Annotated in this window: 45 protein-coding genes (2 of these 45 running past the window's edge); 21 read left to right on the top strand and 24 right to left on the bottom strand. The window is 67.3% G+C overall.

What is annotated here, in order from left to right; all coding sequences use genetic code 11:
• Positions 1 to 103, top strand: the final stretch of a protein-coding gene (locus G6N42_RS22685) for an HNH endonuclease signature motif containing protein (protein WP_163733176.1). Its footprint begins 1,520 nt before the window's first position; 103 of the gene's 1,623 nt are visible here — the last part of the coding sequence; its start codon lies off the left edge, out of view; it ends in the stop codon at positions 101 to 103.
• A 62-nt stretch (positions 104 to 165) separates the two neighbouring features.
• The gene (locus tag G6N42_RS22680; protein ID WP_163733173.1) at positions 166 to 516 is read left to right on the top strand and encodes a TFIIB-type zinc ribbon-containing protein; all 351 of its coding nucleotides are present in this window, start codon (positions 166 to 168) and stop codon (positions 514 to 516) included.
• Positions 517 to 525: 9 nt separating this feature from the next.
• Here the strand turns inward: G6N42_RS22680 and G6N42_RS22675 are convergent, their stop codons facing one another.
• Positions 526 to 1,284 carry a phosphotransferase family protein gene (locus tag G6N42_RS22675; RefSeq protein WP_163733170.1) on the bottom strand — a complete coding sequence of 253 codons (759 nt, stop codon included), beginning with the start codon at positions 1,282 to 1,284 and terminating at the stop codon, positions 526 to 528.
• Positions 1,285 to 1,296: 12 nt separating this feature from the next.
• Positions 1,297 to 1,767, bottom strand: a complete 471-nt coding sequence (locus G6N42_RS22670) for a carboxymuconolactone decarboxylase family protein (protein ID WP_163733168.1) — start codon at positions 1,765 to 1,767, stop codon at positions 1,297 to 1,299.
• Between G6N42_RS22670 and pdxR the strand changes: the two genes are divergently transcribed.
• From pdxR to G6N42_RS22625, 9 genes are all read left to right on the top strand, one after another.
• A complete protein-coding gene (gene pdxR / locus G6N42_RS22665; RefSeq protein WP_163733163.1) occupies positions 1,766 to 3,235 on the top strand; it encodes a MocR-like pyridoxine biosynthesis transcription factor PdxR in 1,470 nt (489 codons plus the stop codon). The genes G6N42_RS22670 and pdxR overlap by 2 nt on opposite strands.
• Positions 3,236 to 3,259: 24 nt before the next feature.
• Entirely contained in the window at positions 3,260 to 3,658 is a 399-nt protein-coding gene (locus tag G6N42_RS22660) for a GtrA family protein (protein WP_163738010.1), read from the top strand.
• Between the two features lie 64 nt (positions 3,659 to 3,722).
• Entirely contained in the window at positions 3,723 to 5,123 is a 1,401-nt protein-coding gene (gene dprE1 / locus G6N42_RS22655; protein WP_163733161.1) for a decaprenylphosphoryl-beta-D-ribose oxidase, read from the top strand.
• 2 nt (positions 5,124 to 5,125) lie between these two features.
• Complete coding sequence (dprE2, locus tag G6N42_RS22650) at positions 5,126 to 5,908, top strand: decaprenylphospho-beta-D-erythro-pentofuranosid-2-ulose 2-reductase (RefSeq protein ID WP_163733157.1); 783 nt, start codon at positions 5,126 to 5,128, stop codon at positions 5,906 to 5,908.
• Between the two features lie 2 nt (positions 5,909 to 5,910).
• Positions 5,911 to 7,779: a galactan 5-O-arabinofuranosyltransferase gene (locus tag G6N42_RS22645; protein WP_163733154.1), complete on the top strand. Its 1,869-nt coding sequence runs from the start codon at positions 5,911 to 5,913 to the stop codon at positions 7,777 to 7,779.
• Between the two features lie 11 nt (positions 7,780 to 7,790).
• Positions 7,791 to 11,009: an arabinosyltransferase domain-containing protein gene (locus G6N42_RS22640; protein WP_163733151.1), complete on the top strand. Its 3,219-nt coding sequence runs from the start codon at positions 7,791 to 7,793 to the stop codon at positions 11,007 to 11,009.
• Positions 11,010 to 11,197: 188 nt separating this feature from the next.
• A complete protein-coding gene (locus G6N42_RS22635; protein ID WP_163733149.1) occupies positions 11,198 to 14,470 on the top strand; it encodes an arabinosyltransferase domain-containing protein in 3,273 nt (1,090 codons plus the stop codon).
• Positions 14,467 to 17,670 (top strand): arabinosyltransferase domain-containing protein, encoded by a 3,204-nt coding sequence (locus G6N42_RS22630; protein ID WP_232076261.1) that lies wholly within the window; start codon positions 14,467 to 14,469, stop codon positions 17,668 to 17,670. The genes G6N42_RS22635 and G6N42_RS22630 overlap by 4 nt, the downstream gene beginning before the upstream one ends.
• The gene (locus G6N42_RS22625) at positions 17,667 to 18,578 is read left to right on the top strand and encodes an MBL fold metallo-hydrolase (RefSeq protein WP_163733143.1); all 912 of its coding nucleotides are present in this window, start codon (positions 17,667 to 17,669) and stop codon (positions 18,576 to 18,578) included. The genes G6N42_RS22630 and G6N42_RS22625 overlap by 4 nt, the downstream gene beginning before the upstream one ends.
• Before the next feature lies 1 nt (position 18,579).
• On the opposite strand, the gene G6N42_RS22620 is transcribed toward G6N42_RS22625, so the two are convergent.
• The 15 genes from G6N42_RS22620 to glf all read right to left on the bottom strand — a co-directional run bounded on the left by G6N42_RS22620 (position 18,580) and on the right by glf (position 41,764).
• Positions 18,580 to 20,019: a serine/threonine-protein kinase gene (locus tag G6N42_RS22620; protein WP_163733140.1), complete on the bottom strand. Its 1,440-nt coding sequence runs from the start codon at positions 20,017 to 20,019 to the stop codon at positions 18,580 to 18,582.
• 28 nt (positions 20,020 to 20,047) lie between these two features.
• Positions 20,048 to 21,058, bottom strand: coding sequence for a DUF4331 family protein (locus tag G6N42_RS22615; protein ID WP_163733137.1), 1,011 nt, complete (start codon positions 21,056 to 21,058; stop codon positions 20,048 to 20,050).
• 16 nt (positions 21,059 to 21,074) lie between these two features.
• Positions 21,075 to 22,625, bottom strand: a complete 1,551-nt coding sequence (locus G6N42_RS22610) for an acyl-CoA carboxylase subunit beta (protein WP_163733134.1) — start codon at positions 22,623 to 22,625, stop codon at positions 21,075 to 21,077.
• Positions 22,626 to 22,629: 4 nt separating this feature from the next.
• The gene (pks13, locus tag G6N42_RS22605) at positions 22,630 to 28,023 is read right to left on the bottom strand and encodes a polyketide synthase Pks13 (protein ID WP_163733131.1); all 5,394 of its coding nucleotides are present in this window, start codon (positions 28,021 to 28,023) and stop codon (positions 22,630 to 22,632) included.
• Positions 28,024 to 28,040: 17 nt separating this feature from the next.
• A complete protein-coding gene (gene fadD32, locus G6N42_RS22600) occupies positions 28,041 to 29,930 on the bottom strand; it encodes a long-chain-fatty-acid--AMP ligase FadD32 (RefSeq protein WP_163733128.1) in 1,890 nt (629 codons plus the stop codon).
• Between the two features lie 174 nt (positions 29,931 to 30,104).
• Positions 30,105 to 31,115 carry a carboxylesterase Culp6 gene (gene culp6, locus G6N42_RS22595; protein WP_163733125.1) on the bottom strand — a complete coding sequence of 337 codons (1,011 nt, stop codon included), beginning with the start codon at positions 31,113 to 31,115 and terminating at the stop codon, positions 30,105 to 30,107.
• A gap of 54 nt (positions 31,116 to 31,169) precedes the next feature.
• Positions 31,170 to 31,661, bottom strand: a complete 492-nt coding sequence (locus G6N42_RS22590) for a DUF732 domain-containing protein (protein WP_163733122.1) — start codon at positions 31,659 to 31,661, stop codon at positions 31,170 to 31,172.
• 82 nt (positions 31,662 to 31,743) lie between these two features.
• Positions 31,744 to 32,628 carry an alpha/beta hydrolase-fold protein gene (locus tag G6N42_RS22585; protein ID WP_163733119.1) on the bottom strand — a complete coding sequence of 295 codons (885 nt, stop codon included), beginning with the start codon at positions 32,626 to 32,628 and terminating at the stop codon, positions 31,744 to 31,746.
• 145 nt (positions 32,629 to 32,773) lie between these two features.
• Positions 32,774 to 33,859: an esterase family protein gene (locus G6N42_RS22580; RefSeq protein WP_163733116.1), complete on the bottom strand. Its 1,086-nt coding sequence runs from the start codon at positions 33,857 to 33,859 to the stop codon at positions 32,774 to 32,776.
• 129 nt (positions 33,860 to 33,988) lie between these two features.
• Positions 33,989 to 34,984, bottom strand: a complete 996-nt coding sequence (locus G6N42_RS22575) for an alpha/beta hydrolase (protein ID WP_174262135.1) — start codon at positions 34,982 to 34,984, stop codon at positions 33,989 to 33,991.
• A gap of 81 nt (positions 34,985 to 35,065) precedes the next feature.
• Positions 35,066 to 37,102, bottom strand: a complete 2,037-nt coding sequence (aftB, locus tag G6N42_RS22570; RefSeq protein ID WP_174262284.1) for a terminal beta-(1->2)-arabinofuranosyltransferase — start codon at positions 37,100 to 37,102, stop codon at positions 35,066 to 35,068.
• 37 nt (positions 37,103 to 37,139) lie between these two features.
• Entirely contained in the window at positions 37,140 to 38,102 is a 963-nt protein-coding gene (locus G6N42_RS22565; RefSeq protein WP_410506624.1) for a decaprenyl-phosphate phosphoribosyltransferase, read from the bottom strand.
• A complete protein-coding gene (locus G6N42_RS22560) occupies positions 38,102 to 38,623 on the bottom strand; it encodes a phosphatase PAP2 family protein (RefSeq protein ID WP_163733112.1) in 522 nt (173 codons plus the stop codon). The genes G6N42_RS22565 and G6N42_RS22560 overlap by 1 nt, the downstream gene beginning before the upstream one ends.
• Positions 38,616 to 40,550, bottom strand: a complete 1,935-nt coding sequence (locus tag G6N42_RS22555) for a glycosyltransferase (RefSeq protein ID WP_163733109.1) — start codon at positions 40,548 to 40,550, stop codon at positions 38,616 to 38,618. The genes G6N42_RS22560 and G6N42_RS22555 overlap by 8 nt, the downstream gene beginning before the upstream one ends.
• Positions 40,547 to 41,764 carry a UDP-galactopyranose mutase gene (glf, locus tag G6N42_RS22550; RefSeq protein WP_174262134.1) on the bottom strand — a complete coding sequence of 406 codons (1,218 nt, stop codon included), beginning with the start codon at positions 41,762 to 41,764 and terminating at the stop codon, positions 40,547 to 40,549. The genes G6N42_RS22555 and glf overlap by 4 nt, the downstream gene beginning before the upstream one ends.
• 161 nt (positions 41,765 to 41,925) lie before the next feature.
• Between glf and G6N42_RS22545 the strand changes: the two genes are divergently transcribed.
• Both G6N42_RS22545 and G6N42_RS22540 read left to right on the top strand, forming a co-directional pair.
• Positions 41,926 to 42,867, top strand: coding sequence for a hypothetical protein (locus tag G6N42_RS22545; RefSeq protein WP_163733103.1), 942 nt, complete (start codon positions 41,926 to 41,928; stop codon positions 42,865 to 42,867).
• A 166-nt stretch (positions 42,868 to 43,033) separates the two neighbouring features.
• A complete protein-coding gene (locus G6N42_RS22540) occupies positions 43,034 to 44,635 on the top strand; it encodes an N-acetylmuramoyl-L-alanine amidase (RefSeq protein ID WP_434059626.1) in 1,602 nt (533 codons plus the stop codon).
• A 1-nt stretch (position 44,636) separates the two neighbouring features.
• On the opposite strand, the gene G6N42_RS22535 is transcribed toward G6N42_RS22540, so the two are convergent.
• From G6N42_RS22535 to G6N42_RS22525, 3 genes are read right to left on the bottom strand one after another with little or no spacing between them, the layout of a single operon-like run.
• Positions 44,637 to 45,458, bottom strand: a complete 822-nt coding sequence (locus G6N42_RS22535) for an HAD family hydrolase (RefSeq protein ID WP_163733097.1) — start codon at positions 45,456 to 45,458, stop codon at positions 44,637 to 44,639.
• Complete coding sequence (locus G6N42_RS22530; protein WP_163733093.1) at positions 45,455 to 46,207, bottom strand: lysophospholipid acyltransferase family protein; 753 nt, start codon at positions 46,205 to 46,207, stop codon at positions 45,455 to 45,457. Before G6N42_RS22530 ends, G6N42_RS22535 begins: the two co-directional genes overlap by 4 nt.
• A gap of 4 nt (positions 46,208 to 46,211) precedes the next feature.
• A complete protein-coding gene (locus G6N42_RS22525) occupies positions 46,212 to 46,997 on the bottom strand; it encodes a lysophospholipid acyltransferase family protein (RefSeq protein WP_163733090.1) in 786 nt (261 codons plus the stop codon).
• A 110-nt stretch (positions 46,998 to 47,107) separates the two neighbouring features.
• Here G6N42_RS22525 and G6N42_RS22520 point away from each other — a divergent pair, with 110 nt between their 5' ends.
• Both G6N42_RS22520 and G6N42_RS22515 read left to right on the top strand, forming a co-directional pair.
• The gene (locus tag G6N42_RS22520; protein WP_163733087.1) at positions 47,108 to 48,670 is read left to right on the top strand and encodes an MBL fold metallo-hydrolase; all 1,563 of its coding nucleotides are present in this window, start codon (positions 47,108 to 47,110) and stop codon (positions 48,668 to 48,670) included.
• Positions 48,667 to 49,002 (top strand): hypothetical protein, encoded by a 336-nt coding sequence (locus G6N42_RS22515; RefSeq protein WP_163733084.1) that lies wholly within the window; start codon positions 48,667 to 48,669, stop codon positions 49,000 to 49,002. The genes G6N42_RS22520 and G6N42_RS22515 overlap by 4 nt, the downstream gene beginning before the upstream one ends.
• Here G6N42_RS22515 and G6N42_RS22510 read toward each other — a convergent pair.
• Positions 48,999 to 50,120 (bottom strand): NAD(P)H-dependent amine dehydrogenase family protein, encoded by a 1,122-nt coding sequence (locus G6N42_RS22510; protein ID WP_163733081.1) that lies wholly within the window; start codon positions 50,118 to 50,120, stop codon positions 48,999 to 49,001. The genes G6N42_RS22515 and G6N42_RS22510 overlap by 4 nt on opposite strands.
• A gap of 87 nt (positions 50,121 to 50,207) precedes the next feature.
• Here G6N42_RS22510 and G6N42_RS22505 point away from each other — a divergent pair, with 87 nt between their 5' ends.
• The 3 genes from G6N42_RS22505 to G6N42_RS22495 are packed head-to-tail and all read left to right on the top strand — an operon-like array spanning position 50,208 to position 52,809.
• Complete coding sequence (locus tag G6N42_RS22505) at positions 50,208 to 51,083, top strand: SDR family NAD(P)-dependent oxidoreductase (protein ID WP_410506623.1); 876 nt, start codon at positions 50,208 to 50,210, stop codon at positions 51,081 to 51,083.
• A gap of 13 nt (positions 51,084 to 51,096) precedes the next feature.
• A complete protein-coding gene (locus G6N42_RS22500; RefSeq protein WP_163733074.1) occupies positions 51,097 to 52,170 on the top strand; it encodes an NAD(P)H-dependent amine dehydrogenase family protein in 1,074 nt (357 codons plus the stop codon).
• Positions 52,171 to 52,173: 3 nt separating this feature from the next.
• Complete coding sequence (locus G6N42_RS22495) at positions 52,174 to 52,809, top strand: TetR/AcrR family transcriptional regulator (protein WP_197905586.1); 636 nt, start codon at positions 52,174 to 52,176, stop codon at positions 52,807 to 52,809.
• On the opposite strand, the gene serS is transcribed toward G6N42_RS22495, so the two are convergent.
• A complete protein-coding gene (serS, locus tag G6N42_RS22490) occupies positions 52,806 to 54,065 on the bottom strand; it encodes a serine--tRNA ligase (RefSeq protein ID WP_163733068.1) in 1,260 nt (419 codons plus the stop codon). The two genes, G6N42_RS22495 and serS, sit on opposite strands and share 4 nt — an antisense overlap.
• A 115-nt stretch (positions 54,066 to 54,180) precedes the next feature.
• Between serS and G6N42_RS22485 the strand changes: the two genes are divergently transcribed.
• Genes G6N42_RS22485 through G6N42_RS22475 form a run of 3 tightly spaced genes read left to right on the top strand, consistent with a single transcriptional unit; the run spans position 54,181 to position 56,205 of the window.
• Positions 54,181 to 55,593, top strand: coding sequence for a septum formation family protein (locus G6N42_RS22485; protein ID WP_163733066.1), 1,413 nt, complete (start codon positions 54,181 to 54,183; stop codon positions 55,591 to 55,593).
• Between the two features lie 4 nt (positions 55,594 to 55,597).
• Positions 55,598 to 55,951 carry a metallopeptidase family protein gene (locus G6N42_RS22480; RefSeq protein ID WP_163733063.1) on the top strand — a complete coding sequence of 118 codons (354 nt, stop codon included), beginning with the start codon at positions 55,598 to 55,600 and terminating at the stop codon, positions 55,949 to 55,951.
• Between the two features lie 59 nt (positions 55,952 to 56,010).
• Positions 56,011 to 56,205, top strand: coding sequence for a hypothetical protein (locus tag G6N42_RS22475; RefSeq protein ID WP_163733061.1), 195 nt, complete (start codon positions 56,011 to 56,013; stop codon positions 56,203 to 56,205).
• A 5-nt stretch (positions 56,206 to 56,210) separates the two neighbouring features.
• On the opposite strand, the gene G6N42_RS22470 is transcribed toward G6N42_RS22475, so the two are convergent.
• Together G6N42_RS22470 and pheA are read right to left on the bottom strand one after the other, a co-directional pair.
• Entirely contained in the window at positions 56,211 to 56,897 is a 687-nt protein-coding gene (locus tag G6N42_RS22470; protein ID WP_163733059.1) for a histidine phosphatase family protein, read from the bottom strand.
• Positions 56,894 to 57,671, bottom strand: partial view of a prephenate dehydratase gene (pheA, locus tag G6N42_RS22465; RefSeq protein WP_163733054.1) — the 3' portion only. 107 nt of this gene lie beyond the right edge of the window; only the last 778 of its 885 coding nucleotides appear in the window; the start codon falls outside the window, past its right edge; it ends in the stop codon at positions 56,894 to 56,896. The genes G6N42_RS22470 and pheA overlap by 4 nt, the downstream gene beginning before the upstream one ends.

The raw sequence follows: 57,671 nt of genomic DNA, 5'->3' as shown, positions 1-57,671 counted from the left end.
GCGCAATCAGGACACGGGCCAAGACCCCGGAAGCGCTGGCGACGACACATACCTTCCGTTCCGGCCCCGACCCCCAAGCGACCACGACCCAGCACCGTTCTGAGCGCAGACACACCGCCTTCAGGCTCCCAGGCACTTCCCAGGTTGCTCTAGCGTTATCGCGATATGAGCATCCCGCCATATGAACCCCCGAAGCCTCCGCCGTCAGCTGGCGCAGGTACCACGCTGCTGTGTCCCAAGTGCGCCGGCATCATGAAGACCTACGAACGCAACGGCATCCACCTGGAGCAATGCGACACCTGCCGCGGCATCTTCCTGGACTTCGGTGAGCTCGAGTCGCTTACGCAGATGGAAAACCGGTTCGTCCAGTCCGCTCCGCCGCCGCCAGCACCCCCGCATCAGGGTTACGGCGGGCAGCAGGGCTACGGCGGCTATGACTACGGCCCCGGCTGGGGTCATCGCGGCAACAAGCACTACCGCAAGCAGGGCTTCGGTCGGCTGTTCTTCTCCAGCTAGCCAACCCGGCTAGCCAACTGAGCTGGCCATCCGTGTGCAGGCCGCCATCAGCAACTCGTCATCGCGATGGTGGGCGGCGGCCTGCACCACCGCGGCCCTGGCGAATGGCTCGAGAACCGGCCACGGGTCACCCTCCGGCAAGGCCGGACCGTCGGCATCGCGATACGCGTCGACGAACGCGCCCCAATCGTCATCGGGGATCAGGCCCGCCGCCCAGAAACCCGCGGGCCGAGCCAGGTCCCACGCCGGGTCGCCGAGCCCGAGATCGTCGACATCGATCAACAGCCACGGCGACCCGGCATCCCTTCTACCGAGCTGGCCCAGGTGGAAATCGCCATGCACTACCGACAACGGCCGTGCCGCAGATCCCGCACGCCACACCGCGTCCGGTAGAACGGCCGCCGCGCGGAGCACCGTGGCGTCGCGATGATCCCGTAATTCATCCATCGCGCGGCGCAACCGCTGCGGCCAACCGTGCGGCGGGATCCGCCCCACCGGCTCCTCACGGTGCAGGCGGGCCAGCAGCCCACCCGCCTCGGCCCACGGCAAAAATTCAGGTTGCGGCACAACGGTTTCCACATACGGCCACTCGGTGCGCCACCGGTCACCGACGGCTTCGGGTACCGCCCGCAACGGTGACAGCAGGGCCGCCGACTCCGCGGCGACCCGCAACCGCATGGTCAACTGACGCGGGTCGGTTCCCGGCCGGTGCAGCTTGTAGACCACGTCACCATCGACGCGGATCTCTGCACCGGACCGGGTCTGCACCCCTCGACCGTATTACCGCGTGGGCGGCTGAACGCGGGCGGCGACGTTGATGCGGTTCCACGCGTTGATGGTCACCGCCATCGCGATCACCTGACCCAGCTCGCGGTCGGAGAACACCCCCGCCGCACGCTGGTACACCTCGTCGGGCACATGGCCGTCACCGAGCTCGGTGATCGCCTCGGTCAGCGCCAACGCGGCCCGCTCGCGTTCGGAGAACAGCGGCCCCGCCTCTTCCCACGCGGCAAGCACGTCGAGCTTCTGCGTACTGACGCCATGCTTGCGCGCATCCCGCGTGTGCATGTCGAGACAGAAGGCGCAGTGGTTGATCTGCGACGCCCGGATCTTGATGAGCTCGCCGAGCTCGACGTCGACGTCCTTGGCCGCCGCATTGCTCAACGCCATCATCGCCTCGTACAACTCCGGCGACGTCTTGTAGATCTTGATTCGTTCCAGGGACCCTGAAGTTTCCAATGTCGTTGTCATGCCCACAACGCTAGTGGGCAAAATCCCATCTTCATGGTTAACTTCAGCCGTGACTTTGTGGGCCAATCCCGGTCGTCGTGACCTGTACCTGGATCTCCGCGAGACCATCACACCCGGCGTCCGCGGCGCCAGGGAACTGCTGCTCACCGCGCTACGCGACGCCGTTCGGTCCGGCCGCCTCGCCGCGGGAACCATGCTCCCGCCGTCCCGGTCCCTGGCCGTCGATCTCGGATTGGCCCGCAACACGGTCGCCGAGGCATACGCCGAGCTCGTCGCCGAAGGATGGCTCGCGTCGCGGCAGGGGGCGGGTACCTGGGTGGTCAACACCAGCGGCGCCCAGCGGCCCGCCCGCCCCCGCGGCACGAACGTGACGCCGACGCACAACCTGATGCCGGGCAATCCGGACGTCGCGGAGTTCCCGCGCAGCGAGTGGGCTGCCGCCACCCGGCGCGCGCTCACCAACGCCCCGACCGAGGCGCTGCGCAGGGGCGACCCGCGCGGCCGGCCCGAACTGCGCGACGCACTCGCCGACTACCTCGCACGGGTGCGCGGAGTCCGAACCTCACCGGAATCGATCCTCATCTGCGCCGGCGTGCGGCATGCCGTGGAACTCATGGGCCGCGTCTTCGGAACCCACCGCCCGATCGCCGTCGAGGCGTACGGCCTATTCGTATTCCGCGACGCGCTCGCCGCGATGGGAATCTCCACTGTCCCAATCGGTCTCGACGACCACGGCGCGATGGTGGCCGAGCTAGACAACCTCGACGTGCCCGCTGTCCTCCTCACCCCCGCCCACCACAATCCCTACGGAATGCCGCTGCATCCCTCGCGGCGCACCGCGGTCGTCGAGTGGGCCCAGCGCACCGACGGCTACGTCCTGGACGACGACTACGACGGCGAGTTCCGCTACGACCGCCAACCGGTCGGCGCGCTGCAGGCGCTCAGCCCCGAACGCGTCGTGTACCTCGGGTCCGCGAGCAAGAGCCTGTCACCGGTGCTCCGGCTCGGCTGGATGGTGCTGCCCACCGACCTCATCGACCCCGTCATCGAGGCCGAAGGCGGCTCCCAGTTCTACGTCGACGGCATCGCCCAACTGACGATGGCCGAGTTTCTCATCAGCGGCGGCTACGACAAACACATCCGCCGTATGCGCATGCGCTACCGGCGACGCCGCGACGTCGTCGTGCAGGCGTTGTCGCACGCCGACATCGAAATCCGCGGACTGGACGCCGGACTGAACCTGACCCTGACGCTGCCCGACGGCGCCGAACAGGAAGTGCTGCAACGAGCCGGCGAGGCCGGCATCGGACTCCAGGGGCTGTCCATCATGCGTCATCCACAGGCCGGCCGCGAGGTCCCGCGCCCCGACGGCCTCGTCATCGGCTTCGGCACTCCGGCCGACCACGCCTTCCCCGCCGCCATCGACGCGTTACGCGCCGTGCTCAACGCCAGCGGAGTGGGTGGCTAAGCTGCCCGGGTGACCGAGCCCCCGATGCGCCCAGACCTGAGTCTCGCGACCCAGATCTGGCGCTTCATCGTCACCGGCGGCTTCAGCGCGATCGTCGACTTCGGCCTGTACGTCCTCCTCTACAAGGGTGCAGGCCTACAACCCGATCTGGCCAAAGTCATCGGCTGGATCGCGGGCACCACGACGGCATACCTGTTGAACCGGCGGTGGACGTTCCAGGCTCCGCCCAGCAGAGCCCGGCTGGTCGCGGTATGGGCGCTCTACATCACGACATTCGTCGTCCAGGTCGGACTGAACCACCTGTTCCTTCGCCTACTGGACTACACACCGACCGCGGTCGTGGTGGCGTTCGTCATCGCGCAGGGCACGGCGACGGTCATCAACTTCGTGGTGCAGCGCGCCGTGATCTTCCGGCTGCGCTGACGCACCCCAATCCACTCAGCGCAGCCGGCCGGGCCGAACCGGGCCGCACGGTACCCTCGTCACGATGTTTGACAACCTTCCGACGACCTCGCGCGCCCTGACCGGGTTCGGGCGCACCGCACCGTCGGTCGCGCAGGTGCTGTCAACACCCGACGTCGAGCTGATCGCCACGGCGGTCCGTGAGGCCAACGATCCCGGTGCGTCGAGCCCGGCATTCCTGCGTCGCGGGGTTCTCGCGCGCGGGCTGGGCCGGTCGTACGGCGATCAGGCGTGCAACGGCGGCGGCCTCGTCGTCGACATGACCGCGCTGAACCGCATCCATTCGATCAGCGCCGACACGGCGCTGGCGGACGTCGATGCCGGAGTGAGCCTCGATCAGCTGATGAAGGCGGCGCTGCCCTTTGGGCTGTGGGTTCCGGTACTGCCCGGCACCCGGCAGGTCACCGTCGGTGGAGCCATCGCCTCCGACATCCACGGCAAGAACCATCACAGCGCGGGCAGCTTCGGCAACCACGTGCTCTGGATGGACCTGCTGATGGCCGACGGCGAAGTACGCACGCTCACGCCCGACGGGCCGGAGAGCGAGCTGTTCTGGGCCACCGTCGGCGGCAACGGCCTGACGGGCATCATCGTGCGCGCCAGCATCGTGATGACGCGCACCGAGACCGCGTACTTCATCGCCGACGGTGTGGCGACCAAAGACCTCGACGAGACCATCGCCGTGCATCTCGACGGCAGCGAGGACCGCTACACCTACTCCAGCGCCTGGTTCGACCTCATCAGCCCGCCACCCAAACTCGGCCGCGCCGCCGTCAGCCGGGGAAGCCTCGCAACGCTGGACCAGCTGCCCCCCAAGCTGGCCAAGAACCCGCTGAAATTCGATGCGCCACAACTGCTGACGGTGCCCAACGTCTTCCCCGTCAGCGCGATGAACAAGCTGTCGTTCATGGCGATCGGCGAGGTCTACTACCGGCTCGGTGGCACCTACAGCGGCAAGATCATGAACCTGTCGCAGTTCTACCACATGCTCGACCTGGTCAGCGGATGGAACAACGCCTACGGCCCAGCAGGTTTCGCGCAGCATCAATTCCTGGTGCCGCCCGATGCGCTCGACGAGTTCAAGGCGATCATCCGCTGGATTCAGACGCGCGGGCACTACTCGGCCCTGAACGTGTTCAAACTGTTCGGACCGGGAAACCGTGCGCCGCTGAGCTTCCCGATGGCCGGTTGGAACGTCGCGATGGACTTTCCCAACAAGGCCGGAGTCAACGAGTTCCTCAACGAGCTCGACGACCGTGTCATGGAATTCGGCGGGCGGGTCTACACCGCGAAGGACTCCCGCGTCAGCGCGGAGAGATTCCACCAGATGTATCCCCTCATCGACGAGTGGATCGCGGTGCGCCGCAAGGCAGATCCGAACGGCGTCTTCGCATCCGATATGGCCCGACGCTTGGAGCTGCTCTAAACATGGTTCTTGATGCCACCGGTAATCCCCAGACCATCCTGCTGCTCGGCGGTACCTCCGAGATCGGGCTGGCGATCTGCGAGCGCTTCCTGCGCAACGCCAAGGCCCGCGTCGTGCTCGCCGACCTCCCGGGCCACCCCAAGCGTGACGACGCCATCGCCCAGATGGAGGCCGCCGGCGCGAAATCCGTCGAGTGGATCGACTTCGACGGCGTCGACACCGACAGCCACCCCAAGGTCATCGACGCCGCCTTCGCCGGAGGCGACGTCGACGTGGCCATCGTGGCGTTCGGCCTGCTCGGCGACGCCGAGGAACTGTGGCAGAACCAGCGCAAGGCCGTGCAGATCGCCGAGATCAACTACACCGCCGCGGTTTCGGTCGGTGTACTCCTCGGCGAGAAGATGCGTGCGCAGGGTTTCGGCCGCATCATCGCAATGAGTTCGGCCGCCGGAGAGCGGGTACGGCGTTCGAACTTCGTCTACGGATCGACCAAGGCCGGCCTGGACGGCTTCTATCTCGGACTGGGAGAAGCACTGCGCGAGTTCGGTGTTCGAGTGCTGGTGATCAGGCCCGGCCAGGTGCGTACCGGCACGACGATCGCGTACTGGAAGGCCACCGGCGCCAAGGAAGCGCCGTTCACGGTCGACAAGGAAGACGTCGCCGAACTGGCGGTCGCGGCATCGGCCAAGGGCAAGGATCTGGTGTGGGCGCCGGGAGCGTTTCGGTACGTGATGATGGTGATCCGGCACATTCCGCGCGCGATCATGCGCAAGCTGCCGATCTAGCCATGCGGGGCGCGCTGGCCACGCTGGGCCAGATGGCCGTGGCGGTCATCATCGCGGTGACCGTGGCCGCGGTGTCCCTCGTCGCGATCGCGCGCGTGGAATGGCCGGCCTACAACTCGTCGAACCAGCTGCACGCCCTGACCACCGTCGGCCAATTCGCCTGTCTGGCTGGTCTGTTCGCGTCCGGGCTACTGTGGCGGCGAGGTCGACGCGTCCTGGCCCGGCTCTCGACGCTGCTGTTCCTGTCGGCGTTCTCGGTCGTGACGCTGGCGATGCCGTTGGGTGCGACGAAGCTGTACCTGTTCGGCATCTCCGTCGACCAGCAGTTCCGCACCGAGTACCTGACACGCCTCGCCGACAGCCCCGGCCTGCACGACATGACCTACTACGGTCTGCCGCCGTTCTATCCGCCGGGCTGGTTCTGGATCGGTGGCCGGATGGCGGCGCTGAGCGGCACCCCCGCGTGGGAGATGTTCAAGCCGTGGTCCATCATCTCGATCACCATCGCGATCGTGCTGGCATTCGTGTTGTGGGCCGCCATGATCCGCTTCGAGTACGCGCTCATCGTGACGACCGCGACCGCCGCGGCCACGCTCGCGTATTCGCCCGCCGAGCCGTACGCCGCCGTCATCACCGTGTTGCTGCCACCGGTCTTCGTGCTCGCGTGGTCGGGGCTGCGGGGCGGTCATCGTAAGGGCGGGTGGGCGGCCGTCATCGCAACGGGTGTGTTTCTCGGTGTCGCAGCGCTGTTCTACTCGCTGCTGCTCGGCTACGCCGCGTTCACGCTGGCGATCATGGCGTTCACCCTCGCCGCGGTTCGCCGTTCCGTCGATCCACTGCTGAGACTGCTTGTCATCGCAGCGATCTCGGCGGCCATGTGGCTGATCGGCCTTGGCCCGTGGCTGCTGGCCGCATCCAGGGGCGAGCCCGCCGAGTCCGGTACGGCGATGCACTACCTGCCGGAAGCGGGCGCCAATCTCGAATTCCCGATGCTGCGCTTCACCCTGCTCGGCATGCTCTGCATGCTCGGCACGCTGTGGCTGGTGTGGCGCGCCCGCTCGTCGACCCGCGCGGGTGCGCTGGCCGTCGGCGTGCTCGCCGTCTACGCGTGGTCGCTGCTGTCGATGCTCACCACGCTGGCCGGCACCACCCTGCTGTCGTTCCGGCTGCAGCCGGCGCTGACGGTGCTGCTGGCCGCGGCGGGCGCCTTCGGCTTCATCGAAGTCAGCTTGGCGATCGCGCACAGGTATCAACCCGAAACCGCCAAGCGGGTCGTCGCCGCGGCGGCGACGCTCGGCACCCTCGGCGCGCTGACCTTCGCACAGGACATCCCCGACGTGCTGCGCCCCGACATCGTCGTCGCCTACACCGACACCGACGGCTACGGCCAGCGCGCCGACCGTCGGCCCCCCGGAGCCGAGCGCTACTACCGCGAGATCGACGCCAGGATCGGCGAGGTGACGGGTCGGCCGCGCCACGAGACCGTCGTACTCACGGCGGACTACAGCTTCCTGTCGTACTACCCCTATTACGGCTTCCAGGGGCTGACGTCGCACTACGCGAACCCGCTTGCCCAATTCGAGAAGCGCGCGGACACCATCGAGGGCTGGGCCACGCTGACCGACGCCGACCAGTTCATCGACAACCTTGACGCACTGCCGTGGAAGGCGCCCGACGTCTTCCTGATGCGCCGGGGCGGCCCGTCCGGTGCGGCTGACACCTACACGTTGCGACTGGCGTCGGACGTCTACCCCAACCAGCCCAACGTCCGGCGCTACCACGTCGCACTCGACAAGGCCCTGTTCGACGATCCGCGCTTCGATGTGTCCGACATCGGGCCGTTCGTGCTGGCCATTCGGCTGCCCAACTAGGATCAACCCCCGTGATCGCCGCCGGGAGTAACCACCGGACTGCACGGCTTATCGCCATCGTCGCCGGATTGGTCGGAGCGGCGCTGGCGATCGCCACCCCGCTGCTGCCGGTGACGCAGACCACCGCGCAGCTCAACTGGCCGCAGAACGGGGTGCTGCAAAGCGTCGACGCGCCGCTGATCGGCTACGTAGCCACCGATCTGACGATCACGGTGCCGTGCAGCGCGGCGGCCGGCCTTGCCGGTCAGGAGAACCGCAGCCGCACCGTGTTGTTGTCCACGGTGCCCAAGCAGGCACCCAAGGCGATCGACCGCGGTCTGCTGATCGAACGGGTCAACAACGACCTGCTCGTCATCGTCCGCAACACCCCGGTGGTCAGCGCACCGCTGAACCAGGTGCTCAGCCCGGCGTGCCAGAAGCTCACGTTCACCGCTCAGGCCGACAAGGTGACCGGCGAATTCGTCGGCCTTAAGAAGGGGCCCGACTCCGATGATCCCGGCGCGCCCCTGCGCGGTGAGCGCGGCGGGTACGACTTCCGCCCGCAGATCGTCGGCGTCTTCACCGATCTGTCCGGCCCGGCGCCGCCCGGCCTGCAGTTCTCGGCGACGCTGGACACCCGCTACAGCAGTTCGCCGACGCTGCTGAAGCTGCTCACGATCATCGTCGGGGTGGCGTTGACGATCGTCTCGCTCGGCGCCCTGCACGTGCTGGACACCGCCGACGGCCGATCGGTCAAGCGCTTCCTGCCGCCGCGCTGGTGGTCGGTCAAGCCGTTGGACGGTGTGGTCACCGCGGTGCTGGTGTGGTGGCACTTCGTCGGAGCCAACACCGCCGACGACGGCTACATCCTCACGATGGCGCGGGTGTCCGAACACGCCGGTTACATGGCCAACTACTACCGATGGTTCGGCACCCCCGAGGCGCCGTTCGGCTGGTACTACGACCTGCTGGCCCTGTGGGCGCACGTCAGCACCAACAGCGTCTGGATGCGGCTGCCCACTCTCGCGATGGCGCTGGCGTGCTGGTGGGTGATCAGTCGCGAGGTGCTGCCGCGACTGGGCCACGCCGTCAAGACCAGCCAGGCCGCGGCGTGGACCGCGGCGGGAATGTTCCTCGCGTTCTGGCTGCCGCTGAACAACGGCCTGCGTCCTGAACCGATCATCGCGCTCGGCATCCTGCTCACCTGGTGCTCGGTCGAACGGGGCGTGGCCACCAGCAGGGTGCTCCCGGTGGCCATCGCCATCATCATCGGTGCACTCACGCTGTTCTCCGGACCGACGGGCATCGCCGCGGTCGGCGCGCTGCTCGTCGCGGTTGGGCCCCTGAAAACCATTGTGGCCGCTCATACTTCGCGATTCGGGTACCTGGCGCTGCTCGCCCCGATCCTCGCGGCAGGCACCGTGACGATCTTCCTGATCTTCCGCGACCAGACGTTGGCCGGCGAACTGCAGGCCAGCACGTTCAAGTCGGCCGTGGGCCCCAGCCTGAGCTGGTTCGACGAGCACATCCGCTACGAGCGACTGTTCACGACCAGCCCGGACGGCTCGGTGGCCCGCCGGTTCGCGGTGCTCACCCTGCTGTTGACGCTCGCGGTGTCGGTGGCGATGTCGTTGCGCAAGTACCGGATTCCGGGGACCGCGCTCGGGCCCGGCCGCCGCATCATCGGCATCACGGTGATCTCGTTCCTGGCGCTGATGTTCACTCCGACCAAGTGGACGCATCACTTCGGCGTGTTCGCCGGGTTGGCTGGGTCGCTCGGCGCGCTTGCCGCGGTCGCCGTCACCGCGGTCGCGATGCGCTCGCGCCGCAACCGCTCGGTGTTCGCGGCAGCGGTGCTGTTCGTGATGGCGTTGTCGTTCGCGACCGTCAACGGGTGGTGGTACGTCTCCAACTTCGGGGTGCCGTGGTCCAACCAGTTCCCCGAGTGGAAGTTCGGCTTCACCACCATGTTGCTGGGCTTCTCGGTCCTCGCGCTGCTACTCGCGGCGTGGTTCCACTTCTCCGGGCGCGATGAATCACCGCCTGGCCCGCCGACCCGGTGGCAGCGGATCATCCAGTCGCCGTTGGCGATTGCGACATGGGTGCTGGTCGTGTTCGAGGTGCTCTCGCTGACGCTGGCGATGGTAGACCAGTATCCGGCCTGGAGCGTCGGCCGATCCAACCTCGAAGCGGTGGCGGGCAAGTCCTGCGGGATGGCCGAGGACGTGCTCGTCGAAGAAGACCCAAACGCCGCCATGCTGGAGCCCGTCGACACCCCCGTCGGCGATGCTCTGGGAGCGCTGACCGCAGAAGGCTTCGGGCCCAACGGAATTCCGTCCGACGTATCGGCCGACGAATCCGCGAGCGGTCCCGGCACCGCCACCAACTTCGCCGACACCCCTGAAGCCGAGGACACCGCAGGCGAGGCGGGCACCGAGGGCGGCACCACCGCCGCGGCGGGCGTCAACGGATCCCGGGCGCGCCTGCCCTACGGTCTCGACCCGGCCACCACACCCGTGATGGGCAGCTGGCGCAGCGGCACCCAGCAGCCGGCCGAGCTTCGCTCCGCGTGGTACCGGCTGCCCGAAGATCGCGATGACGCGGGCCCGCTGCTGGTGGTCGCCGCCGCCGGCCGCTTCGACCCGGGCGAGGTCACCCTGCAGTGGGCGAACGACGAACAGGCGGCGGCCGACGAGCCGGGCGGCGGCGTCGGGTTCGCCGACGTCGGCGCGGTGCCGGCCTGGCGCAACCTGCGCGCCCCGATGGCCGCGATTCCCACCGACGCCACCCAGGTGCGGCTGGTCGCCAACGACGACGACCTCAACCCGCAGCACTGGATCGCCGTCACCCCGCCGCGAATACCGCAGCTGCGCACACTGCAGGATGTCGTCGGCACCCAGGATCCGGTGCTGCTGGACTGGCTGGTGGGCCTCGCGTTCCCGTGCCAGCGCCCCTTCGCCCATCAGTACGGCCTCACCGAGGTGCCCAAGTGGCGCATCCTGCCCGACCGGTTCGGCGCCGAGGCCAACTCGCCGGTCATGGACTACCTCGGCGGCGGTCCGCTGGGCATCACGGAACTGCTGGTGCGGGCCACCACGGTGCCCAGCTACCTGAAGGACGACTGGTTCCGCGACTGGGGTGCGCTGCAGCAGCTCACGCCGTGGTACCCGAACGCCGAGCCCGCGCGGCTGGAACTCGGAAAGGCCAAGCGTAGCGGGCTGTGGAGCCCGGCGCCGCTGCGACTGTCCTGACGACAACGGCGTCCGACGTGACGGGTCGCGGCCCGCCGGAGTAACCACGTGGCGGAAATTCGAACCGAATCGCGCCATGCCGTTACAAGGGCCGTCACGAGGGGCGCATCGGCCCGCCGGTCAATATCAAGCTGCGCACGGCCCCGCATGGTCGGCGCGGACAGCCCCGTCGCATACCATCGAGCCTCGTGCCACGCGACGAACAAGAGCGGACCTACCGGTTCGCGCGCCTGATCGCGGTCGTCGCAGGCATCGCCGGGCTGCTGCTGTGCGGGCTGGTTCCGCTGCTGCCGGTCAAACAGACCACCGCCACCATTCTGTGGCCCCAGACGTCCAGCCCCGACGGGCTGATCACCGACATCACCGCACCGCTGGTGTCCGGCGCACCCCTGGCCCTCGACATCTCGATCCCCTGCCAGGCCGTCGCCACGCTGCCCGAAGAGGGCGGCCTGGTCGTGTCGACCGTGCCGCCCGCCGGTATCGACTCCAGCCGCAACGGCCTGTTCGTCCGCGCCACCGAAGATGTCGTGGTGGTCGCGGTGCGTGACTCCGTCGCCGCGGTGGCACCCCGACCTGCCGTGGAGTCCGGCGCGTGCAGCACGCTGCACCTCTGGGCCAACCCCGGCGAGGTCGGCGCCGACTTCATCGGCATCCCCGGCGCGGCGGGCACCCTGTCGGCCGAGAAGAAGCCACAGGTCGCCGGCGTCTTCACCGATCTCGAGGTGGCCGCGCAGGCGGGGCTGTCGGGCCGCATCGACATCGACACCCGTTTCATCACCTCGCCGACAACGCTCAAGCTGGCCGTGATGGTGCTCGGGGTGGTCTGTGTGATCGCGTCGATGGTGGCGATGGCCGTCCTCGACCGCCGCCGGAGCCGCAGGGTCGCCCACGCATGGCGGCGATTCTGGCGGGTGGGCTGGGCCACCTGGCTCGCCGACATCGGCGTCGTTGGGACGCTGCTGCTCTGGCACATCATCGGCGCACTGTCCTCGGACGACGGCTACAACCTGACCATCGCCAGGGTGTCCACCGAGGCCGGCTACACCGCGAACTACTACCGCTTCTTCGGCGCCACCGAAGCGCCCTTCGACTGGTATCAGTCGGTGCTCGCGCACCTCGCGGCGATCAGCACCGCGAGCGTGTGGATGCGCATCCCCGCGACGCTGGCCGGCATCGGCGCCTGGCTGATCCTGAGCCGCTGGGTGCTACCCCGGCTGGGCGCGCGCCTTGCTGCGAACCGCGTCACCGTATGGACAGCGGGAGCGGTGTTCCTGGCGGCCTGGCTGCCGTTCAACAACGGGCTGCGTCCCGAACCGCTCATCGCGTTCGGTGTCATCGCGGCCTGGGCACTGGTCGAGTACGCGATCGGCACCCGACGGCTGCTGCCCTACGCGGTCGCCATCGTGGTGGCCGCGTTCTCGGTGACGCTGGCGCCGCAGGGCCTGATCGCGGTCGCGCCGCTGCTCGTCGGCGCTCGCGCCGTCGCACGCATCATCCGCGACCGTCGCGCGCTCGACGGAGTCCTCGCACCGCTGGCCACCCTGCTCTCGTCGGCCGCCCTGCTCTTCGTCATCGTGTTCCGCGACCAGACCCTGGCCACCGTCGCCGAGTCGGCACGCATCAAATACGTCGTCGGACCCACGATCGCCTGGTATCAGGACTTCCTGCGCTACTACTTCCTGACTGTCGAGGACAGCGTCGACTCCTCGCTGACACGTCGCTTCGCGGTGCTGGTGCTGCTGCTGTGCCTGTTCGGCATGCTCGCGGTCCTGCTGCGCAGGAGTGCGGTGCCCGGTATGGCGCGCGGACCGGTGTGGCGGCTGATCGGGACGACGGCCATCGGCCTGCTGCTACTGACGTTCACACCGACGAAGTGGGCGGTGCAGTTCGGAGCGTTCGCCGCGCTGGCCGGTGCACTCGGCGCCGTCACGGCGTTCTCGTTCGCCAGGGTCGGACTGCACAGCCGACGCAACATCGCGCTGTACGTGACAGCGCTGCTGTTCGTATTGGCCTGGGCGACTTCGGGTATCAACGGCTGGTTCTACGTCGGTAACTACGGGGTGCCGTGGTTCGACAAGCAGCCGGTGATCGCCGGATTCCCCGTGCTGACCATCTTCCTGGTGCTGGCGATTCTGACGGGCCTGCTCGCCGGCTGGCTGCACTTCCGCATGGACTACACCGGTCACACCGAGGTCGCCAGCACCGGCCGCAACCGGGCGTTGGCATCGACGCCGCTGCTGGTCGTCGCCGTCATCATGGTGGTGCTCGAAGTCGGCTCACTGGCCAAGGGCGCCGCCCAGCGCTACCCCGTCTACACCACCGCGAAGGCCAACGTCGCCGCCCTGACGTCCGGCCTGTCCTCCACCAGCTGCGCCATGGCCGACGACGTGCTCGTCGAACCGGACACCAATGCCGGGATGCTGCAGCCGGTTCCGGGCCAGCGGTTCGGTGAGTACGGGCCGCTCGGCGGCGAGGATCCGGTGGGCTTCACTCCGAACGGCGTCAGCGACACCCTCGAGCCCGCCGAGCCCGTCACCGCCAACCCCGGTCTGGTGAACTCCGACGGCTCCCCCAACGAACCGAATGTCGGCATCGGCTACGCGGCGGGCACCGGCGGCGGCTACGGACCCGTCGGCGTCAACGGATCCAACGTCTTCCTGCCGTTCGGCCTGGATCCCAAGCGCACCCCGGTGATGGGCAGCTACGACGAGAACACCCTTGCGGCCAAGGTCACGTCGGCGTGGTACCAGTTGCCGCCGCGGACCCCGGACCGGCCGTTGGTGACCGTCGCCGCCGCAGGCGCCATCTGGTACTACGAGGAGGACGGCTCCTTCAATTACGGGCAGTCGCTGAAACTGCAGTGGGGTGTGCATCGCCCCGACGGCAGCTATCAGGCCCTCGGCGATGTGCAGCCCATCGACATCTTCCCCCAAAAGGCTTGGCGCAACCTGCGTTTCCCGCTCGCATGGGCGCCGCCGGAGGCCAACGTCGCGCGCATCGTCGCCGACGACCCCAACCTCTCCGATGACCAGTGGTTCGCCTTCACCCCGCCGCGGGTGCCCGTGCTCGAAACCGCCCAACAACTGCTCGGATCGGAAACGCCGGTGATGCTGGACATCGCGACGGCGGCGAACTTCCCCTGCCAGCGTCCGTTCTCCGAACACCTCGGCGTCGCAGAGCTTCCGGAGTACCGCATTCAGCCCAACTTCAAGCAGATCGTGTCGTCGTCGAACATGTGGCAGTCCGCGCAGGACGGCGGACCGTTCCTGTTCATCCAGGCGCTGCTGCGCACCACGGCCGTCCCGAGCTACCTGCGTGACGACTGGTACCGCGACTGGGGTTCCATCGAGCGCTACCAGCGGGTGGTACCGGCATCGCGGGCGCCGAACGCCAACGTCGAACAGGGCACGCAACGCGTCTTCGGCTGGAGTCGCAACGGACCGATCAGGGCGCTGCCATGAACGGGACCATGACTGAGCTTCGGGACCAGAGGGGCGTACAGACGGCGCGTTGGGTGGCGATGATCGCCGGGCTCATCGGCTTCGTCCTGTCCGTGGCGACACCGCTGCTGCCGGTGGTGCAGACCACGGCGACGCTCAACTGGCCGCAGGCCGGACAGATGAACAACGTCACGGCGCCGCTGATCTCGCTGACCCCGGTGTCGATGACGGCGACGGTGCCCTGCGAGGTCATCCGTGCGATGCCGCCGCGCGGCGGCATGGTGTTGGGAACGGCGCCGAAGGACGGTAAGCAGGCTGCGCTGCAGGGCCTGTTCGTCACGGTCTCCGCGCAGCGGGTGGACATCACCGACCGCAACGTCGTGGTGGCCAGCGTGCCGCGGGCAAGGGTCCTATCCCCGGAGTGCCAGCGCATCGAGATCACGTCGTCGGAGGCTGGCACGTTCGCGACGTTCGTCGGGCTGCGGAAAGCCGATGGGACGGAGCAGTACACCGGCTTCGTCGATCCGAACCTGCGGCCGCAGATCGTCGGCGTCTTCACCGACCTGACGGGACCGGCGCCGCCGGGGCTCTCGGTGTCGGCGGTGATCGACACCCGGTTCACCACGCACCCAACGGCTTTGAAGCTCTCGGCGATGGTGCTGGCGATGGTCGCGACGATCATCGCGCTGGTCGCGCTGTGGAAGTTGGACCAGGTCGACGGCCGGCGGATGCGACGTGTCATCCCGTCGCGGTGGCGCACCTTCAGCGCCACCGATGTGGTGGTGGTCGGCGGCTTCATGCTGTGGCACATCATCGGCGCGAACTCGTCCGACGACGGCTACCAGCTGCAGATGGCGCGCATCGCGGGCCACGCCGGCTACATGTCGAACTACTTCCGATGGTTCGGCAGCCCCGAGGATCCGTTCGGCTGGTATTACAACCTGCTGGCGCTGATGACCAGCGTCAGCGATTCGAGTATCTGGATCCGGCTTCCCGACCTGGTGTGCGGAATCGTGTGCTGGCTCTTGCTGTCCCGCGAGGTGTTGCCGAGGCTGGGCCCCGCGGTGGCGTCGAGCCGCGCGGCGGTGTGGGCGGCGGGCCTGGTTCTGCTGGCAGCGTGGATGCCGTTCAACAACGGCCTGCGGCCGGAAGGCCAGATCGCCACCGGCGCGCTCATCACCTACGTCCTGATCGAGCGGGCCATCGCCTCGGGGCGGATGACACCGGCGGCTCTGGCCACCCTGACCGCCGCGTTCACCCTGGGCATCCAGCCCACCGGGCTCATCGCGGTCGCCGCGCTGCTGGCGGGCGGGCGGCCGATCCTGCGGATCCTCGTGCGCAGACACCGCCTCGTCGGCACCTGGCCGCTGGTGTTGCCGATGCTGGCCGCGGGAACGGTGATCCTGACCGTCGTCTTCGCCGACCAGACGATCGCAACGGTGATGGAAGCCACCAGAATTCGCACGTCCGTCGGGCCCGCGCAGGAGTGGTGGACCGAGAACCTGCGCTACTACTACCTCATTCTGCCGACCGTCGACGGCTCGTTGTCGCGCCGGTTCGGGTTCCTGATCACCGCGCTGGCCCTGTTCGCCTCGTTGTTCATCCTGTTGCGGCGCAAGCGGGTTCCCGGTGTGGCCCGCGGTCCCGCGTGGCGACTGATCGGCACGATCTTCGGCACGATCTTCTTCCTGCAGTTCGCGCCGACCAAGTGGGTGCATCACTTCGGTCTGTTCGCCGCGGTGGGCGCCGCGATGGCGGCATTGGCGACGGTGCTGGTTTCGCGGTCGGTGCTGCGCTGGTCGCGCAACCGGATGGCGGTCGTCGCAGCGGTATTGTTCCTGCTGGCATTGTGTTTCGCGACCACCAACGGGTGGTGGTACGTGTCGAGTTACGGTGTTCCGTTCAACAACGCGATGCCGAAGATCGGTCCGGTCACCGTCAGCACCATCTTCTTCGCGCTGTTCGCCCTCGCCGCGATATGGGCCGCGTTCCTGCACTTCGCGGACCGGCGCTGGGGTGAGGACCGTGTGACGAGGGCCATCACGGCCGCACCGATTCCCGTTGCGGCGGGATTCATGGTGCTGGTGTTCGTCGGCTCGATGCTCGCGGGTGTGGTGCGTCAGTACCCGACGTATTCCAATGCGTGGGCGAACCTGCGCGCCTTCACCGGCGGGTGCGGTCTGGCCGACGACGTGCTGGTGGAACCCGACCCGAACGACGGCTACCTAAAGGCGCTACCGGGCGACTACGGTCCGCTGGGCCCGCTGGGCGGTGTCGGCGCGACCGGATTCACGCCCAACGGTGTGCCGGAAAAGATTGTCGCCGAGACGATCCGGATGAACCTGCCGATGCCCGGCACCGACTACGACTGGGATCAGCCGACGAAGCGCAAGACGCCGGGTGTCAACCGATCGACGGTCCCACTGCCCTACGGCCTCGACCCGGCACGGGTTCCGTTGGCCGGCAGCTACGTTCAGGGCCCCCAGCAGCAGAGCCGGCTGACGTCGGCATGGTACGAGCTGCCGCCGCGCGAGGATGCTCACCCCCTCGTGGTCATCACTGCGGCGGGCACCATCACCGGCGACAGCGTGTTCAACGGGCGGACCGAGGGTCAGACCGTCGAACTCGAGTACGCGCTGCGCGGCCCGGACGGCAACCCCGTTCCCGCCGGCCGGTTGGTGCCCTACGACCTCGGACCGGCACCGTCATGGCGCAATCTGCGGTTCCCCCGGGAACAGATTCCCGCCGACGCAGTTGCGGTACGCGTCGTGGCCGAAGACGTTTCGCTGACTACCGGCGACTGGATCGCCGTCACCCCGCCTCGGGTGCCGGAACTGCGGTCGGTGCAGGAGTACGTCGGCTCTGATCAGCCGGTCCTGATGGACTGGGCGGTCGGGTTGGCGTTCCCGTGCCAGGAGCCGATGCTGCACGCCAACGGCGTCACCGAGGTTCCCAAGTACCGGATCACGCCGGATTACAACGCGAAGCGCAAGGACACCGACACCTGGCAGGACGGCCTCAACGGCGGGCTGCTCGGCATCAGCGACCTCTTGCTGCGCGCCCACGTGATGGCGACGTACCTGTCGAACGACTGGGGCCGCGACTGGGGCTCACTGCGCAAGTTCGACACCATTGTCGAAGCGGAAGTCGCGCAGCTTCAGTTCGGCACCACCACCCACAGCGGGCTGTACTCACCCGGGCACATCAGGATCAAGCCATGACGTCGGACCGGGTTCGCCTCGGCGGCGCAACGCTCACACGAGTCATCGAGACCCAGGTCGACAATCTGCCGACCGAGGTGTTCCCCTTCACGCCGCCGGATGTCTGGCGCGAAGACACGGAGTTCCAGCCGACCTACTGGAATGAGGACGGCTGGCGAATCGCCATGCAGATCTGGGTCATTCAGGTCGACGGCCAGACCGTGCTCATCGATACCGGCGCGGGCAACGACAAGGCCCGCCCGCTGATGTCGGTGCTGGATCATCTGCAGACCGATTTCCTCGGTGCGCTGGGAGGTGCGGGCTTCGAGCCCGCCGACATCGACGTCGTCGTGAACACCCATCTGCACTTCGACCACGTCGGCTGGAACACCAGGCGCGACGGCGAGGCGTGGGTGCCGACGTTCCCCAACGCGCGCTACCTGGTACCCGAAGCCGACTACCGGCACTTCTGCCCCGATGGTCCGGCGCAGACGTCGAAGCCCGAGTCACCCGAAGCGGAAGCGACGCAGCAGCATGTCCGTACGGTGTTCGCGGACAGCGTGTCTCCGGTGGACGGGCAGATCGAGATGTGGTCCGGCGACCACCGGCTCAGCGATTCGCTGTGGCTGCGTCCCGCACCGGGACACACGCCGGGCGCTTCGGTGGTGTGGCTGGACGCGGGTAAGCCCGCGGTGTTCGTCGGCGACCTGACCCATTGCCCGATGCAGTTGCACCGGCCCAACGATCCGTGTGCGTGGGACGAGGACTTCAATGCGGCGGCGGCGACCCGTAAACGCGTGCTGACCGAAGCGGCACGGCGGCGCGCCGCGGTGATCCCCGCGCACTATCCGGGACACGGCGGCGCGACGGTGGTCGCGCGCGGCGACGCGTTCATGGTCGATGACTGGCTGGAACTTCCGCCGATCTGAGCTACGGCGACTCGGTCGGCGTCGCGGAGTCGTCGACCTCGAGAATGTCGCTGTGACAGTCGACGTGTGATTGTCCGGTCTGCTCCATGCACACCAGTACCGGCTGCTGGCTCTCCGAGGGAAGTGCAACAGCGTCGGGCCCGGGAGTGACTGTGGGACTGGAGATCTCACCGGGATACATCGACCAGATCGACGCGCCGGTGGTCGGCAGGTGCGCACAGTACGCGGGAGCGCCGGTCTCGGTGAGCCCGGCCTCACCGAGCGTGCCGCACTCCGCCCCCACGACCACCACCGGCAGGGCCACGCCCCCCGGCGACGCGGGCGCCGGTGCCGACGCGGTCGTCGGCGGTGCCTTGGCCTCCGCCGGGCGATCTCGGCCACGATCGAACAGCACGAAAGCGCCTGCAGCCAGGGCGATCAGCACCACCGCGATGGCCGCCGGCAGCACCCATCGACGCCGGGAAGGGGCCGCCGCCGGTCTGGCATGTCTGGGTCCCGATGCGCCCGTCGCGGCGTGCGCGGACATCGTCGGCTCCGAGTGGGCGGCCACGGCCGCCGGACCGGAGTGCCACACCGGGCCGGAACCGGAGATGGTGGCGTCGGTTCGATGGGCGAGCGCACGGGCGAAATCGACACACTTGGCGAACCGGTCCTTCGGCGACTTCGCGAGCGCCTTCTCGAAAGCCGGTCCGAGGTTGGACAATTCGGGCCTGCGGGCACCGATCGCGGGTATGTCGCCGGTCAGGTGCTGGCTGATGACGACCGCGGGATTCTCATGCTGAAACGGTGGCGTCCCCGTCAGCAGCTGAAAGGCGGTTGCCGCCAGCGCATACTGGTCGGCCCGGCCGTCGATGCCCTCGCCCATGAGCTGCTCCGGAGCGGCGTACGCGACGGTGCCCACGGTCATGTTGGTGGCCGTCAGATTCGTGGTCGCCCCGTCCCCGATCCGTCTGGCGATCCCGAAATCGGCCAGCATGATCCGCTCGTTGTTGGTCCCGTAGTTGGCCAGCAGGATGTTGGCGGGCTTGACGTCGCGGTGCAGCAGCCCGCGGTCGTGCGCGTAGTCGAGGGCGTCCGCGACGGCGGTGATGATGCGCACGACGTCGTCGGGAGGCATCCCGTTCGGGTAGCTCTCCGACAGCAGTCGGTGCGCGTCGGTGCCGTCGACGTAGTCCATCGAGATCCACAGCTGGCCGTCGACATCGCCGCGGTCATGCACCTCCACGATGTGCTGGTGCCACAGCGTGGCCGCGATGTCGGCCTCCCGGTTGAACCGCTGCCGGTACTCACTGTCGGCGCAGACGGTGGCCGAGAGCACCTTCAGCGCGTCATAGCGCGGCAGCCGGGGATGCTGGGCCAGGTACACCTCGCCCATCCCACCGGCGCCGAGTGAGCGCACGATGGTGTACCCGGCGAGCTCCTGTCCGTCCGCGAGCGGCATGGCCGAATAGTAGTTGTCTGCGGGACCGTCAGTGAGGTGTGCCGAGGTAAGGGAACTCCGACAGGGTGTCCGTATGCGGGCTCAACCCGCTGGGCGGGCACTCACCCTTGGTCAGGAAGGCCAGGCGATAGTCGATGACGTCGTCGGTGAACGTGCGGCCGTTCGGGTACTTCGCGGGTTTGGCCGGGTTGAACGTCAACATGTCGGGCAGCGTGCCCTCCCGGTCGATCGCGGCGATAGCCTGCTCGCGCGAGTAGCCGCCGGTATGGCCCATCAGGTGGATGAACTGCTCGATCCAGCGTTCGCGGTCGCGGACCGGCTCGCTGGCGTTGTACTCCAGCTTGGTGTCGTCGGTGTTGAAGAAGCTGCTGACCGACGGGTGGCCGGCCCGATCGACGTGGTTGAGCGTGCCGTTCTCCCGCAGGCTGCAGCGGCCCCAGATACGGATGTCGGGATCGGCGCCGAGGTATTCGGTGGGCAGTTCGAGCACGGTGGAGAACACGTTGGCGGTCGTGTTGGAGTCCTGACCGGTCCACGGCGACTTGCCGCCGAGCTCGGCGAGGTGGGGTGCGGTGAAGTTGCGCGTCCCCGACGTGTCGAACAGGTTCTTGATGCCGTCGAAGTCGAAGAAGAACGCATCGCTGCGCGCACCCGCGAAGAACGTGAACCCACCCGACTGGTGTATGTCGGGGGTCTTGCCGAACGACACCTCGACTGCGTCGAAGATCTTCTCGCCGACGGCTTCTGGTTCCTTCGCGTCGTCACCGTGTGCGAGGTAGACGTCGACGCTCTGCCGTCCCTCCCGCGGTGTGGAGAAGACGTAGCTGAAGGCGATGTCGTTCTGCAGGTCGCCGTCGTTGTCGACGGCGAGCCGGTAGATGGCGTCGGGGTGCAGCGCGTCGGCGTTCGGATTCGCGTTCAGGATCAGCACGGTGCGCGCCGGGTCGGCAGGCGACTGGAACGCGTACAGGTCGCACAGATCGAGACGCTGATCACCGAGGGGCGGGCCGAGGCTGAGCCCCGTGAAGTGGTTGGACACCAGCCGATTATCGCGGCTAGATCGGTGTCAGGCCGTGCTTTCGCTGCACCCGGGTGATCTGCTTCTGCCGCAGCAGGCGCAGCGACTTGCGCAGCAGCAACCGGGTTTCGTGCGGCTGGATCACCGCGTCGATGTAGCCACGCTCGGCGGCGATCCACGGCGTTGCCATGTTGAGGTTGTAGCCCTCGATGAAATCGGCGCGGATCTTCTGTACCTCGGGCGCAGTGGGATCCGGGAAGCGTTTCACCAACAGCTGGGCCGCGCCCTCGGCGCCGATCACCGCGATGCGCGCGGTCGGCCAGGCGAAGTTGAGGTCCGCCGCCAGCTGCTTGGAGCCCATCACCGCGTACCCGCCGCCGTAGGCCTTGCGGACGATGACGGTCATCTTCGGCACGTCGGCCTCCACGAGCGCGTTGAAGAACCGGCCGCCGCGCTTGATGATGCCGCCCTTCTCCTGTTCGACACCGGGCAACGCGCCAGGAGTGTCGACCACGAAAACCAAAGGGGTGTTGTAGGAGTCGCAGAACCGAATGAACGCCGTCGCCTTGTCCGAGGCTTCGGTGTCGATCGAGCCCGAAAGGTACATGGGCTGGTTGGCGATGACGCCGACCGGACGACCGTCCACGCGCGCAAAGGCCGTGATCATCGCCTGCCCGCGTTGCGCGCCGACCTCGAACACGTCGCCGTCGTCGAAGATCCGTAGCAGGATCTCCATCATGTCGTAGGCCTGGTTGTCCGCGTCCGGCACGATCGAGTCGAGCTCGTAGTCGTGCGGGGTGAGGTCGGGTTCCATACCCGGGTTGACGATCGGCGGATCGTCAAAAGTGTTGGAGGGCAAGAAGCTCAGATAGTCGCGGACGTACTGGAACGCCGCCTCCTCCGACTCCACCACCTGGTGGATGTTGCCGTAGCGCGCCTGATTGTCGGCGCCGCCGAGTTCGTCGAGTGTGACGTCCTCACCTGTGACGTCCTTGATCACGTCGGGACCGGTGATGAACATGTAGCCCTGATCGCGCACCGCCACCACGAGGTCGGTCTGGATCGGCGAGTACACCGCGCCGCCCGCGCACGCGCCGAAGATCAGCGAGATCTCGGGCACCAGGCCGCGCAGCATCTCGTGCCTGCGGCCGAGCTCGGCGTACCACGCCAGCGACGTCACCGCGTCCTGGATCCGCGCACCCGCGGAGTCGTTGATGCCGATGATCGGGCAGCCGACCATCGCCACCCACTCCATGAGCTTGGCGACCTTGCGGCCGAACATCTCGCCGACCGAACCCTGGAACACCGTCTGGTCGTGGCTGAACACGCCGACCGGCCTGCCGTTGATGGTGGCGTGGCCGGTGACGACGCCGTCGCCGTACAGCGCGTTGGGGTCCCCCGGCGTCTTGCAGAGTGCGCCGATCTCGAGGAAGCTGCCCGGATCCACCAGCGAGTGGATGCGGGCGCGGGCGCTCGGGATGCCCTTGCGCTCACGCTTGGCGATGGCCTTCTCTCCACCGGGTTCCTTCGCCAACTCCAGCTTCTCGTGAAGATCGGCCAGCAGCTCCGCGGTGGTTTTGTTGGTCACTCGCCTACTTCTCCTGAGACTCGATGCGGTTGAGCGCCTCGCTCATGTGTGCGCCGACCTTGGCAATGTACGGCTCGTCGATGGCCTGGATGTGCTCGCCCCCGATGGGCACCACCTCCAGCTCCGACACGAACTCGCCCCAGCCGCCGTCCGGTTTGCGGGTGGCGTACGCGGGCTCGAAGTAGATCGCGTCGTCGTGGTAGCGGTCGGCCATGTACAACGTCACGTGGCCGTCGTAGGGCTGGATCTCCGCGAGGTCGATGGCCCGCTGATCCAGGTACGACGTGCGCTGGTGCTCGATGATGCCGCCGGGGATCTGCACCCCGCTCTGGCTCACGACGTCCAGCACGAATCTCACCTGACCCTCGTCGTCGAGCGCCTCGAGCTCCTCGTACGGGATCTCGGGCACCTCGACATTGAAGGTGCGCTCGGCGAACCGTGCATAGCGGTCCCAGCGCTTGCGGGTTTCCTCCTTGGTCTGCAGGATCGGTTCCCCGGGCCGCACCGCGTCGATGAGGCCGACGAAGCGCACGTCGGCGCCCGCCTTCTTCAGCCCGATCGCGCACGCGTAGGCCAGCACACCACCCAGTGACCAGCCGGCCAGCACGAACGGACGGTCGCCGTTGATCTCCAGCAGCTTGGGCACATATTCGCTGGCGCGCTCCTCGATCGAGCCCTCCACGCGCTCGATGCCATACATCGGAGTGGTTGCGGGCAGCCGCTTCAGCAGCGGCTCGTACACCACCGTCGATCCGCCGGCGGCGTGGAACACGAACACCGGGATGTCGTCTGACCCCTCTTGCGGGGCCCGCAGGGTGCGCACGAAGCCGTCGACCTTGCCGCCCTCCAGGTAATCCCTGACGGTGGTGGACAGCTCTTCGATCGTCCCGGCGCCACGCACGTCGTCGGCGGTGACGGTGCCCTCGTCGACGCGCTCGGTGAGGCGTTCGGCGATCTTGGCCGCGGTGTCGTCGTCGACGGTCGGGAGCTCGTTGAAAATGCCGCCCGGGGACTTACCGGTCACGATCGCCCACGTTGCGAACGTCACTCGTTCGGCGGCGTCGCGCGGCGGCACGTCCGAGCCGAGCGCCTCGGTCACCGCCTCCTGGGTCAGCACTTTGGACGCGGCGGCCACCGTCGACTGCGACGGTCCGGACGCCGACGGGCCGCGAGGGTCGGTCGGCGGCGGCGGGATGGTCGGTGCCACCTGGGATTCCACGGCATCCGTGGCGATGGCTTCCGCGGCCCCCGTCTGCGTGGCTTCGGCAGCCTCGGTGGCTTCCGTGGCGATGGGATGCCCGGCCTCGGCCAGCTTGGCCTCCAGCTCGGCGACCGTCGTGGCGCCGCCCATCAACTCCGCCTGCGCGGCGGCGATCTCCTCGGCGGTCTGCCCCTTCTGCGACTCGGCGAGCTGGTCGACCTCGTCGCGGTGCTCGATCGCATACTGGATCAGCTTCTCCACCGCGTACAGGTTGGCGTCGCGCACCGCGGTCAACTGGATCGGCGGCAGGTCGAAGTCGTACTCGACGCGGTTCTTGATCCGCACGGCCATCAACGAGTCGAGGCCGAGCTCGATCAGCGGCACCTCCCACGGAAGGTCCTCGGGCTCGTAACCCATTGCGCCGCCGACGATCGCGCCGAGCCGCTGACCGATGGTCTCACCGGTGTCCGGTGACCACTTCGCGAAGCTCGCGGCCAGGCCTGCGCCTGCGGTGAGGTTGTCCTGCAGGATCGCGACGTCGTCCTGCTCTTCCTCGACAGGCTGCGCCGTCGAGACCTGCTCCGCGACAGTAGCTGCGCCGCTTGCGACGGGCAGTGCGGCCGTCTGGCCCCCACGGGTGACGACGGCGTCGTACACGAGAGTGAAGGAAGACTCAGCCCCATTATCGGAGCGCGCATGCACCTGCACCGTCGCGCCGCCGGGGTGGCGGGTCAGCGTGGTGACCAGCCGCGCATCGTCGGCGGGGACCGCGCGTTGCTCGAACGCCGTGATCTTGGCATCCGGAAGCACCTGTGCTGCAGCGGTTTTCACTAGTGTCACCAGGTCGGTGGCACCGCGAGGCGCGTACTCCCAGACGTGCCTGCCGTCCGGTGTCGCGACGTGACCGCCGGGCAGTATCGCGGCGCTGTCACCGGCGAAGTGCACGTCGAGCCAGTGCGGCTTGCGTTTGAAGCGGGTGGGCGGGATCGCGGCGTAGTCACCGCGTTCAAAGAGCGTGCGGAAGTCCAGATCGTGGCCGTAGACGAACAGGTGCGCCATGGCCGTGGTCATCGAGTCGACCTCGTCCTGCTTGCGGGCCAGGGTCGCGATCAGTTGGGCGTCGTGCAGACCGGCGCTCGCCGTCGTCAGCCCAACCTGCATGAGCGCCACCGGGTTCGGGGCCAGCTCCAGGAACGTGGTGTGCCCGTTGTCGACGGCGTTGCGGATGCCGTGCGTGAAGTACACACTGTGCCGCAGACCCTTCTTCCAGTAATCCACGTCGTGGATCGGCTCGCCACCGGCGCGGATCAGCTGACCCTCGTGCACAGTCGAGAAGTAGGCCGTCTGCAGCGGGTGCGGCTCGATGCCCTGGATCTCGGCGGCGAGTTCTCCGAGCAGCGGATCCATCTGCTGGGTGTGGCTGGCGCCCTTGGTCTGGAACTTGCGCGCGAACCGGCCCTCGGACTCGGCGCGCGCGATGATCGCGTCGACCTGCTCCGGCGGACCGCCGATGACGGTCTGGGTCGGCGCGGCGTACACGCAGACCTCGAGATCGGGGAAGTCGGAGAAGACGGTCTTGATCTCGTCGGTCGAGTACTCGACAAGCGCCATCAGACGGATGTACTCGCCGAACAGCATGGCCTCGCCCTCGCCCATCAGGTGAGCGCGCGAGCAGATGGTGCGCGTCGCGTCCTCCAGCGAGAGCCCGCCGGAGAAGTACGCCGCGGCGGCCTCGCCGAGCGACTGGCCCACCACCGCACCGGGTTTCGCGCCGTGCGCCTTCAGCAGCTCACCGAGCGCCACCTGGATCGCGAAGATCACGGTCTGGGTGGTCTCGATGCCGTAGTCCTTCGAGTCGTCGAGGATCAGCTCGACCACCGAGTAACCGCGCTCGTCCTGCACATAGGCGTCGACCTTGTTGATCCACTCGGCGAACGTCTCGTTGCGCAGGTACAGGCTCTTGCCCATCTTGCGGTGCTGCGCGCCGAAACCGGCGAGCACCCACACCGGGCCGTTGGTCACTGGACCGTCGGAGCTGACCACCAACGGGTTCGGCTTGCCGTCGGCGATGGCGCGCAGACCCTTGACCGCCTCGTCGTGGTCGTGCGCGAGAATCACTGCGCGCGAACGCCCGTGGTTGCGCCGCGACAGCGAACGGCCAATGGCCTCCAGCGACGTGCCCTGACCGGCGGGGCTCTCGATCCAGTCCGCGAGCTCGGCCGCCGTCGCCTTCTTACGCGACGTCAGGAACCCCGAAACCGCCAGTGGCACGATCGGCTTGACGGGGTTCTCGGCCTGCTCGGCTTCGAGTTCCTCGCGCACGATCTCCAACAGACGCAGCGCCTCGTCGGTCAGACCGGGCAGCTCATGCTCGGCTTCGGTTGTCGCACCGTAGAACTCGGGATCGCGCTCGACATCGCCGTAGTCGTTGTCCTCGTCGTCGTCCTCGACCAGCACCCCGCCGACGTACACCGCGGGCTTCTCCGGCGCCGCGGTGACGGCGACGGGCGCCTCCTCGGGCTCGGGCTCGATGAGATCGGTCGGCAACACCTGGCGCAGCACCAGGTGCGCGTTGGCTCCGCCGAAGCCGAAGCCGGAGACACCGGCGATGGCGATGCCGCTGTAGCGCGGCCAGTCGGAGACGACGTCGTTGACCTTGAGACGCTCGCGCTCGAAGTCGATGTAGGGGTTGGGCCCGGTGTAGTTGATCGACGGCGGCAGCTTGTCGTATTTCAGCGCCAGCGCCATCTTGGCCAGACTCGCCGCACCCGCGGCCGATTCCAGGTGGCCCACATTCGATTTCACCGCACCGAGCAGCGCGGGCTTGTCCACCGGCCGGCCGCGGCCGATGACGCGGCCCAGCGCGTCGGCCTCGATCGGGTCGCCGAGGATGGTGCCGGTGCCGTGGGCCTCGACGTAGTCGACCGTCCTCGGATCGATACCGGCGTCCTTATAGGCCTTGCGCAGAACCGCTTCCTGCGCATCGGGATTCGGTGCGAGCATGCCGTTCGAACGGCCGTCGTGGTTGACGGCGCCGCCGGCGATGACCGCGAGGATGTCGTCACCGTCGCGGCGGGCGTCCTCGAGACGCTTGAGCACGACCATGCCGCCGCCCTCGGAGCGGGCGTAGCCGTCGGCGTCCTGCGAGAAGGACTTGATCCGGCCGTCCGGCGCCAGCACGCCGCCGACCTCGTCGAAGCCCAGCGTCACCAACGGCGTGATCAGTGCATTGACACCGCCGGCCACCACGACGTCGGCGTCCCCGGCGCGCAGGGCCTTGATGCCCTCGTTCACGGCGACGAGCGACGACGAGCACGCGGTGTCGATGGCCATCGACGGCCCGCGGAAATCGTAGAAGTAGGACACCCGGTTCGCGATGACCGCGCTCGAGTTACCGGTGATGGCGTACGGGTGCGCCACCGAGGGGTCGGCCACCGACATGAACATGTAGTCGTTGACCGAGCTGCCGATGAAGACGCCGACATTCTCGCCGCGCAGGCTGGACGCGGGAATCCTGGCGTGCTCCAACGCCTCCCACGTCAATTCGAGCGCCATCCGCTGCTGCGGATCGATGTTGTCGGCCTCCATCTTCGACAACGCGAAGAACTCGGCGTCGAAGCCCTTGATGTCCGAGAGGTAACCGCCGCGGGTACGTGCCTTCTTCACCCGCTCGGCGATGCGGGGCTCGCTGGTGAATTCCGACCACCGGCCCTCGGGCAGATCGCTGATCGCGTCGCGGCCCTCGAGCAGCGCGCGCCACATCTCGTCCGGAGTGTTGAGGTCACCGGGGAAGCGCGTGCCGATGCCGATGATCGCGATGTTGGTGCGGCCCTCGTCGACGGTGCGTGACCAGTCCTCATCGCCGGTGAACTCCGGCTCGGGCTCACCCTCGACGATGACCGTCGCGAGCGACTCGATGGTGGGATGCCGGAACGCCATGGTCGCGGTGACGACGACGCCCGTGTAGTCCTCGATATCGCTGGCCATCGCGACGGCGTCGCGGGAGGCCATGCCCAACTCGATCAGCGGCGCCGACTCGTTGACGGAGTCCGGCGACGTGTTCGTCGCGTTGGCCACCCAGTTGCGCATCCACTCGCGCAGCTCGGGCACCGAGATGTCAGTGCGCGCAGCCGCGGCCTCGAAGTCGGGAGACGGGGTCTCGGGTTGCTGCTGCGAATCGTCTTGTGTGTCAGCCATGTTCAGGAGGTCAGCCGTCAGTCTTTTTCGTCGGGGAAATCATTGGGGATCTTGCCCGCGCGCAGACTGCCGTCCAGATACGCCGCGCGGCAGGCCCGCCGGCCGATCTTGCCGCTGGAGGTGCGCGGAATCGCACCTGCCGCGGTGAGCAGCACGTCGCGCACGGTGACACCGTGACGCATGGCGATGGCGGTGCGGATGTCGTCGGCGATCGGCCCCATGTCCAGCTTGTGCGCGCCGGGCGCGCGTTCGCCGACGATCACCAACTGCTCCGACGAATCGTCGGGATCGCGCTTGAGACCGGCATGCGCGTTTTCAAACACCTCGTCGGGAAGCTGGTTGGCCGGCACCGAGAACGCCGCCACGTATCCCACGCGCAGCGCCTTGGTCGCCTCCTGCGCGGAGTACTCCAGGTCCTGCGGATAGTGGTTACGGCCGTCGATGATGACCAGATCCTTCACGCGGCCGGTGATGAACAGCTCGCCGTCGTGGAACGCGCCGAGGTCACCGGTGCGCACCCACGTCGCGTCGTCTGTCGCGCCCTCGGCGTGCGACGGGCTGGTCCGCGACTTCAGGATGTTCTGGAAGGTCTGGCGAGTCTCTTCTTCCTTGCCCCAGTAGCCGGTGCCCATGTTCTGGCCGCTGATCCAGACCTCACCGATCTGTCCGTCGGGGAGCTCGGTGGCGGATTCGCCGTCGACGATCACGGCCCACTCCGCGATGCCCACCTTGCCCGCACCGGCCTGCGCCACGGCGGTCGGCGAATCGGGGGCGACCTCGACGAAGGTGCCGGTGTTCAGCGCGGCGCGGTCGACGGAGACGATCCGGGGGTGGTCACCCATCGGCGTGGTCGAGACGAACAACGTCGCTTCGGCCAGTCCGTAAGACGGCTTGATGGCCTGTGGCTTGAAACCGTACGGCGCGAACGCGTCATTGAACCTCTGCACGGTCGCGGCCGAGATCGGCTCGCTGCCGTTGAGGATGCATTTGACGACCGACAGGTCCAGCGGCGGCTCATCGTCCTTGGGCACCCCGCGCGCGGCGGCGTGATCGAAAGCGAAGTTCGGAGCCACCGAGATCACCCCACCGGTGTCCTCTGGCTTGCGTGACATCTCCCGAATCCAGCGGCCGGGCCTGCGAACGAACGCGGCCGGGGTCATGAACGTGATGTAGTGCCCGAGCATCGGCGCCAGCATCGCCGTGATCAACCCCATGTCGTGGAAGAACGGCAGCCACGACAGGCCGCGGTCACCTTCCTCGCCGTCGAGTGCCTCGATGATCTGGACGATGTTGGTGGCCAGGTTGAGGTGGGTGATCTGCACGCCGGTCGGGACGCGGGTCGACCCGGAGGTGTACTGCAGGTAGGCGATCGTGTCGGCGGTGACGGGCACCTGCTCCCAGGTGCCGCCGACCTCGTCGGGCACTGCGTCGACGGCGATGACGCGCGGGCGCTCCTTGGCGGGCCTGGTGCGGAAGAACTTGCGCACACCCTCCGCGGCCTCGGTGGTGGTGAGGATGGCCGACGGGTGGCAGTCGTCCAGGACGGCGTGCAATCGCCCGACGTGACCGGGCTCGTTGGGGTCGAACAGTGGCACCGCGATGCGGCCCGAGTACAGCGTGCCGTACATCGCGACCACGTACTCGAGGTTCTGCGGGCACAGGATCGCCACGCGGTCGCCCGGCTGGGTGACCTGCTGCAAACGAGCGGCGATCGCGCGGTTACGTGCGCCGAAATCCGCCCAGTTCAGCTCGCGCGCCACACCGTCGCGTTCGACGGAGAAGTCGAGGAATCGGTAGGCGACCTTGTCGCCACGGACCTTGGCCCACTTCTCGACGTGCTTGACCACGCTGCCGTTGTCGGGGAACTTGATCAGTCCGTCTTTCAGGAACGGGTTGTGGAACCCCATTCTCACTCTCCTGTCGAAGCCTCGTTTTTGAAGCCGCTAGCACCTCAATATGGACGGGCGCGCCGCCGCGTGGGTCCTACCCTGCGCGTTTCGGCTTCGCGTCCCTCACCGCTCTTAGTTTTCTCTTAATGTTAGGCGACCGGTGGACGCAGTCCAAATCTCCGCGGTTACAGGTCAGCCATGTTTCGGGCGCGGGGCGTTATCGATCACACTCTGCGCCCAACCCAGTGTCCACTGCGGGGCAGAGGCACCATCGAGATTCCAGAATTGCGGCGTGTTGTACATCGCGTGGATCGGCTGGCCGGCGCCGCCGCTGAGCACCTCGAGCGTCCGAGGCAACTGGGTGATGTTGAAGGCCGACTCGGGCGCCGAACAGATCAGGTCGCCCGCGGCACATATCTCGAAGACGCGGTTGTTGAGCATCCCGAAACCGCCCGAACGCGGACCGGTCATGTCCAGACCCAGCTCACCCAGCATCGGGACCTCGTCCAGGGTGATCTCCGCACCCTGGCCCGGCGCGTTGGGGCCGACGTCCTGACCGACGCCGGGCTGACGACGACCGTCGGCGATCAGCACCGCCCCGAGCACCAGATCCTCGTCGACCGGGCCGCGGCCGTTGCCGATATCGCTGGCGATGTCACCGGCGATCACCGCGCCCTGCGAGAAACCGACCAGCACGTAACTGGTCAACGGGCAGCGGTTGTTCATGTCCGTCATGGCCCGCACCGTCGCGTCGAAGCCCTCGGCGCGGCTCTGGTCGTAGGACATCTGCTTGTCCGCGGCGAACGGATTGTGGAACTGCGCGGTGTAGGGAACCGTGTAGATCTCCAGCCGGCCCGCGTCGAACTGCTGACGCAGCGGATTCGTGACGTTGAGGAGCAGCGCGATGGGGAACTGCGTCGGGTTGAACGGGTCGAGCTGAGGCGACGACTCCCAGGTGCCGGGGACAGAGATCATCTGCACGTCGGGGCAGCTGGCGTCCTGGAATTCGGGACGCGGTTTCCTACCCGTCGGCGGAATGCCGCCGGGAACCGATGTGGGTGGCTGCGCGCCCGGGAGCGGGGTGTCAGGTGATCGCTGCCACACCCAGACCAGCACCACGACCAGTACCACCACGAGTGAGACCGCCACCGCCGCGACGAGCCCCAGAATGCGGTGACGTTTCCGCCGAGTGGTCTTGGACATGGGTTCTCTGTTACTCCTCGCGTGCTGTGGTCTGGTGCGCGCCGTCGGCGACTACTAGCAGAGTCGCTCGGTCGCGATGCGAATGTACTCGGCGGTCGCGGTGTCGATGTCGGCCGCCGACGGCGCAGCCGACGATAGCCCGTCGCCGTCGACGTCGCCGCGCACCACCGGCCGCACGAAGTCCCACACCGCGTGGTCATTCTGTTTTGCGGCCCTGGCCTGGCAGACATAGGACCCGATCGACAGGGCGGCCAGATTGCTCGACGGCTTCACGCCGGCGGCGGTGAGCGCATCGAGGTATTCGCGTTGCTTTGCCGTCACGACCAGAGCGTTGGACTGTCCGCCCGCCTGCTGGGGTCCCGGAGGCGCCGCGCCCGCGTCACCGTGCGCGGTTTCCGTTTCGGAGGTCGGCATGCCGATGGTGGCCATCACGTCGTTGCCCGAACATCCGGTCATCAACGCGGGGACCGTCGCCACCAGCAGTGTTGTTGCTGAAGTTGCCAACCATCCGGTCGAAGCGACCCGCCGCCGTACCGAAAGCTGCACGTTTCCAAGGTACCGGCTGAAACACAGAAGAAACTGAGAGCGCATGGCGTGCCGCGCTCGGTTGCTGCCTACCTGATACGCGCTATTTGATGGTGGCGACCAGTTCGCCAGACATCGCGGCGAGCTGCCCGCTCCAGGCACCCCAGTCATTGCCGCCGCTGGCCGGGAAGTCGAAGTGGCCGTTCTTACCGCCGACCGAACGATAGTGCTGGTAGAACTCCTTGTTCGTGCCCGCGGCGATATCGCAGTAGCCGATCATCGCGGGCACATCGCAGCCACCGGTCGTCGGGGAGTACACCCACAGCCGGGTGTTGTTGTCCGAAAGCAGCTGCACGTGGACGTTCGGTGAATGCCATTTCCACCGGCCCAGCTGTGGCAAGCCCCACATGTTGCGGATGTCGACACCGCCGAACTGCTGCAGGCCGGCGGTGATGGCGCCGTCGACGCCGGTGCGCTCAGGAGCCAGGAAACCGGACAGCGATCCCGCGAAGCGGTACCGGTCCGGGTGGAACGTCGCCATCGCCATCGCGCCGTATCCACCCTGGGACGCCCCGACGATGCCGTGCCCGCCGGGTGCGAGGCCCTTGTTGGCGGCCAGCCAGTTCGGCAGCTCGGTCGCCAGGAACGTCTCCCACTGCTTGCTGCCGTCCTGCTCCCAGTTGGTGTACATGCTCCAGGCGCCACCGGCGGGTGCGGCGACCGAGATGCCCTGCCCGCCGAGGGTCGCCATCGCGTTACCCGCCGTGACCCAGTTGCTGACGTCGGGGGCCGCGTTGAAGGCGTCGAGCAGGACGACGGCGTGCGGCCCGCCGCCGGAGAACGCGACGGGGATATCGCGGCCCATTGCCGCCGAGGGGACCATCAGCATTTCGACGTCGGCCTTGGCCGACGGCGCCAATGACGTGCCGGCACCCCAGAGGCCGGCAGCCAGCACCACGGTCAACAACGTCCGGATCACGACATGCATCAACAGCCCCATTCCACGTTCGTCTCGCAGTCCCCGCGCGAGCAGTCAACCACACCTGCACGAGGAGATGCCCCGGAAATGGCCGACGGCGGCGACCCCGAAGGATCGCCGCCGCCAGTCATGTCGTTTCCGACGAAGCGGTCAATTAACCGCCGGATACAGCCGACGCCGGCTGAGCCTCAGTCGCACCCTCGGCCGGGGCAGCGCCACCGACTGGAGTGCTTGGCTGCGGCACGGCACCCAGCACGCGCTGGATGTCCGGCTTCATCTGGTTGAGCTGCTGACCCCAGTACTCCCAGCTGTGAGTACCGGACTCCGGGAAGTTGAACACGCCGTTCTTACCGCCCGCAGCGATGTAGTTCTCCTGGAACGTCTTGTTCGTCCGCAGGGTGAACTTCTCGAGGAACTCCGCGTTGAAGTTGTCGCCGGCCGGTATGCCGGTGCCGTTGATATCGGCGGGCTTGCCGTTACCGCAGAACACCCAGATGCGGGTGCCGTTGGCAACCAGCTGGCCGATGTTGACCATCGGGTCGTTGCGCTCCCACGCATTGTTCGGATCTTCGGTCTTGCCCCACATGTCGTCGGCGTCGTAACCGCCCGCGTCGCCCATCGACATGTTGACCAGCATCGGCCACCAACCTTCGGAAAGGTTCAGGAAGCCAGAAAGCGAAGCCGCGTACTGGAACTGCTGCGGGTAGTAGATCGCCAGCGTCATCGCGGCCGAACCGGCCATCGACAGACCGACTGCCGCATTGCGGTTCGGATTCACACCCTTGTTCGCGGCCAGGTAGGAGGGCAGCTCCTGGGTGAGGAACGTCTCCCACTTGTAGGTGGAGCAACCCGCCTTACCGCAGGCCGGGCTGTACCAGTCGCTGTAGAAGCTGGACTGTCCGCCGACCGGCATGATCACCGCGAGGCCGGAATCGACGTACCACTCGAAGGCAGCAGTCTCGATGTCCCAGCCGTTGAAGTCGTCGCGGGCGCGAAGGCCGTCTAGCAAGTAGACGCCAGGAGCGTTCGGCCCACCGTTTTGAAACTGAACTTTGATGTCACGGCCCATCCCTGCGGACGGAACCATGAGGTACTCGACCGGCAGACCCGGACGAGAGAAAGCGCCCGCAGTCGCCGAGCCTCCGACGGCGCTGACGAGGGCGGGCAACACTGCTGCGGCCATCGCCACAGCCGCGAGCCGGCGCACCCACGCGCCACGGATCTTGCCAACGAACTTCATGCTTCATCTATCCCATCTGTCGTATGCCGCACGCGGAACTTGTCCGACGGACCCCGCCGCGTTGCTCGTGCAGTCAACCACAACTTGCTGTGGTACCTCTATTCGGCGTGTATCGTCCCTGGTCGCTCCTCAGCCTTTGAGGGTTGCGATCAGGTCTGGTTTCAGGGCTTGCAGCTGCGCTCCCCAGTACGGCCACGCGTGATTTCCCGCCGGCGGAAACTGGAAAGTCGCGTTGGTGCCCCCGGCCGCCACGTAGGCCTTTTGGAAGTCCAAATTGCTCTTGAGAGCCATTGATTCAAGACTGTTCGCGCTGAACGCCTGGTTCGGATCCGCGTTCACGTCCAGCGGGGTCGTGCCGCCGGGTGCGCAGTAAACCCACAGTCGCGTGCCATTGGCGACGATGCGAGAAACCTGTCTGATCGGGTCGTTGCGCTTCCACGCGTTGTCCCACGGCGCGCCCCACATGTTGTCGACGTTGTAGCCGCCAGCGTCGAGCATCGCGACACGGATCGCCTGCTGCATGAACAGGGCCGACGGGTTCAGGAAGCCGGAAAGCGATGCGGCGTAACGGAATTGCGCCGGGTGGTACGCGGACAGGATCAGTGCGGGCCCGCCCGACATCGACAACCCGACCACGCCGTTGCCGGTCGGGGAGATCTGTTTGTTGGCCGCCAGCCACGACGGAAGCTCACTGGTGAGAAAGGTTTCCCATTTATAGGTGAAGGGCTGACTGTTGAAGCTCGACGGCGAATACCAGTCGGTATAAAAGCTGGACTGCCCGCCGACCGGCATCACGGTCGCGACACCGGAGTCCAAAAACCATTCAAAAGCCGGGGTTTCGATGTCCCAGCCGTTGTAGTCGTCGCGTGCACGCATGCCGTCGAGCAGATAGACGGCCTTCGAGGGACCGGTCGTCGGCGCGCCTGTCGCGGGCTGGAACTGCACGCGGATGTTGCGGCCCATCGCCGTCGAATACACGTCGAGGTACTCGACGGGCAGGCCCTCGCGAGAGAACGCGCCCGCGGGCGGTGTGACATTGGACACAACGGCGATCATCGGCATCGTCAGGACCGCGGCGCCCGCCGCGATCGCACGGCGAAGCCAGGTTCGCACAGGTCGTACCATCCTTCGTGAATCAAGCGCCAGTTCCCAACGCGCTTGTGTATCGCCGGAGTCGCCTATCGCGTTACCGCCGGCCGTCCGCGGCTATGGCCCGGTGGCGGGCATGCCGGTGTACGGGTCGCGAGTCGGCTCCGGCACCTCGAGCCCGCAGCGCTGCAGCTCGTAGAGCGGCACTCGGTCAATCCGATACTGCGTCAACGAATACGCATGCATCAGATTCGACAGGAACCGGCGCGGCCCCATCTCGCCCCTGATGGCGTTGAGCATCGCGTCGGTCGCCGGGCACTCCAACGCGGCCTCGGCCTGCGCGATCCAGTCCTCGTCGAGGTACGCCGGGATGAAGGGCCTGGTCTTGAGGAACGGACCCTCGGCCACCGCCCAGTCCGGGAACAGGTTCTTGTCGTGACCGATGCGGCCGTCTTCCAGACGCGCGGTGTGCGCGGCAAGCGGATTGGCAAGCCCGATCTGGTCGATCACCCGGACATCGAGTCCGACGTTCATGCCCAGCATGCCGAGATTGGTGAAAAACACTGTGTGCGGGCCGGTTCGATTCTTGACGTCCGGTGGTGCGTCCGGCGGCGGCGGGATGGCGGGCACGACATCCCACTGGTCGTAGTTGCCGGACGGCAGCAGCAGGGCACCGTCGGGCGTGTTGTCGATCGCGGTCATCACCGCACGCATGCGGGGATAATCGAGGTAGTCGGCTGCGGTCAGCGGATGCGCGTTGCCCGTGGCCTGGGCGTAGAACCGACGTTCGTCGACGATGCCGCTGTAGGTCACGCGGGTCGCGTCAGGTCCCATTCCGCTCGAATTGGCCACCCACAGCGACCAACCGGCGATCGACACCCACAGCAGGCTCGTGGCTCCGACGAACAAATAGCCTGCGCCACGGGCCATTCGGCGCCCATCAGGCAGCACCAACGGAATCACCGCGATGGGTGCGAGCAGACAGAACAACGGGGTCAACAGGACTCGACCGTGCATGAAATCGCCGCCCTGGCGGATCCAGTAGAGCGCCTGCAACAATCCGCTGACGAGCATGAAAGCCACCACGGCCTGCGGGCTCTGCACCGTCCGAGCCAGCCATCCCTGGCCGGGGGCGGTCGCATGACGAATACCCCACGGGCGGCCGCGCGTCACCATCACCACGGCCGCCAAGCCGATCAGCAAGATGGCGGGCGCCCACAGCAGGTAGGGACTGTTGAAGTTGGACAGGTACACGAAGCCCTGCGACCACTTGGAACCGGAGGCGTCCTTGGCCAGTGCGGTGCCGGGAAATATCAAGCCGTAGTAGCCCATTCGGAAGATCTCATACGCGACCGGTACCAGACCGCCCGCGAGGACGATCAGCCCTCGGCGTCGCCAATCGCGCGCGGCGATCAGCATCATCACCAGAGCCAGCCCGCCGATCAACGCCAACTCGGGCCGAATCAGCACGCTCATGCCTGCGACGAAAGCCAGTGCACCGTCGAAGAATCCGCTGACCGTGCGTGCGTCCGGCGCCGGTCCGACCGGCTGTCTGCGAATGGTCGGTGGGCCGCCGCGGAACACCGGCGCCGCATTCGCCGGACCGGGTGCGCGCAGCCCCTGCGACCAGCACACCATCATCCACCACAGCAGGCCGAGATATGCCAACACCAAACCGTTTTCCAGCCCCGAGGTGGCGAAGTCACGGGCCGGCGGAACAGCGATGTAGACCAGCGCACCCGCGGGCAGCATCAACGCGCGTCGACCTCGCAGGCTCGGCGCGTACAGCCGGGCGGTGCCCAGCATGGTGAACACGACACCCAACACACTGAGCGCCAACGCCAGGTACAGCGCCACGTACTCCAGCTGGACAGGCCCGCCGACCCACGCGGCGACATAGATCAGATAGGTCCACACCGTCGACGTGTTCGCCTCGACACGCTCGCCGGCGTTGAACACCGGACCGTTGCCCGCCAGAAGGTTTCGCACGGTCCGCAGAACGATGAGGCCGTCGTCGGCGATCCAGCGCCGCTGCCACGCACCCCAACCGAACAGAGCCGCGACGACGATCACGCTCGCCCACAGACTGATTCGCACTGTGATGTCGTAGGGAAAGGCGGGCGCGCGCGACAAGCGATCGCCGAGACCGTCCATGAAGCGGCTCCGGCCGGCGACCGAGAAACTCACCTTGTCAACTGAGGAAGATGGCGGCACCGATGGTTCCGATCCACGCCAGGGCCAGCAGCTGCAGAACCCGGTCCTTCAACGCGATCTCCTCGGGCTCGCCGGCCATGCCACCGTCGACGTCGACCGCGTACCGCAAAATCGCGATGACGAACGGGATCATCGACACCACGAACCAGGACGTGCCGCCGGTGTCGTCGCGCTCGAACGCCCACAGGCCGTAACACAACACCAGCGCCGTCGCCGACAACGTCCACACGAAGCGCAGGTATGAACTGGTGTAACTCTCCAGCGACTTGCGGATCTTGGCCCCGGTACGTTCGGCGAGCTGGAGTTCGGCGTAGCGCTTGCCCGCCGCCATGAACAGCGAGCCGAAAGCCATCATCAGCAGGAACCATTGCGACAGCGGCACATCCGCGGCGACACCACCGGCGATGGCACGGATCAAGAAGCCCGAGGAGACGATGCAGATGTCGATGACGGGCTGGTGCTTGAGGCCGAAGCAGTACGCCAGCTGAATGACGATGTAGATCGCGATCACCAGCGCCAGGTTCGGCGTCACCAGCCAGGAGATCGCCAGCGAGGCGACACCGAGCGCGACCGCCAGGGTGTAGGCCAACCACTCCGGAACGACGCCTGCGGCGATGGGGCGGAACCGCTTCGTCGGGTGCGCCCGATCGGCCTCGACGTCCCTCGCGTCGTTCACGAGGTACACGCACGACGCGGCGAGGCTGAAGACCACGAACGCCAACAGCACCTGAACCAGGACTTCGCGGTAGTCGTAGGCGTACCGCGCATCGCCCAGTGCGGCCACCGGTGCGGCGAACACCAGGACGTTCTTGACCCACTGCCGCGGCCGAAGTGCCTTGATGATCCCGGTGACGAGGTTGCGCGGTGGGCCCTTCTCGGGCACCGGCTCGTGATTCACCTGCGGGGTGCTCTCTGCACTGCTCTCGCTCGAGATGCTCATCAGACTCCTTCGGCCCGCTCTGTGACCATGGTGACCGCCTTCGCGACGGCCGCGCCGACCGCCACGCCGGTCAGCACGTCACTCGGGTAGTGCACACCGAGCACCAACCGCGACAACGCCATTGGCGGCACCAGGATCGCAGGCAAGGGCAGGCCGGTGGCCCGCCCCAACAGGATCGACGCCGCGGTGGTTGACGTCGCGTGCGCCGAAGGGAAACTCAGCCGGCTCGGGGTGCCCACGTTGACGGCGATCGCCGGGTGGTCGGGCCGTTCGCGCCGCACGACGCGCTTGATCACCACGGCGGCCGCGTGGGCTCCGAACGCGCCCACCCCGGCGGTCAGGAATGCTTTTCGCCGCGCGGGCCGCAGCAGCGCGCCGAGCGCCGCGACCGCGAGCCACCCGATGCTGTGCTCGCCGAAGTGCGACAGGGCACGCGCGCCCGTCAACACGCCGGGGCGATCGGCGAGCGCAGACTGGACGGCGACCAACACGGCGTCCTCGCCGTGCGGGGCTTCAGCCATCGGCCGACGGGAGCAGGACGGTCTCCCATTTCTGCTTACTCGTGAGCACCGGCAGCGCATCGCGGTACACCCTGCGCATCCGATTGAACTTGCGGGCGAGCTCCGCCTGCCGTTTGAGCGATTCGCGAAGCAGCTCAGCGGCCGTCGCGCGATCGCGTTGCCGGTAGACAACACCGCGGCCGTCGGCGGTGGTGACGGTGACGCCGTCGACCTTGCACAGCGAGAACCACCGGGCGTCCTGGGTGGCGACGTTGACCTGCGGACGGCGGTGGTGCTCGGGGTCGTGCGCCTTGAGCTGGTGCAGCACCCCGCGGGTCAGCCGCCACGAGATCGACAACGGGTTGGTGGGGATCGCCACCTTCTTGCGCCATTTCTTGTCCGATGGAGTCGGTAGGGACGTCGCGCTCGGCAACACCACGGCGTCCGGGTACTCCTGGCGCATCGCGCGCACCTCGGGCAGCGCGGACTCGAGGATCGAGAAGATGTGCTCGGGCCCGGCCAGGAAGTCGTCCATCGCCTTGTTCTGAATGGCGACAGTCGAATACTCAAGGCACATCAGATGTTTGATGGTCGCCTTGAAGTGGCTGGCAATCAGCCCGCTGACATTGCCGTCCCAGTGCATGGCCGCGACGACGAGCCGGTTGCGCAGATGGAAGTACGCCTGCCAGTCGATGGCGTCGTCCTTGTCACTCCACGCCATGTGCCAGATCGCGGCGCCGGGCAGCGTGACGGTCGGATAGCCGTGCTCGCCGGCCCGCAGGCCGTAGTCGGCGTCGTCCCACTTGATGAACAACGGCAGCGGCTGGCCGAGTTCCTCGGCGACCTGCCGCGGGATCATGCACATCCACCAGCCGTTGTAGTCGACGTCGATGCGGCGGTGCAGCAGTCGGCTGCGGTATTCCTCTTCGTCGCTCAGCGCGTACTTCGCGAAGTTGTGGTCGTACTCGGTGTTGACCGCGTTGGTCCACATGAAGTTCTCGGCATCGACCATCTCGCCCATCACGTGCAGATGGCTCGGCTCCTGCAGGTTGAGCATCTGGCCGCCGACCAGCGTCGGTGTCTTGGCGAACCGGTTCAGCGCCAGGGCCCGCAGGATCGAATCCGGCTCGACGCGGATGTCGTCGTCCATGAACAGGATCTGTTCGCAGTCGGTGTTCTTCAGCGCCTCGTACATCACCCGGCTGTAGCCGCCGGAGCCTCCGAGGTTGGGCTGGTTGTGCACCGAGAGCCGGTTGCCCAGTGCGGCGGCGGCCGCCTCGAACCCCGGGTGGTCCTTGACCTTGCTGGTGCCCTGGTCGGACACGATCACCGCGCTGATCACCTTGTCCACCAACGGATCCGACGTCAGCGCGGTCAGTGCGTTGACGCAGTCCGCCGGGCGGTTGAAGGTCGGGATTCCCACTGCGACGTTGGCGCGTCCCGGTGCGACGTCCGGTGCGTACCAGCCCGCACCGTGCAGCGTGGAGTTCGTGTCGGTGGTGATGTCGAACCAGATCCACCCGCCGTCCTCGAACGGTGACAGGTCGATCTCGAACTCGACGACCGCCGGACTGCCGGAGTCACCGCTGGCGATCGGTTCACCGCCGACGGTGATCCTGGCGCCGGTCGCCTTGGAGCGGTAGACGTCGACGCGCCCGCTGCCGGTGAGCTCGACGCGCAACACCACCGACTCCAGCGTCGACCAGCGCCGCCAATAGCTGGCCGGGAAGGCGTTGAAGTACGTCGCGAAGGACACCTCGGATTCCGCGCCAATCTCCAGCGTGGTGCGCGTCTGCGCATGGGCGCGACGGGCGTTGGTGTCCGACTCGTCGAGGTAGAGCTTGCGGACGTCGAGCGGTTCACCGGGACGCGGCAGGATGACGCGCGCCAACAGGCTGACCGCCTTGGTGTCTCCGGCGTCGAGCGCGCCGGACGGGATGTCACTCATGCGCTACTGCTTTCTGTGCCAGGTTCGGCAAGGGGCGCGCCGTCACGCAGGTGCGGCGCGAGCGTGTTGTCATACATATTCAATGCGCTGGCAATCGCCATGTGCATGTCGAGGTACTGATAGGTGCCCAGGCGTCCGCCGAACAGCACCGTCGCCGAGGCCGTCTCGGCCTTGGCCCGCGCCCGGTAGGCCGCGAGTAGGGAGCGATCGGTCTCGGTGTTGATCGGGTAGTACGGCTCGTCGTCGTCATCGGCGAAGCGCGAGAACTCCCGCATGATCACGGTCTTGTCGTCCGGATACTTCCGCTCGGGATGGAAGTGCCGGAACTCGTGGATCCGGGTGTATGGCACGTCCAGGTCGTTGTAGTTCATGACGGGGGTGCCTTGGAAATCCCCGCAGTCGCTCAGTACCTCGAGTTCGAAATCGAGTGTGCGCCAACCCAGCCGGCCTTCCACATAATCGAAGTACCGGTCCAGCGGGCCGGTATAGACAACCGGTGCGTCGGGGTTCGCGGCACGCAGTTCGTCGCGCACGTCGAACCAGTCGGTGTTCAGCCGCACCTCGATCCGGTCGTCGGCGGCCATGTTCTCCAGCCACGCAGTGTAGCCCTCGACAGGAAGGCCCTCGAAGGTGTCGTTGAAGTAGCGGTTGTCGAACGTGTAGCGCACCGGCAGCCGGGTGATGTTGGCCGCGGGCAGTTCCCTGGGGTCGGTCTGCCACTGCTTGGCGGTGTAGCCCTTGACGAAGGCCTCGTAGAGCGGGCGACCGATCAGCGAGATGGCCTTCTCTTCGAGGTTCTGCGCGTCGTCGGTCTCGATCTCGGCGGCCTGCTCGGAAATCAGCTGCCGTGCCTCATCCGGCGTGAAGTACTTGCCGAAGAACTGCGACACCAGGCCCAACCCCATCGGGAACTGGTAGGCCTGCCCGTTGTGCATCGCGAAGACGCGGTGCTGATAGCCGGTGAAGTCGGTGAACTGGCGCACGTACTCCCACACCCGTTGGTTCGAGGTGTGGAAAAGGTGCGCGCCGTACTTGTGGATCTCGATGCCGGTCTGCGGTTCGGCTTCCGAGTAGGCATTGCCGCCGATGTGCGGTCGGCGCTCGAGCACCAGGACACGCTTGTTCAGCTGCGATGCCACGCGCTCGGCGACCGTCAGGCCGAAGAATCCGGAACCGACGACAAGGAGATCGAAACGAGCTGTCATCGGCAGCAAGGGTATCCGACGGCCGCCGTGCGCCCGAATTGCGACAGAGTGCTCAGGTCAAGATTGGCTCACAATTCCGTATCGTCACTTCAGTCTCATTAGTCACACCAGTACCGTCGAACGCGTACGAACACATAGCCAGACGTAGTCCATATATTGAGGAGACTTCCGTGCCGAACCGACGTCGACGCAGGCTCTCGACAGCCATGAGCGCAGTCGCCGCCCTGGCAGTCGCGAGTCCAGCCGCTGTAGTCGCCGTATCCGAATTGTCCGCGAGCATCGATCCGCAGCCCCAGAAGCGCGAGTTCGTCCAGGCCGCGACGATCACCGACCTGCCCAACGAACTGATGTCGGCGCTGTCACAGGGTCTCTCGCAGTTCGGCATCAACCTGCCGCCCATGCCCACGGGTGTGCTGACGGGTACCGGCGCGAGCACGCCGACGACGCTGACCTCACCGGGCCTGACCTCGCCTGCGCTCACCACCCCCGGCCTCACCACACCGGGCCTGACCTCGCCGGGCCTGACCACGCCAGGGCTGACCACGCCGGGGTTGACCACGCCGGGACTGACCACACCCGGTCTTGATGTCCCGAGCGCGACCGTCCCCGGTCTCACCGCGACCGGTCCGTCGTTGACCGATCCGGCGCTGGCCAACCCCGCACTGACAAGCCCGTCGCTGTCCAGCCCGGGTCTGACCAGTCCCACGGCTGACGCCGGCGGCCTGACCACGCCCGCCGCGTCGCTCACCGATCCGGCGCTGGCACCGCTCGCGACCAGCGCCCTGCCCGCCCCCGGCGAGGTGCCGATCTCGGCGCCGATCGGGCTGGATCCCGGCGCGGGCATGTACCCGATCCTGGGCGACCCGTCGCTGGCGACCATGCCGGCGAGCACCGGCGGCGGCAGCAGCGGCATCATCGGCGACCTGTCGAGCATGGCCAACCAGCTCGGCGCCGGTCAGGCGATCGACCTCCTCAAGGGCATGGTGATGCCCGCGATCATGTCGGCGGTCAAGCCTGCGGGTGCCCCGGCAGTCGCAGGTGCGGCCCCCGCGGCCGCGGCTCCGGCCGCCCCGGCCGCAGCGGCAGGAGCCTCGACGGGCGCCGGCGCTTAAGACCTGTCACCGAACGGCACCGCAGAAGCCTTCCCCCGGGCTCTGCGGTGCCGTTGCGTGTGGATTCGGCGCCAGATTTGGTACCCGCCGGCGCGTGTCGAATCATTGGTAACAACTGACACATACGTAACATCAGTCCGTGCTGTATCGCCGCCCGCTGCCGTCGATGCTGTTCACCGCCGTTGCGGCGACGGCAGTCGTCCTTCCGATGGCGATCTACGGCATCCCCGGTGTCGGCGATGACGACCCGCAAGCCCGTGCCCCACAGCTCGCCCAGCAGCCGCTGACCGGTCTCGGCGGCGGGGAGACGATTCGCGAGATCCACCAGGCCACCCCCTTCTCACTGGTCGCGCTGACCGCGGAAAAGAAGGGCGACCTGGCCGGCACGTCGGCCCGGATCCGCGCCAAGAAGCCCGACGGCAGCTGGGGCCCCTGGTACAAGGCGGAAGCCATGGAGGGCCTCGGACCCGACACCCCGGCGCCGGGCGCCCCCGACGGCACCGAACCGGTCTTCGTCGGCCGCACGACGACAGTGCAGATCGCGGTCACCCGGCCTGCGCAGGCGCCGAAGCCGCCCAAGCCCGCCGACAATCGGCCCGAGCTGGGCTACGTGCCTGCCAACGTCGAGCAGCCGTTGCCCCAGAACATCAACGCGGTGCTGATCAGCCCACCGGAGGCGCCGGTGGATACGTTGCCGCGGCCCTCGGCGGTCACGGCGCCGGGATCGCCGCCACAGATCATCAACCGCGCGGGGTGGGGCGCCGACGAGGGAATGCGATGCGGAAACCCTGTGTACGACAGAGGGATCCGAGCCGGAATCGTCCACCACACCGCAGGCAGTAACGACTACGCGCCAGCGGATTCGGCCGGCATCATCCGGTCGATCTACGAGTACCACACCCGCACGCTGGGCTGGTGCGACATCGCCTACAACGCGATGGTCGACAAGTACGGCCAGGTCTTCGAAGGCCGCGCGGGCGGCATCGACAAGCCCGTCGAGGGCGCCCACACCGGTGGTTTCAACCGCGACACCTGGGGTGTGGCGATGCTGGGCAACTTCGACCAGGCGGCGCCGACACAGGTTCAGTTGGAGAACACGGGCCGACTGCTCGGATGGCGCCTCGGACTCGATCACCTCGACCCCAAGGGCACGGTGATACTCGCCTCTGCCGGCGGCTCGTTCTCCAAGTTCCCGTTCGGCGCCACCCCGAGGCTGCCCACGATCTTCACCCACCGCGATGTCGGCATCACCGAATGCCCGGGCAATGCTGCGTATGCCGCGATGGGCCAGATCCGGGACATCGCAGCACGATTCAACAGGCCCCCGGGTCCGGCCGATCTCGCGGACACGCTGCGCGGCGGTGCGATCTTCATGCGCTGGGAGTCGACGGGCGGCCCGAACGGTGCACTCGGCGCACCGCGGTCACCGGAGGCGTCGGGTGAGGGCCCGACGCGGTACGCGAACTTCGAGCGCGGCGCGATCTACTGGTCGCCGACCAGCGGAGCCGAACCGGTCACCGGCGAGATCTACAAGGCGTGGGGCTCACTCGGCTTCGAGCGCGGCGCCCTGGGCCTGCCGACGAGCGGCGAAATCCACGAGCCGCAGTGGATCGTGCAGAACTTCCAGCACGGCACGCTGAACTTCGACCGCCAGAACGGAACCGTCACCCGCGTCATCGACGGCGTACCCACCGAACTGCCCAAGGCCGATACCGCCAAGACTCCGATTCAGCTGGAGCGGTTCACGCCGCCCATCAGCCCCGCCTGAGTCACCACCACCAGCGCTCGAGCACCCGCGCCACCCCGTCGTCGGCGTTCGTCGCGGTGACCTCGTCGGCCGCCGCGAGGGCCTCCGGATGCGCGTTGCCCATCGCGACCCCGAGCCCGGCCCATGCCAGCATCGGCACATCGTTGGGCATATCACCGAAAGTGACCACCTCTTCGGCCGTGATGCCCAATGGTTCTGCCACCTCGGCGATTCCGGTCGCCTTGCTGATACCCAGCGGCATGATCTCGATCAGACCGTTGTTGGTCGAATAGGTGATATCGCCTTGCAGACCAACATGTTTCGCCAACTCCTCGGCCATGTCCGCACTGCGCACCCCCACCTTGCGGATCAGCAGCTTGATCGCGGGCGCACTCAGCAGGTCGTCGATCGACACCTCGGTGTTGTCGGGGTTCAGCCACGCGTGCTCGTAACCCGGCGAGCTGACGAACTGCGGGGTGGCGGCGTCGTGTGCACTGCGGCCCACCCGCTCGACGGCCAGGCCGGCGCCGGGAATGACTCGCGTCGCGATCTCGGCGAGCTCGCCGAGCAGGTCAGCGGACAGGGTGCGCGCCGATACGATGCGATCCGTCGACGGGTCATAGATCACCGCACCGTTGGCGCACACCGCCATCGGCGCAAAACCCAGGGCATCGACGACCGGTGAGATCCAGCGCGGCGGACGTCCCGTCGCGAGCACGAACTGGGTTCCTGAGTCCACGGCCGCCAGGACCGCGGCGCGAGTGCGGTCGGAGATGGCGTCGACGTCGTCATCGGTGAGCAGCGTGCCGTCCACATCGGAGGCAACCAGGCGGGGCAGGGTCACCGAGACTGCCGCTCAGCCTGCTTACGAGCGCGCTCGGCCAATTCGGCCTCGTCCAACGCCTTCGCTTCCTCCATCGTGGGAGCCGAGCCGCCCAGCCGCCGCGGCACCCAGTAGGCCCCGGGCGGGTGTTCGTAGGATTCCTGCACCTGGTGGAGGAGGTCGGTCATCGCGTTGCGCATCGCGGTGTCGGTCAGCTCGATCGTCTCCGCCGGTGGTATCGGCGTACCGACCTCGACGGTCATCGGAATCTTGGCGCGGCCCAGCTTGCGCGGATGGCCTTTCGTCCAGCGTCGCTGCGCACCCCAGACGATGAGCGGAACGATCGGTACCTGAGCCTCCACCGCCATGCGCGCAGCCCCGCTCTTGAAGTCCTTCAGCTCGAAGCTGCGGCTGATGGTGGCCTCCGGGTAGACGGCGACGAGCTCGCCGGCCCGCAGCTGCTCGACGGCGACCGCGTAAGCACCGGCGCCGGCCTTGCGGTCGACAGGGATGGTGCCCGAGTGCTTGATCAGGAAGTTGACGACCTTCACCTCCTGCATCTCCGACTTGATCATGAAGCGCAGCCGGCGCCGCACCTGGTAGGCGGACAGCGCGGCGGGCATCCAGTCGATATAGCTGGTGTGGTTGATGGCGACAACCGCACCGCCGTGCTTGGGGTAGTTCTCGAGTCCGCGGTAGGTGATGCGGCTCCCGGAAACCGCGACGCCCGCTGAGCAGGCGATCTCGAGCATGCGGAAAACCGGCTCCATCGCGCTACTCCGGCGCTCCCGTGGGGCCCCCCTGTGCGCGACGGGCCGCCTTCGCCTGCGCCTTCTGGACAGCCTCCTCGGCGTCCATCCGGTTCGCCTCGGCCAGCGTCGGCGCTCCGCCACCGAGGCGGTGCGGAACCCAGAACTCACCCGGTGGGTACGGCCCGTAGTCGTCCTGGACCCGTTCGAGCAGATGTTGCATCCGCGAATGCAGCAGCGCGGTCAGTTCGGCAGGCGGCAGCGTCGGATAGATCGGCTCCCCCACCGCCACGGCGATCGGCACCTTGGGACGTCGCATGTTCTTGGGGTGTCCCTTGGTCCAGATGCGCTGTGCGCCCCAGACGATGTGCGGGACGATCGGCACGTCGGCGGCGATCGCCATGCGCGCCGCGCCGGACTTGAACTCTTTGATCTCGAAGCTGCGGCTAATCGTGGCCTCCGGGTAGACGCCGACCAACTCGCCTTCCTTGAGCTTGCGGCACGCCTCGTCGAAGGACGCGGCGCCGCTGTCACGGTCCACCTCGATGTGGCGCAGGCTGCGCATGATCGGGCCGGTGATCTTGTTGTCGAAGACTTCCTTCTTCGCCATGAACCGCACCTTGCGGCCGCGCTTCTGCCGGTAGGCGGGCAGGCCGGCGAACGTGAAGTCCAGATAGCCGGTGTGGTTGATGGCGATGACCGCGCCGCCTTCGGCCGGCAGGTGCTCGACGCCGGTGACGGTGAACGTCAGACCCTGAAAGCGCCAGAGCATCCTGGCGAGTTGGATGACTGTTCCGTAAACCGGCTCCACATACGGCAGCCTAGTCGCGTAACGCGTCTCACCGAACCCGCGTATCTGCGGCACCCGTTTGCGTCCGGCTAGTCTTGATGCCGCACATGCGGTAGTCAGAAAGGGTATTAGTGCAGGTCACCAGCGTTGGACATGCAGGGTTCCGGATAGATACGAACGCCGGAAGCGTCTTGTGTGATCCGTGGGTCAACCCGGCGTACTTCGCGTCATGGTTCCCGTTCCCCGACAACAGCCAGCTGGACTGGGGTGCCCTCGGTGACTGCGATTACCTGTACGTGTCGCATCTGCACGCCGACCACTTCGACGCGAAGAACCTGAGCGCCCACGTCAACAAGGACGCCGTGGTCCTGCTGCCCGACTTCCCCGTGCCGGACCTGCGCCGCGAACTGGAAAAGCTCGGATTCCACCGGTTCTTCGAAACGACGGATTCGGTCAAGCACCGGGTCAGCGGCCCCAAGGGCGACCTCGACGTGATGATCATCTCGCTGCGCGCACCTGCGGACGGTCCCATCGGAGACTCTGGCCTGGTGCTCGACGACGGCGAGACGGTCTGCTTCAACATGAACGACGCCCGACCGGTGGACCTCGACGTGGTGCACGCCGACTTCGGCGCCGTCGACGTCCACATGCTGCAGTACTCCGGGGCCATCTGGTACCCGATGGTCTACGACATGCCCGCCCGCGCCAAGGAGGCGTTCGGCACCCAGAAGCGGCAGCGGCAGATGGACCGGTGCCGCCAATACATCGCACAGGTCGGGGCGACGTGGGTGATCCCGTCTGCAGGCCCGCCGTGCTTCCTCGACCCCGCGCTGCGTGACCTCAACGACGACCATGGCGACCCCGCCAACATCTTTCCCGACCAGGTGGTGTTCCTGGACCAGATGCGAGCCAACGGCCACGACGGCGGTCTGCTGATGATGCCCGGGACGAAAGCGGATTTCACTGGCGCACAGATGAATTCGCTTGTCCACCCGCTGCCCGAAGACGAGGTGCTGGCCATCTTCACCACCGGTAAGGCGGCCTACATCGCCGACTTCGCCGAACGGATGGCACCGGTGCTGGCCGCGGAGAAGGCCACCTGGGCCCCCGCGGCCGGCGAACCCTTGCTCGAGCCGCTGCGCGCGCTCTTCGAGCCGATCATGCTGCAGAGCGACCAGATCTGCGACGGCATCGGCTATCCGGTGGAACTGCGGCTCGGCCCCGAGACGGTGGTGATCGATTTCCCCAAACGTGCTGTGCGCGAGGCTATTCCAGACGAGAAGTTCCGGTACGGCTTCGCCATCGCGCCGGAACTCGTACGTACGGTATTGCGGGACAACGAGCCCGACTGGGTCAACACCATTTTCCTGTCCACCAGGTTCACGGCGTGGCGGGTCGGCGGCTACAACGAGCACCTCTACACGTTCTTCAAGTGCCTGACCGACGAGCGCATCGCCTATGCCGACGGCTGGTTCGCCGAGGCGCACGACGACACAGCGTCGATCACGTTGGACGGATGGGAGATTCAACGACGTTGTCCACATTTGAAGGCCGACCTGTCGAAGTTCGGCGTGGTCGAGGGCTCCACATTGACGTGCAACCTGCACGGTTGGCAGTGGAACCTCGAGAACGGCCGATGCTTGACGACCAAGGGACACGAACTGCGCTCGGCCCGCGAGGGAGCGCAGTCGTGACAGGGCCGCGCCAGTACTACGACGACGGCCTCATCCAGCTGGACCGCGAGGCGATCACCCTGCGCCGCTACCACTTCCCGTCGGGCACCTCGAAGATCATCCTGCTGCGCGATGTTCGCGGGTACAAGGCCGAATCACTGAGCTTCCTCAACGAGCGGTTCCGGCTGTGGGGCAGTTCGAGCCTGAGTCGGTGGCTGCCGCTAGACGTCTGGCGACCGATCAAATCCACGCTCATCACCCTCGATGTCGCCGGTGCGCGCACCAACCCGGCGTTCACGCCGCAGCGGCCGACGGAGTTCCTGGCCAAGCTCGACGAACTGCTGGAGCGCTAGAACGCTGGCACGCCGTCGCGATGCGGATGCAATGCACCGATCGCCGAGGTGAGGGGCAGGTGCAGCGCGTCGACAATGCCGGGCGCGGCCTCGCACACCCAGGGAATCGCGTTGACCGCGCGCATGCCGGTGGCGAGTAGTCCGTGATCGCTTGCGCTTTCGCCGTCGCGGTGACCCACTTCGAACTCCCCGTCGAACGACGGCTCACCGTCGATCAGCACCCGCCAGATACCGTCGGTGGCTCCGGTTCGACCCGTCGGCCAGTCCGGGGCCAGATCGTCGGCCATCCGGTCGACATGCTCGAGGCTGACGACCTCCTCGCCGTCGACGACCCCGATGCACTTGGCGTACGTGGCGCCGACCGTGCCCGCCGGGATGAGACCGCACGCGGTATGCAGATCGCGCGGGGTCGGAAGGAATTCACACGTCTCACGGATCTCGTCGAACTCGACACCGAGTGCGTCGGCGACCATTGTGATCGCCGCGCCCCAACCCCACCTCAGGACCCCCGGCTGCTTCAAACCGCCCTGATAGTCGAGCGGCTGACCGAACCCGAACAACTCGCGGACGTCCCACTCGACGGGATACTCCGAGTAGTTCGTGATCTCGATACCGCGTACCGCATACACCTTGTGCGACATCGTCATCAGCGCGATCGGGAAGAGGTCGCAACCGAAGCCGGGTTCGATGCCCGACGAGAAGATCGAGCTGCGACCGGCGGCCGTCGCCTCGCGGATCGGGTCGAGAAAGCGCTTTGAGAGCGAACCCTTTTCGTAGACGAGACCGGGCAGCGACGTGGTGACGACGTTGGTGCCCGACGACAGGACGCGGCAGAAGTCGGCGAGCGCCTCAGCCGGTCGCGGGCCGGCGGGCGCCGCGTACATCACGCAATCCACGCCCGAGGCCAGCAGCGCATCCGCGTCACGAGTGGCCGTGACGCCGACCGGATCGATGCCCGCCAGCACCCCGACATCCTGGCCGTCCTTGGCCTCCGAATGCACCCACGCACCGGCGAGTTCGAGGTTGGGCCGGTCCATGATCGTCCGGATCCCGTAGCGCCCGACCCCGCCGGTGGCCCACACCGCGACGCGGTACCTCTTGTCCGATGGCTGCGCCATTGGTTTCTCCCTCGACTCGCCCTTGCGCAAAAACATTACATCTGTAATGTCTTTCCGGGGTCGAACTCCGCGGGAATGGAGACGAAGGTGGGCGAACTCGATGGCGTACTGAGAGGCAAGGTGGCCATCGTCACCGGCACCAGCCGCGGCGTCGGCGTCGGCATCGCACACGAGCTGTTGCGGGCCGGGGCGACGGTGGTCGGCTGCTCGCGGTCGGCACTCGACGCGATGCCTGGTACGGAAGACAACCCCGACTGGGCGGCGCGATCCGACCAAATGGTCTGTGACCAAGCCGATTACACGGCGATCGACGCATTCGTTCAGCGCGTCGTCGATCGCTTCGGCCGGCTGGACATCCTGGTCAACAACGCGGGTGGCACCGTACCGTCGCCGTCGGTCGACGAGGTTCCGGCGTTGGTGTCGCGTATCCAAGGCGCCCCGGCCAGCGACGACGACTACGAGCGGAGCGCTCTCTTTCACGCGTTCGCCGTTCAGATGAATCTCATCAGCCCGCTGTGGTTCGCGATTCGCGCGTACCGACAGATGAAGACCCAGGACGGAACCGGCTGCATCATCAACGTCTCCAGCGGAGCCGGCCATCCCGCCGGTTCGCCGACCCTGGTGTCCTACGGGGCCGCGAAGGCGGGGCTGAACCAGATGACCCGCTCACTAGCCCAGGAGTGGGGTCCCGCGGTCCGGGTCAACTGCGTCGCCCTCGGCCCGACGATCACCGAGAACTTCCGGTCGTTCGTTCTGCCCAAGGACGATCCCACCGGGGCCAAGTATTTCGTCAACGTCCCGATGCGCCGCGGCGGCGAGCCGGCCGAGGTCGGACGCACCTGCGTCTTCCTCGCCTCCGGCACAGCCGATTTCGTCAACGGAACCACGATCGAGATCGACGGCGGAATGCTGCCCGGCGTGCTGTACGACGCAGGGCTCAAGACCATCACCGATCTGCTCTGAAGGACACAGCGAAATGACGCGGCGCATCATCCAGTTCTCCACCGGCAATGTCGGCATACATGCACTGCGCACGATCATTGAACGTCCGGACCTCGAGTTGGTGGGCCTGCACGCGGCTAGCCCCGACAAGATCGGCCGGGACGCGGCGGAGTTGTGCGGGCGCGCCGAACCGACCGGTGTGATGGCCACCGACGACATCGACGCACTGTTGGCGCTCGGCGCCGATTGCGTGGTCTACACGTCGCAGGCCGAGACCCGCCCGGCGGAGGCGATGGACGACATCGCGCGCTTCCTGCGCGCGGGAACCAACGTCGTCGGATCGTCGTTCGTCTGGCTGGTCGCGCCGGAGTTCACCGACGAATGGCTACGGAAACCTCTCGAAGAAGCCTGCCGGCAGGGTAATTCGACGCTGTACATCAATGGCATCGATCCCGGTTTCTCCGGCGATACGCTCGTGTACACGGCGCTGAGCCTGGCCGGTCGCGCCGACTCGATCACGGTTCAGGAGATCTGCGACTACGCCACCTACGACGACGCCGAGTTCACCGGCGTCACCTTCGGTTTCGGTACCGACCCCGAGCACCAACCGATCCTCTTCATGCCGGGCGTGCTCGCGTCGATGTGGGGTATCCAGGTGCGCAGCCTGGCCGCGGATCTCGGTGTGGAGCTCGACGAGGTGCGCGAGCGGCACGAGAAATGGGTTACGCCCGAACCGATCTCGTGCACGATGATGGACGTCGAGGTCGGCAAGGTCGCCGCGGTGCGCTTCGGTGTCGAAGGCGTTCGGGACGGCAAGGTCGTCATCACCATGGAACACGTGAACCGGTTGACCGAAGTCGCCGCCCCGCACTGGGCCGTCCCGCCGGACGGTCGCCCGGGAGTGCATCGCGTTGTCGTGGAAGGCGACCCCGGTGTCGAGATCAACACCCATGTCGGCCTCGGCGGCACTGACCACAACCAGGGCGGCGTGATCGCCACCGCGGCGCGACCGATCAACGCCATCGAAGCGGTGTGCAGGGCACCCGCCGGAATCCTCGCCGCTCACGACTTCCGGCCGCTGGATCACATCCGCGGTGTCATGTGGTGAAGTCTGTCCATGGCAGGTGCAGTCCAACCGCGGCGTCCCCCAGGGGGTAACCAGCTGCGCGCCGAGCGGACCCGGCAGATGGTGATCGACGAGACCGTCCGCTACATCCTCGACGAGGGCTTCGCCGCCCCCAGCGTCCGTCGCATAACCGAGCGCGCCGGGGTGACGTGGGGAGTGGTGCAGTACCACTTCGGCGATCTGAACGGACTTCTCATCGCGGTCGTCGACGAGGGTTTCCGTCAGCTCACCGAAATTCTCGCCGCAGTACCCGCCACGACCGCGGAGCTCGCTATCGAACAACGCACCCAGGTGGTCGTCGACGCGGCATGGTCGGCGTTCTCGAGCCCGACGTCGATGGCGGCCATCGAGATCCTGATCGCCACGCGTTCGGGCAGAAGCGATGCGGTCAACATGCGGCTGGCGGACACGATGCGTCAGCTCACCGAACTCGGCAGGCACCTCGGCGAGGGCCTGGATCCGAAGCACGCGAAGGAAATCGGCAACCACATCTGGGCGTGCCTGCGCGGAATTGTTGTGGCACAGATTATTTCGTCACAACCACTGGACACGTCCAGGGACCGGCGCGCCCTGGTCGACGTACTGACCGCCTACGTCCTCACGCACAGTTTGGAACGCTAGGACTTGGGCTCGAGCACTTCGGTTCCGACGAAGGGCACCAAAGCTTCTGGCACCCGCACGCTTCCGTCGGGCTGCTGGTGATTCTCCAGGATGGCCACCAGCCACCGTGTCGTGGCCAGCGTGCCGTTGAGGGTGGCAGCGGTCTGGGGCTTGCCGTTCTCGTCGCGATAGCGCACCGAAAGACGTCGCGCCTGGAACGTCGTGCAGTTCGACGTCGAGGTCAGCTCTCGGTACGTCTGCTGCGTCGGGACCCACGCCTCGCAGTCGAACTTACGCGCGGCCGATGAGCCCAAATCCCCTGCGGCGATATCGATTACGCGATACGGGACATCGATCTTCGCCAGCATCTCGCGCTCCCAGCCGAGCAGCCGCTGGTGTTCGGCCTCGGCCTCGTCGGGCTTGCAGTAGATGAAGCCCTCGACCTTGTCGAACTGGTGCACCCGGATGATGCCGCGGGTGTCCTTACCGTGACTGCCCGCCTCGCGACGAAAGCACGACGACCACCCGGCATAGCGCAGCGGACCGTCGGACAGGTCGAGGATCTCGTCGGAGTGATAGCCGGCCAAGGCCACCTCGGAGGTACCGACGAGGTACAGATCGTCGGACTCCAGGTGGTAGACCTCCTCGGCGTGCGCACCGAGAAAACCGGTGCCCGCCATGATCTCCGGGCGCACCAGCACCGGCGGGATCATCAGCGTGAAACCGTTGTCCTGGGCCAGTCGCGCGGCCAGCTGCAACAGGCCGAGCTGGAGCAGAGCTCCCGCACCGGTCAGGAAGTAGAACCGCGCGCCGGAGACTTTCGCCCCGCGCTCGAGGTCGATGAGCCCCAGCGATTCGCCGAGCTCGACGTGGTCCTTCGGGTTGTCGATGGCGCGGGGTTCGCCGACGGTGTCCAGCACCACGAAGTCGTCCTCACCACCGGCGGGGACACCGTCGATGATCACGTTCGCGATGGCCATGTGCGCCGCGGTGAACGCCGCTTCGGCCTGGCTCTGCTCGGCTTCGGCGGCCTTGACTTTGTCGGCCAGTTCCTTGGCCGCCGCCAGCAGCGCGGGCCGCTCGTCCGGCGAGGCCTTGCCGACCTTCTTACTGGCCGTCTTCTGCTCGGCGCGCAGATTGTCGCCGGACGACACCGCGGAGCGCCGCGCGGCATCCGCGTCGAGGAGGGCATCGACGAGGCCAGGATCTTCTCCGCGGGCGCGTTGCGATGCGCGCACCACGTCCGGGTTGTTCCGCAGCAGTTTGAGGTCGATCACGGGCGCAACACTACTTTTGGCAACCGGTGGGGAACAGCCGAGGTCGGTGCCCCAGCCACAACCTCGTAACGTTACAACTGCATCACTTGTCACAGGGCCCGACACGCCTGTCACAATGGAGCAGATGTCTGACGCACCCACCCTGGAATACCCGCACGACGACGAGGCAGGCCGACCCTCGTCGCGGGCGCCTTGGTGGCGCAGCCTGCAGGCGGCCTCGACCCGCCGCGCACTGCTGCTGACCGCGCTCGGCGGCCTGCTCATCGCCGGTTTGATCACCGCGATTCCGCAGACCGAAAGCTCGGGCCTGACGGCCAGCACCATTTCACTGGGCCCCCGCGGCAACGACACCTTCAAGCACGCGAAGGCCGGCGACTGCCTCAACTGGCCCGACCGCACGCCCGATGCCGCGGAGATCGTCGACTGCAAGGACGAGCACCGCTTCGAGGTCGCCGAATCGGTGGACATGCGGACGTTCCCCGGCAGCGAGTACGGGCCCGACGCGGCCCCGCCGTCGACCGCACGGATCCAGCAGATCAGCCAGGAACAGTGCTCGGCCGCGGTCAAGCACTACCTGGGCACCGACTTCGACCCGAACAGCCGCTTCACCATCAGCATGCTGTGGTCCGGCGACAAGGCGTGGAAGCAGTCCGGCGAGCGGCGAATGCTTTGCGGGATGCAGCTGCCCGGCCCCAACAACCAACAGTTGGCGTTCAAGGGCAAGGTCGCCGACATCGACCAATCCAAGGTGTGGCCCGCGGGCACGTGCCTGGGCATCGACCCGTCGACCAATCAGCCCACCGACATTCCGATCGACTGCGCAGCGCCGCACGCGATGGAGGTCACCGGCGCGGTGAACCTGGCCGAGAAGTTCCCCGCCGGCCTGCCCCCCGAGTCCGAGCAGGACAGCTTCATCAAGGACGCGTGCACCCGGATGACCGACGCCTACCTGGCGCCCATCCAACTTCGCAGCACCACCCTGACCCTCATCTACAGCACGATCTCGCTGCCGACGTGGTCGGCGGGCAGCCGCCAGGTCTCGTGCAGTATCGGGGCGACCCTCGGAAACGGCGGCTGGTCAACGCTTCTCAACAGTGCCAAGGGCCCGTTGATGATCAACGGTCAGCCGCCGGTGCCGCCGCCGGACATCCCCGAGGAGCGGCTGAACTTTCCGCCGATCCCCATGCCCGACGAGCCCGAGGAGTCGTCCTCCTCGTCCTCCTCGTCCTCGTCGTCCTCGTCGACCACCGACGACTCCGACTACGGCAACCAGACCCAGCACATGCCGGGCTCCGCGCAGGCCACCGAAACTCCTGAGCCGACCACAGACCCGGCCGCACCGGGCAACACCTTCCTCAACGCACCGCCCCCACCACCGGGTGCGCCACCGCCGCCGCCCCCACCACCGGGCGCGCCGCCACCGCCACCGCCACCGGGTGCGCCGCCACCGCCGCCACCACCCCCGGCGCCCGCGCCGGCACCACCGCCACCGGCAGTGCCTCCTCCGCCACCAGCGCCGGTGCCGTAGCCGCGTGACCGTGCGGATGAGCCCGCAACGGTTTGACGAGCTGGTCTCCGACGCGCTCGACCTGATCCCCCAAGAGCTGACGAAGGCGATCGACAACGTCGTCGTCCTCGTCGAGGACCGCAACGCCGACGAACCCGACCTGTTGGGGCTCTACGAGGGGGTCGCGCTGACCGAGCGGGACAGTTGGTATGCCGCGGGATCGCTGCCGGACACCATCACGATCTACCGCGGCGCGCTGCTGGACTTCTGCGACACCGAGGCGGAGGTCGTCGACGAGGTGGCCATCACCGTCATCCACGAGATCGCGCACCACTTCGGCATCGACGACGACCGCCTGCACGAACTCGGCTGGGGTTAGCCCGCCGACACGCCGCGCTGTTGGAGCACATGCGTGCACTCGCGCGAGAAACTGGGCACATGAGCAGCCGATGCCGTGCCTGTGTGGCGGGGGTCGAGCACTGCCATGGCACCGTCATCCACCACGCACTGGCCCGTACCGAATGCACCGAGCCGGACTGCCGAACTCCTGAAGTGGTGCACGGTTTCGCGATCGACTGCGAGGCGGTCGGCTGCACGTGCGGCCGCGACGCCTCCATCGCGACGGCGATCTGAGGCTGTCAGCCCATCGGGTCGGCCGACTCGAGCGCGTCCTGAACGGGATCGACGTCGGGCTCGGGATAGAACGGCGGCAGTATCGTCCCCCACTGCACACAGCTCCAGCGTCCATCGGTGATCGGCGCCAGCACCACCGCCTCCGTATTGCCCAGATGGTGGTCGAGGACGAAGCTGCTGTCCACGCCGGCCAGCACGGCCGAGGCCAGCCGGATCGCGGCGCCGTGGCTGACCACGACGATGTCGCCGGAGAACGAGTCGTCGTCGAGGTAGCGGATGCGCAACTGGGTGACGACCGGCAGGTAGCGCTCGAGCACCTGGCTGGCCGTCTCCCCGGCGGGCAGCGGCAGGTCGACATGGCCCTCGTGCCATCGCTTGTAGATGTTGTTGAACTCCTCGATGGCCGCGTCGTCGTGACGATCTTCGAGGTGACCCACCTGAACCTCGTGGATCCCCTCCAGCTCGTGGGTGTCCACGCCGAGTTCGTCGGCGATTTCACGCGCGGTCTGCGAGGCCCGCACCGCGATCGAATGCGCGACGAGGCCGGGTTTGTCGGGGAGTCCGCGCGCGAATGTCCGGGCCTGGTCGCGACCGAGATCGGTCAGTTCCGCCCCCGGCGGCCTGGTGTCGAGCCGACGCTCGACGTTGGCGTGTGACTGTCCGTGCCGGACCAGCACCAGCCGTCCACTCACCCTTCGCCCTCCCGCTCTTGGTCCTCCCGCACCGGCGTCCGGGTGGCCGGGCCCATCGGCCACGAACCGAGATATCGCACATCCACACAACGTTCGACCAGCGCCTTGAGTGCCTCGGCGACCGGCGCATCATCGACGTGCCCGACGCAGTCGAGGAAGAAGATGTAGGTACCCAGTTCGGTTCGGGTCGGCCGTGATTCGATGCGGGTCAGGTCGATGTCGCGGACGGCGAACTCCCCGAGCGCCGACGCGAGTGCCCCGGGAACGTTCGCGAGCCGGAGCACCACCGATGTGCGGTCGGCGTTGGTCCGCCGCGGTGGTGGGCCGACCGGTCCTGCCAGCACGAATCGGGTGCGGGCGTTCGGTTCGTCGATGACGCCGGAGGCGAGCACGTCCAGACCGTGGCGTTGCGCGGCGAGCGCGGTGGTGACGGCGGCATCGGCGCGTCCTTCGGCGACGTCGACGGCCGCCGCGGCGTTGGAGTTCGCCGCCTGGAATTCAGCGTCGGGATAGTTCTTCGCGACCCACTTCGCGACCTGGGCGCGCGCCACCGGAAACGCGGCGATCGTGGCGGGGTCGGCCACTCCGCTGCGCGCCGCGATCGTGAATGCGATGTCGAGGGTGTATTCGGCGAAGATCTGCAGTGGCGAACCGGTCGCCAGACTGTCCAGTGTCGGGAGCACGGAGCCGTCGATCGAGTTCTCGATCGGCACGCACGCGAAGGCGGCGTCTGCGGATCGCACCATCTCCAGCGCGGCCGCCGGGCTGCTCGTC

Origin of the sequence: Mycobacterium gallinarum (genome assembly GCF_010726765.1) — a bacterium.
In the GTDB taxonomy this organism is placed as follows: Bacteria; Actinomycetota; Actinomycetes; order Mycobacteriales; family Mycobacteriaceae; genus Mycobacterium; species Mycobacterium gallinarum.
This window is presented reverse-complemented; position numbering and strand designations above follow the sequence as displayed.

Coding starts and splice junctions, on each gene's coding strand:
- G6N42_RS22680 (WP_163733173.1), top strand. CDS start 166: ATGAGCATCCCGCCATATGAACCCCCGAAGCCTCCGCCGTCAGCTGGC.
- pdxR (WP_163733163.1), top strand. CDS start 1,766: ATGCCCACAACGCTAGTGGGCAAAATCCCATCTTCATGGTTAACTTCA.
- G6N42_RS22670 (WP_163733168.1), bottom strand. CDS start 1,767: ATGACAACGACATTGGAAACTTCAGGGTCCCTGGAACGAATCAAGATC.
- G6N42_RS22660 (WP_163738010.1), top strand. CDS start 3,260: ATGCGCCCAGACCTGAGTCTCGCGACCCAGATCTGGCGCTTCATCGTC.
- dprE1 (WP_163733161.1), top strand. CDS start 3,723: ATGTTTGACAACCTTCCGACGACCTCGCGCGCCCTGACCGGGTTCGGG.
- dprE2 (WP_163733157.1), top strand. CDS start 5,126: ATGGTTCTTGATGCCACCGGTAATCCCCAGACCATCCTGCTGCTCGGC.
- G6N42_RS22645 (WP_163733154.1), top strand. CDS start 5,911: ATGCGGGGCGCGCTGGCCACGCTGGGCCAGATGGCCGTGGCGGTCATC.
- G6N42_RS22630 (WP_232076261.1), top strand. CDS start 14,467: ATGAACGGGACCATGACTGAGCTTCGGGACCAGAGGGGCGTACAGACG.
- G6N42_RS22625 (WP_163733143.1), top strand. CDS start 17,667: ATGACGTCGGACCGGGTTCGCCTCGGCGGCGCAACGCTCACACGAGTC.
- G6N42_RS22620 (WP_163733140.1), bottom strand. CDS start 20,019: ATGCCGCTCGCGGACGGACAGGAGCTCGCCGGGTACACCATCGTGCGC.
- pks13 (WP_163733131.1), bottom strand. CDS start 28,023: ATGGCTGACACACAAGACGATTCGCAGCAGCAACCCGAGACCCCGTCT.
- fadD32 (WP_163733128.1), bottom strand. CDS start 29,930: ATGGGGTTCCACAACCCGTTCCTGAAAGACGGACTGATCAAGTTCCCC.
- culp6 (WP_163733125.1), bottom strand. CDS start 31,115: ATGTCCAAGACCACTCGGCGGAAACGTCACCGCATTCTGGGGCTCGTC.
- G6N42_RS22585 (WP_163733119.1), bottom strand. CDS start 32,628: ATGCATGTCGTGATCCGGACGTTGTTGACCGTGGTGCTGGCTGCCGGC.
- G6N42_RS22580 (WP_163733116.1), bottom strand. CDS start 33,859: ATGAAGTTCGTTGGCAAGATCCGTGGCGCGTGGGTGCGCCGGCTCGCG.
- G6N42_RS22575 (WP_174262135.1), bottom strand. CDS start 34,984: ATGGTACGACCTGTGCGAACCTGGCTTCGCCGTGCGATCGCGGCGGGC.
- aftB (WP_174262284.1), bottom strand. CDS start 37,102: ATGGACGGTCTCGGCGATCGCTTGTCGCGCGCGCCCGCCTTTCCCTAC.
- G6N42_RS22565 (WP_410506624.1), bottom strand. CDS start 38,102: ATGAGCATCTCGAGCGAGAGCAGTGCAGAGAGCACCCCGCAGGTGAAT.
- G6N42_RS22560 (WP_163733112.1), bottom strand. CDS start 38,623: ATGGCTGAAGCCCCGCACGGCGAGGACGCCGTGTTGGTCGCCGTCCAG.
- G6N42_RS22555 (WP_163733109.1), bottom strand. CDS start 40,550: ATGAGTGACATCCCGTCCGGCGCGCTCGACGCCGGAGACACCAAGGCG.
- G6N42_RS22540 (WP_434059626.1), top strand. CDS start 43,034: ATGCTGTTCACCGCCGTTGCGGCGACGGCAGTCGTCCTTCCGATGGCG.
- G6N42_RS22530 (WP_163733093.1), bottom strand. CDS start 46,207: ATGGAGCCGGTTTTCCGCATGCTCGAGATCGCCTGCTCAGCGGGCGTC.
- G6N42_RS22510 (WP_163733081.1), bottom strand. CDS start 50,120: ATGGCGCAGCCATCGGACAAGAGGTACCGCGTCGCGGTGTGGGCCACC.
- G6N42_RS22500 (WP_163733074.1), top strand. CDS start 51,097: ATGACGCGGCGCATCATCCAGTTCTCCACCGGCAATGTCGGCATACAT.
- G6N42_RS22485 (WP_163733066.1), top strand. CDS start 54,181: ATGGAGCAGATGTCTGACGCACCCACCCTGGAATACCCGCACGACGAC.
- G6N42_RS22475 (WP_163733061.1), top strand. CDS start 56,011: ATGAGCAGCCGATGCCGTGCCTGTGTGGCGGGGGTCGAGCACTGCCAT.